The organism is Pantoea sp. PNT03, from assembly GCF_014852515.1.
Classification (GTDB): Bacteria; Pseudomonadota; Gammaproteobacteria; order Enterobacterales; family Enterobacteriaceae; genus Pantoea; species Pantoea leporis.
Window position 1 is genome coordinate 1 of the sequence record NZ_JACVBT010000002.1, and the last position, 57,671, is coordinate 57,671.

The 57,671-nt window shown below is 56.2% G+C and carries 47 protein-coding genes, 1 pseudogene and 1 riboswitch (1 of these 49 running past the window's edge); of the genes and pseudogenes, 31 read left to right on the forward strand and 17 right to left on the reverse strand.

Going from position 1 to position 57,671, the window contains the following annotated elements; translation table 11 throughout:
• Window positions 1–985, forward strand: a 985-nt coding sequence (locus IB226_RS08155) for a methyl-accepting chemotaxis protein (protein ID WP_225608239.1), incomplete at its 5' end; no start/stop codon positions are given.
• Window positions 986–1,346: 361 nt separating this feature from the next.
• Here the strand turns inward: IB226_RS08155 and IB226_RS08160 are convergent.
• Together IB226_RS08160 and IB226_RS08165 are read right to left on the reverse strand one after the other, a co-directional pair.
• Entirely contained in the window at window positions 1,347–4,463 is a 3,117-nt protein-coding gene (locus IB226_RS08160; protein ID WP_192234555.1) for a multidrug efflux RND transporter permease subunit, read from the reverse strand.
• A gap of 46 nt (window positions 4,464–4,509) precedes the next feature.
• Window positions 4,510–5,400 (reverse strand): ABC transporter six-transmembrane domain-containing protein, encoded by an 891-nt coding sequence (locus tag IB226_RS08165; RefSeq protein ID WP_192234556.1) that lies wholly within the window; start codon window positions 5,398–5,400, stop codon window positions 4,510–4,512.
• Window positions 5,401–5,486: 86 nt separating this feature from the next.
• Here IB226_RS08165 and IB226_RS08170 point away from each other — a divergent pair, with 86 nt between their 5' ends.
• Both IB226_RS08170 and IB226_RS08175 read left to right on the forward strand, forming a co-directional pair.
• Window positions 5,487–6,068: a TetR/AcrR family transcriptional regulator gene (locus tag IB226_RS08170; RefSeq protein WP_101761064.1), complete on the forward strand. Its 582-nt coding sequence runs from the start codon at window positions 5,487–5,489 to the stop codon at window positions 6,066–6,068.
• A 463-nt stretch (window positions 6,069–6,531) separates the two neighbouring features.
• Window positions 6,532–7,701: an ROK family transcriptional regulator gene (locus tag IB226_RS08175; protein ID WP_137387222.1), complete on the forward strand. Its 1,170-nt coding sequence runs from the start codon at window positions 6,532–6,534 to the stop codon at window positions 7,699–7,701.
• Window positions 7,702–7,709: 8 nt separating this feature from the next.
• On the opposite strand, the gene IB226_RS08180 is transcribed toward IB226_RS08175, so the two are convergent.
• On the reverse strand, window positions 7,710–9,137 hold the full coding sequence (locus IB226_RS08180; RefSeq protein ID WP_370579365.1) for an amino acid permease: 1,428 nt from the start codon (window positions 9,135–9,137) through the stop codon (window positions 7,710–7,712).
• A gap of 492 nt (window positions 9,138–9,629) precedes the next feature.
• Between IB226_RS08180 and IB226_RS08185 the strand changes: the two genes are divergently transcribed.
• Entirely contained in the window at window positions 9,630–10,904 is a 1,275-nt protein-coding gene (locus IB226_RS08185) for a Glu/Leu/Phe/Val dehydrogenase (RefSeq protein WP_101761061.1), read from the forward strand.
• A 75-nt stretch (window positions 10,905–10,979) separates the two neighbouring features.
• Here the strand turns inward: IB226_RS08185 and IB226_RS08190 are convergent, their stop codons facing one another.
• Window positions 10,980–11,270 (reverse strand): hypothetical protein, encoded by a 291-nt coding sequence (locus IB226_RS08190; protein ID WP_101761060.1) that lies wholly within the window; start codon window positions 11,268–11,270, stop codon window positions 10,980–10,982.
• A 361-nt stretch (window positions 11,271–11,631) separates the two neighbouring features.
• Here IB226_RS08190 and IB226_RS08195 point away from each other — a divergent pair, with 361 nt between their 5' ends.
• Window positions 11,632–11,844 (forward strand): hypothetical protein, encoded by a 213-nt coding sequence (locus tag IB226_RS08195; protein ID WP_192234559.1) that lies wholly within the window; start codon window positions 11,632–11,634, stop codon window positions 11,842–11,844.
• A gap of 135 nt (window positions 11,845–11,979) precedes the next feature.
• Window positions 11,980–12,363: a tautomerase family protein gene (locus IB226_RS08200; RefSeq protein WP_225608240.1), complete on the forward strand. Its 384-nt coding sequence runs from the start codon at window positions 11,980–11,982 to the stop codon at window positions 12,361–12,363.
• Window positions 12,364–12,472: 109 nt separating this feature from the next.
• On the opposite strand, the gene IB226_RS08205 is transcribed toward IB226_RS08200, so the two are convergent.
• From IB226_RS08205 to IB226_RS08215, 3 genes are read right to left on the reverse strand one after another with little or no spacing between them, the layout of a single operon-like run.
• The gene (locus IB226_RS08205) at window positions 12,473–14,275 is read right to left on the reverse strand and encodes an ABC transporter ATP-binding protein (RefSeq protein ID WP_192234561.1); all 1,803 of its coding nucleotides are present in this window, start codon (window positions 14,273–14,275) and stop codon (window positions 12,473–12,475) included.
• Window positions 14,272–15,714 (reverse strand): M81 family metallopeptidase, encoded by a 1,443-nt coding sequence (locus tag IB226_RS08210; protein WP_101761057.1) that lies wholly within the window; start codon window positions 15,712–15,714, stop codon window positions 14,272–14,274. The genes IB226_RS08205 and IB226_RS08210 overlap by 4 nt, the downstream gene beginning before the upstream one ends.
• Before the next feature lie 11 nt (window positions 15,715–15,725).
• Window positions 15,726–16,859 carry an ROK family transcriptional regulator gene (locus IB226_RS08215; RefSeq protein ID WP_192234563.1) on the reverse strand — a complete coding sequence of 378 codons (1,134 nt, stop codon included), beginning with the start codon at window positions 16,857–16,859 and terminating at the stop codon, window positions 15,726–15,728.
• A 201-nt stretch (window positions 16,860–17,060) separates the two neighbouring features.
• Between IB226_RS08215 and IB226_RS08220 the strand changes: the two genes are divergently transcribed.
• The 5 genes from IB226_RS08220 to IB226_RS08240 all read left to right on the forward strand — a co-directional run bounded on the left by IB226_RS08220 (window position 17,061) and on the right by IB226_RS08240 (window position 22,723).
• Window positions 17,061–18,596 carry an ABC transporter substrate-binding protein gene (locus IB226_RS08220; protein WP_192234565.1) on the forward strand — a complete coding sequence of 512 codons (1,536 nt, stop codon included), beginning with the start codon at window positions 17,061–17,063 and terminating at the stop codon, window positions 18,594–18,596.
• An 18-nt stretch (window positions 18,597–18,614) separates the two neighbouring features.
• The gene (locus IB226_RS08225; RefSeq protein WP_192234567.1) at window positions 18,615–19,535 is read left to right on the forward strand and encodes an ABC transporter permease; all 921 of its coding nucleotides are present in this window, start codon (window positions 18,615–18,617) and stop codon (window positions 19,533–19,535) included.
• A complete protein-coding gene (locus IB226_RS08230; RefSeq protein ID WP_137387230.1) occupies window positions 19,535–20,401 on the forward strand; it encodes an ABC transporter permease in 867 nt (288 codons plus the stop codon). Before IB226_RS08225 ends, IB226_RS08230 begins: the two co-directional genes overlap by 1 nt.
• On the forward strand, window positions 20,398–21,342 hold the full coding sequence (locus IB226_RS08235; RefSeq protein ID WP_192234569.1) for an ROK family protein: 945 nt from the start codon (window positions 20,398–20,400) through the stop codon (window positions 21,340–21,342). Before IB226_RS08230 ends, IB226_RS08235 begins: the two co-directional genes overlap by 4 nt.
• A gap of 148 nt (window positions 21,343–21,490) precedes the next feature.
• Window positions 21,491–22,723 carry an MFS transporter gene (locus IB226_RS08240; RefSeq protein WP_192234571.1) on the forward strand — a complete coding sequence of 411 codons (1,233 nt, stop codon included), beginning with the start codon at window positions 21,491–21,493 and terminating at the stop codon, window positions 22,721–22,723.
• Between the two features lie 104 nt (window positions 22,724–22,827).
• Here IB226_RS08240 and IB226_RS08245 read toward each other — a convergent pair whose 3' ends face one another.
• Window positions 22,828–23,703, reverse strand: coding sequence for a LysR family transcriptional regulator (locus IB226_RS08245; protein ID WP_192234573.1), 876 nt, complete (start codon window positions 23,701–23,703; stop codon window positions 22,828–22,830).
• A gap of 123 nt (window positions 23,704–23,826) precedes the next feature.
• Here IB226_RS08245 and IB226_RS08250 point away from each other — a divergent pair, with 123 nt between their 5' ends.
• Window positions 23,827–24,552, forward strand: a complete 726-nt coding sequence (locus IB226_RS08250) for a pirin family protein (protein WP_192234575.1) — start codon at window positions 23,827–23,829, stop codon at window positions 24,550–24,552.
• Between the two features lie 129 nt (window positions 24,553–24,681).
• On the opposite strand, the gene IB226_RS08255 is transcribed toward IB226_RS08250, so the two are convergent.
• Window positions 24,682–25,119 carry a 6,7-dimethyl-8-ribityllumazine synthase gene (locus tag IB226_RS08255; RefSeq protein WP_192234577.1) on the reverse strand — a complete coding sequence of 146 codons (438 nt, stop codon included), beginning with the start codon at window positions 25,117–25,119 and terminating at the stop codon, window positions 24,682–24,684.
• A 175-nt stretch (window positions 25,120–25,294) separates the two neighbouring features.
• Window positions 25,295–25,414: riboswitch (TPP riboswitch) on the forward strand.
• Window positions 25,415–25,543: 129 nt separating this feature from the next.
• On the opposite strand from IB226_RS08255, the gene IB226_RS08260 reads away from it, so the two are divergent.
• The 8 genes from IB226_RS08260 to fepB all read left to right on the forward strand — a co-directional run bounded on the left by IB226_RS08260 (window position 25,544) and on the right by fepB (window position 31,926).
• Window positions 25,544–26,488 carry an FAD-dependent oxidoreductase gene (locus IB226_RS08260; RefSeq protein ID WP_192234579.1) on the forward strand — a complete coding sequence of 315 codons (945 nt, stop codon included), beginning with the start codon at window positions 25,544–25,546 and terminating at the stop codon, window positions 26,486–26,488.
• Complete coding sequence (gene thiS, locus IB226_RS08265; protein ID WP_192234581.1) at window positions 26,472–26,669, forward strand: sulfur carrier protein ThiS; 198 nt, start codon at window positions 26,472–26,474, stop codon at window positions 26,667–26,669. Before IB226_RS08260 ends, thiS begins: the two co-directional genes overlap by 17 nt.
• A 3-nt stretch (window positions 26,670–26,672) precedes the next feature.
• The gene (locus IB226_RS08270) at window positions 26,673–27,431 is read left to right on the forward strand and encodes a thiazole synthase (RefSeq protein ID WP_192234583.1); all 759 of its coding nucleotides are present in this window, start codon (window positions 26,673–26,675) and stop codon (window positions 27,429–27,431) included.
• Between the two features lie 11 nt (window positions 27,432–27,442).
• Window positions 27,443–28,408 (forward strand): HesA/MoeB/ThiF family protein, encoded by a 966-nt coding sequence (locus tag IB226_RS08275; protein WP_192234585.1) that lies wholly within the window; start codon window positions 27,443–27,445, stop codon window positions 28,406–28,408.
• Entirely contained in the window at window positions 28,405–29,121 is a 717-nt protein-coding gene (locus tag IB226_RS08280) for an ABC transporter ATP-binding protein (protein ID WP_110866726.1), read from the forward strand. Before IB226_RS08275 ends, IB226_RS08280 begins: the two co-directional genes overlap by 4 nt.
• Window positions 29,105–29,839, forward strand: coding sequence for an ABC transporter permease (locus IB226_RS08285; protein WP_192234587.1), 735 nt, complete (start codon window positions 29,105–29,107; stop codon window positions 29,837–29,839). The genes IB226_RS08280 and IB226_RS08285 overlap by 17 nt, the downstream gene beginning before the upstream one ends.
• A gap of 9 nt (window positions 29,840–29,848) precedes the next feature.
• Window positions 29,849–30,778, forward strand: a complete 930-nt coding sequence (locus IB226_RS08290; RefSeq protein ID WP_192234589.1) for an ABC transporter substrate-binding protein — start codon at window positions 29,849–29,851, stop codon at window positions 30,776–30,778.
• 197 nt (window positions 30,779–30,975) lie between these two features.
• The gene (gene fepB / locus IB226_RS08295) at window positions 30,976–31,926 is read left to right on the forward strand and encodes a Fe2+-enterobactin ABC transporter substrate-binding protein (RefSeq protein WP_192234591.1); all 951 of its coding nucleotides are present in this window, start codon (window positions 30,976–30,978) and stop codon (window positions 31,924–31,926) included.
• On the opposite strand, the gene entS is transcribed toward fepB, so the two are convergent.
• The 4 genes from entS to fes all read right to left on the reverse strand — a co-directional run bounded on the left by entS (window position 31,923) and on the right by fes (window position 43,318).
• Window positions 31,923–33,185 (reverse strand): enterobactin transporter EntS, encoded by a 1,263-nt coding sequence (gene entS / locus IB226_RS08300; protein WP_192234593.1) that lies wholly within the window; start codon window positions 33,183–33,185, stop codon window positions 31,923–31,925. The genes fepB and entS overlap by 4 nt on opposite strands.
• 105 nt (window positions 33,186–33,290) lie before the next feature.
• Window positions 33,291–41,693: a non-ribosomal peptide synthetase gene (locus IB226_RS08305; RefSeq protein ID WP_192234595.1), complete on the reverse strand. Its 8,403-nt coding sequence runs from the start codon at window positions 41,691–41,693 to the stop codon at window positions 33,291–33,293.
• A gap of 52 nt (window positions 41,694–41,745) precedes the next feature.
• Window positions 41,746–41,967 (reverse strand): MbtH family protein, encoded by a 222-nt coding sequence (locus IB226_RS08310; RefSeq protein WP_176973441.1) that lies wholly within the window; start codon window positions 41,965–41,967, stop codon window positions 41,746–41,748.
• Complete coding sequence (gene fes, locus IB226_RS08315; protein ID WP_192234597.1) at window positions 41,960–43,318, reverse strand: enterochelin esterase; 1,359 nt, start codon at window positions 43,316–43,318, stop codon at window positions 41,960–41,962. Before fes ends, IB226_RS08310 begins: the two co-directional genes overlap by 8 nt.
• 278 nt (window positions 43,319–43,596) lie before the next feature.
• On the opposite strand from fes, the gene IB226_RS08320 reads away from it, so the two are divergent.
• Entirely contained in the window at window positions 43,597–45,783 is a 2,187-nt protein-coding gene (locus IB226_RS08320; RefSeq protein ID WP_192234600.1) for a TonB-dependent siderophore receptor, read from the forward strand.
• A gap of 173 nt (window positions 45,784–45,956) precedes the next feature.
• A complete protein-coding gene (locus tag IB226_RS08325) occupies window positions 45,957–46,442 on the forward strand; it encodes a hypothetical protein (protein ID WP_101761737.1) in 486 nt (161 codons plus the stop codon).
• Between the two features lie 69 nt (window positions 46,443–46,511).
• On the opposite strand, the gene IB226_RS08330 is transcribed toward IB226_RS08325, so the two are convergent.
• Together IB226_RS08330 and IB226_RS08335 are read right to left on the reverse strand one after the other, a co-directional pair.
• Window positions 46,512–47,141: a LysE family translocator gene (locus IB226_RS08330; RefSeq protein WP_192234602.1), complete on the reverse strand. Its 630-nt coding sequence runs from the start codon at window positions 47,139–47,141 to the stop codon at window positions 46,512–46,514.
• A 93-nt stretch (window positions 47,142–47,234) separates the two neighbouring features.
• The gene (locus IB226_RS08335; protein ID WP_192234604.1) at window positions 47,235–47,546 is read right to left on the reverse strand and encodes a PTS lactose/cellobiose transporter subunit IIA; all 312 of its coding nucleotides are present in this window, start codon (window positions 47,544–47,546) and stop codon (window positions 47,235–47,237) included.
• Window positions 47,547–47,714: 168 nt separating this feature from the next.
• Here IB226_RS08335 and IB226_RS08340 point away from each other — a divergent pair, with 168 nt between their 5' ends.
• The 4 genes from IB226_RS08340 (at window position 47,715) to IB226_RS08355 (ending at window position 51,665) form a co-directional block, all read left to right on the forward strand.
• Window positions 47,715–49,049, forward strand: a complete 1,335-nt coding sequence (locus IB226_RS08340) for a PTS sugar transporter subunit IIC (protein ID WP_192234606.1) — start codon at window positions 47,715–47,717, stop codon at window positions 49,047–49,049.
• A gap of 9 nt (window positions 49,050–49,058) precedes the next feature.
• Complete coding sequence (locus IB226_RS08345; RefSeq protein WP_192234608.1) at window positions 49,059–50,486, forward strand: glycoside hydrolase family 1 protein; 1,428 nt, start codon at window positions 49,059–49,061, stop codon at window positions 50,484–50,486.
• Window positions 50,487–50,495: 9 nt separating this feature from the next.
• Window positions 50,496–50,813 (forward strand): PTS sugar transporter subunit IIB, encoded by a 318-nt coding sequence (locus tag IB226_RS08350; protein WP_008110135.1) that lies wholly within the window; start codon window positions 50,496–50,498, stop codon window positions 50,811–50,813.
• Between the two features lie 78 nt (window positions 50,814–50,891).
• The gene (locus tag IB226_RS08355; protein WP_036650080.1) at window positions 50,892–51,665 is read left to right on the forward strand and encodes an FCD domain-containing protein; all 774 of its coding nucleotides are present in this window, start codon (window positions 50,892–50,894) and stop codon (window positions 51,663–51,665) included.
• 241 nt (window positions 51,666–51,906) lie between these two features.
• Here the strand turns inward: IB226_RS08355 and IB226_RS08360 are convergent, their stop codons facing one another.
• Window positions 51,907–52,827, reverse strand: coding sequence for a LysR family transcriptional regulator (locus IB226_RS08360; protein ID WP_192235565.1), 921 nt, complete (start codon window positions 52,825–52,827; stop codon window positions 51,907–51,909).
• 142 nt (window positions 52,828–52,969) lie between these two features.
• On the opposite strand from IB226_RS08360, the gene IB226_RS08365 reads away from it, so the two are divergent.
• Together IB226_RS08365 and nfsB are read left to right on the forward strand one after the other, a co-directional pair.
• Entirely contained in the window at window positions 52,970–53,971 is a 1,002-nt protein-coding gene (locus tag IB226_RS08365) for a zinc-binding alcohol dehydrogenase family protein (RefSeq protein ID WP_192234610.1), read from the forward strand.
• Between the two features lie 115 nt (window positions 53,972–54,086).
• Window positions 54,087–54,740, forward strand: a complete 654-nt coding sequence (nfsB, locus tag IB226_RS08370) for an oxygen-insensitive NAD(P)H nitroreductase (protein WP_110866742.1) — start codon at window positions 54,087–54,089, stop codon at window positions 54,738–54,740.
• 73 nt (window positions 54,741–54,813) lie between these two features.
• On the opposite strand, the gene IB226_RS08375 is transcribed toward nfsB, so the two are convergent.
• The gene (locus tag IB226_RS08375) at window positions 54,814–55,260 is read right to left on the reverse strand and encodes an ATP-binding protein (protein WP_225608242.1); all 447 of its coding nucleotides are present in this window, start codon (window positions 55,258–55,260) and stop codon (window positions 54,814–54,816) included.
• Window positions 55,261–55,628: 368 nt separating this feature from the next.
• Here IB226_RS08375 and IB226_RS08380 point away from each other — a divergent pair.
• The 3 genes and pseudogenes from IB226_RS08380 to IB226_RS08390 all read left to right on the forward strand — a co-directional run.
• Window positions 55,629–56,321 (forward strand): annotated as a pseudogene (locus tag IB226_RS08380) (hypothetical protein).
• A 225-nt stretch (window positions 56,322–56,546) separates the two neighbouring features.
• A complete protein-coding gene (locus IB226_RS08385) occupies window positions 56,547–57,026 on the forward strand; it encodes a type VI secretion system tube protein TssD (protein WP_061719111.1) in 480 nt (159 codons plus the stop codon).
• Between the two features lie 230 nt (window positions 57,027–57,256).
• A protein-coding gene (locus tag IB226_RS08390; RefSeq protein WP_101761728.1) for a transporter substrate-binding domain-containing protein crosses the window boundary here: on the forward strand, window positions 57,257–57,671 show its 5' portion. The gene runs 356 nt beyond the window's last position; the window shows 415 of its 771 coding nt (coding positions 1–415); the start codon lies at window positions 57,257–57,259; its stop codon lies off the right edge, out of view.

Sequence of the window (57,671 nt, forward strand, 5' to 3'; positions counted from 1 at the left end):
GTTTATTTTATTAATAATGGCGGCGCTCTCAGTGATTATTTCTGTGGTGACCGGTTATTTAATCGTACGTGTACTGATGCGTCAGCTAGGCGGCGAGCCCGCCGAGGCACAGGCACTTGCGGCAGCCATCGCCGCGGGGAATCTGACAACCTCAATAACCTTGCGCCGTAACGATAAGCACAGCTTACTGGCATCGTTAGATCGTATGCAGGAGAGTCTACGTGGACTGGTATCACAAATTAAAGACTCGGCTGGATCCGTTGCTTTAGCCGCGGATGAGATATCAAAAGGTAACACTGAACTTTCATCCCGTACTGAACAGCAGGCCGCTGCGCTTCAGGAAACGGCCGCGAGTATGGAGCAACTCACGGCAACGGTGAAAAGTAATACTGCAGGTGCACAGCAGACGGCACAAGTTGCACGTGGGACAGCAGAGCTGGCGCGAGCAGGCGAGGCGGATGTGCAGAAAATGTCGGATACGATGAACGAGATTTCTCTCAGCGCGACAAAAGTGAGGGATATTACTTCAGTCATCGAAAGCATTGCCTTCCAGACCAATATTCTTGCACTCAATGCCGCCGTTGAAGCTGCTCGCGCCGGTGAAGAAGGAAGGGGATTTGCCGTGGTTGCCGGTGAAGTCAGAACGTTAGCACAACGAAGTGCGACTGCTGCACGGGATATCAAACAACTCATTGAGCAGGCCGTAGGGCAGGTGGAAAGTGGTGTGAACGTGGCGACAGGAACCGGAAAGAGCATCATGAAAATCGTCAGCATGGTAGGTGAGCTCGCGGATGCGATGGACGAGATATCTCTGGCTTCTTCTGAACAAATGCAGGGAATTTCACAGGTCAGCATTGCCGTCAGCCAAATGGATGGCGTAACACAGAACAATGCTGCATTGGTTGAAGAGTCCTCCTCTGCGTCGCAAGAGCTTTCTGCTCAGGCACATGCGTTACGAGGCATGGTTGAAGCGTTCCAGGTTTAATATTTTCATTTACATTGGGGCTCTTATTTAATCTGGGCCCCGCATTGTTTGAATTCTTTTCGTTCGACTCCGTGTGAAAACAGCCTTAGGCAAGCTTACTCTGTGGCTCTTCCTGTTAAGGATGGGTCGCTGAGATGGCGCTAAATACCTTGTCAGTGACGATGGCCGGGTATTACCGAAATATGAACTGCTCAGTGAACAATAATCACGATGCCAACAATGTCCGCTCCTGCCAAAGTGGACGCTGTGCATGACAGCGTCCACTATGAGCGAAAAGTGGGTCGTCGCGTTTAAAGCAGGGTTTATTAACATTGTCGATGAATGGCAATGCAATCAACTCAGGATTGCCTGGGCTTAGCATTCAACCTTTATTTACCCTTTTCAGCAAGCCGCTAAGCTTTTGCACAGCCGATGTGATAATCACAAAAAATACGGGCACAAAGAAGATGGCCAGCAGCGTACCGCTAAGCATCCCGCCGAACACGCCTGTGCCAATCGCATTCTGGGTGCTCTTACTGGCACCGTTTGCCATCATCAGGGGAACCACACCAAGAGTAAAAGCCAGTGACGTCATGATAATTGGCCGCAGGCGTAGTCGGGCTGCTTGCTTGGTTGCCTCAAGCAGCGGTTCACCCTGCGCATAAAGTTGTCGCGCAAACTCTACAATGAGGATGGCGTTTTTGGTTGAAAGTCCGATTAGTGTGATCATACCGACCTTGAAAAAAACATCGTTAGACATACCTGCGAGAAATACCGCCAGTAGAGCGCCAGCCATACCCAGCGGAACGACAAGTATTACTGAAAGCGGTACTGACCAGCTCTCATACAGCGCGGCAAGCACCAGGAAAACAATAAGAACGGATAAGGCGATCAGCAGCGGCATTTGAGCCGCTGAGCTACGTTCCTGCAGCGAGGTGCCAGTCCACTCGGCGTAATAGCCTGCTGGAAGAGAAGCGGCAAGTCGGTCCATTTCAGCCATCGCTGCCCCGCTGGAGTAGCCAGCAGCGGCGCTGCCAGTGATTTTAATCGCCGGATAGCCCTGATAACGACTGAGCTGCTGCGGCGACTGGGTCCAGTCCGTCGAGATAAAGGCCGACAGCGGCACCATCTCACCCGAGGCATTCCTGACGTAAAGCTTAAGTAAATCTGCCAGTTGCATACGGTAACGGGAGTCCGCCTGCACAATAACCTGTTGTACTCGCCCGTTATCTACGTAGTCATTGACGTAGTTTGAGCCAATCGCGACTGACAGCATCTGATTAATGTCGTCAAAGCTGACGCCCATTGCCTGCGCTTTTTCTCTGTCTACCTCAAGAGTGGCACTTACACCCGCAGGTAAACCCTCAATGTAGACATCACTGACCACGCCACTGTTATTGGCTTTCTCCGTTAGCTCTGAGGCTGTCTGCAACAAGGCTGCAAAACCGCGGCCGGCACGATCTTCGAGGTAGAGGTCAAAACCCGATGAAGTCCCCATATCAGAAATCGCGGGCGGCATCAGGCTCATTACCGTTGCGGCGGGATCGTCATTCATCTTCGTCTGGACAAATTTTGCTTCACCATCAGCGGTTGCGCCTTGCCGTTCGCCCCATTCTTTCAGGGTGGTAAAGGCCATCGCGGTGTTCGGACCGGATCCGGAAAAACCAAAGCCAAAGATGGAGATATTACTGGCAATGCCGGGCCTTTCCATGATCGTTTTTTCAAGCCGATCAACCACATGACGGGTTCTCTCTTGTGTGGCATCCGACGGCAACTGGATCGACGTCATAAAGTAGCCCTGATCGTCTTCAGGGATAAAGGATGAAGGCAGCGCCAGATAGGCAGCAAAAATCACCGCGCTCAGCATGGCATAAATCAGCATGACGCGGCCGCCACGGCGTAGCGTGGCGTGCAATGCCCGCTCATAGCTTGTCGTTAGGGCACTGAAGCGGCGGTTAAACACGCCTGCAAAGCCTTTCTTTTCTTCGCCGTGCTGCGCAATCGGCTTCAGCAGGGAAGCACACAGTGCAGGGGTCATCGTCAGCGCAAGAAAAGCCGAGACCAAAATGGACACAGCCATCGAAAGTGTGAATTGCCGATAGATGACGCCAACCGAGCCGGTGGCGAATCCCATGGGAATAAACACGGCGGTAAGCACCAGCGTAATACCGATAATCGCTGGTGTAATCTCGCGCATTGACTCATGTGTTGCTTCTTTTGGCGACAGGCCTTTTTCAGCCATCAGACGCTCAACGCTCTCCACTACCACAATCGCATCGTCAACAATGATGCCGATAGCCAGCACCATGCCAAACATGGTCAGCACATTAATGGAAAACCCGCTCATCAGCATTACGGTAAAAGTGCCGAGCAGCGCCACCGGCGCGACAATTGCCGGAATAAAGGTGTAGCGCAGATTCTGCAGAAATAGCAGCATCACCAGGAATACCAGCCCCATGGCTTCAATAAAAGTGTGGATGACTTTCTCAATCGACAGCTTCACAAACGGCGCGGTATCAAACGGCACCGAGAACGCCATGCCCTGGGGCAGCACCGTTGAGAGTTCATTTAGCCGAGAACGCACGCCCTCCGCCGTGCTGACGGCATTGGCACCCGGCATCAGCTGGATCGCTGCGGCAGTAGCCGGATGGCCGTTTTCACGAATCGCGTACGCGTAGCTCTGCAGACCCTGTTCCACGCGCGCCACGTCAGCCAGCCGGACGCGCGAACCGTTACTTAGCGCCTTAAGCGTAATGTTGCGGAACTCTTCCTCAGAACTAAGCTGCCCGCGTACGTTAAGCGGGTAGGTCACAGCTTGTCCGGGCTGCGCCGGTTCATCGCCGATTCTGCCCGGCGAGACCTGGGCGTTCTGCTGGCTTAGCGCGTTGGTAACGTCGCTGACCGAGAGCTTATAGTTAAATAGTTTGACCGGGTCCAGCCATACGCGCATTGCTTTCTCAGCGCCGAACAGCTGTACTTTGCCAACGCCTGGCACGCGGCGTAGTTCCTCCGAAACGTTACGCGCAAAATAGTCGCTCAGGTCCTGTTCGCTGAATCGACCCGAGGGCGAGCGCAACCCGACGATCATCAGAAATCCCGCGTTTGCCGCCTCCACGTTCAGACCGTTCTGACGTACGGTCAGCGGCAGCCGGGATTCAACCACCTTGATTTTGTTCTGCACATCAACCTGAGCGAGCTTGATGTCCGTTCCGGGTTTAAAAGTCACTGTAATGCTGGCAGTGCCTGACGTATCACTTGAAGACTCGAAGTAAAGGATGTCGTCAACGCTGGAGATTTCTCTCTCGATCAACGAGATGACCGACTCATTCATCGTTTCTGGCGTGGCGCCGGGATAGGTCACCGCAATGCTGACGCTCGGAGGAGCCACAGCGGGATACTGCGCCACGGGCAACTGCGGAATGGCAATTATGCCTGCCAGTACAATAAACAGGGCGATAACCCATGCAAAAACAGGCCTTTCAATAAAAAATTGCGGCATCGGAATATCCGGGAATAAGCAGTAAAATTTGCAGTGTGCGTTAGGATCAGATTTGTTCCGTATGGACGCGGCGGCCGATATCACTCAGCTGGGAGTATTTCTCCAGCAGTTGAGGGCCATTATCCAGGCTGGTAGCGAACATCCACATATAGGTCATGACTGAATAAATGTGCCCGGCACTGATCCCCGTTGTCTGCGTCATCCAGATAATGGTCAGACTAAATAGCATGGCGACAAGCACGCCGATTGACAGATATCCCATTGCTTCGCGATCGGAGAGGCGTATGCGTAATCTGGCGAGCGTGGAGTAATGTCGCTGTAAAGATAACGATGTCGCCCTGCTAACAAAATCAACCTCTTTTTCCAGCCGATTATTGAGTTTGTTATAGAGCACTTCATTTTTACGGGCAAAACCAGGCAGGAAACAGGCCAGTAAAGCCAGGATGACCAAACAGGCAATACCCGCCCAGAATTCGATAATCAGCAACATTACTGCGGCACCCATCATCGAAAACAGCGAAGTGATGAGCATAGGAAAGTGCAGTTCAAAAAAATCAACAAACTCTCTCGACAACACAACCCGTGCTGCAACGGTTGAATGATTTAAGTTATTTTTACGTTGAGTCTTAATCACGGATACGGCCAGGGCCGCATAAATCCTGGCAAAAGTGCGGGTATCAACGCTTCTGCGCGCTGCACCCAAGCACCAGATAAATAAGATCAATACGCCATAGAGCATCGCATTTATCGTCTGCCCGGACATGATGGCGTTTATGGAGACGCCAGCCAGGATCGGATACAACAGATAAGTGACGTTTTCGGCAACGACCAATAAAAAAGTAAAGAACAGCTTTTTGCGGTAGCGGTTAGCCAGTGATTTCAGCGTGCCGGAGGCGCTTGTGGTCGGGGAGATAGCCTTTATATTTTCAGTGTTCATGAGTGGTACTTCTGTTAAAATAGAGCAAGTGCTCAATAATGTTATATGTTATTTGAGCAATTGCTCAAAGTCAACTGAGGTAAGAGATGAACGCTAAATCTGAGCTAATGAAAGAGAAAATTCTTAATGCGGTTATTGAGTTATTTACAGAGAAGGGTATTGATAAGGTTAAAACGCGAGATGTGACAGAGTATCTGGGCCTGTCACGAAGCCATATTTACCATTATTTTAAAGACTGGCAGTCGCTGAGTCTTGCGGCAGTAACAAGTTTTATCAATGCAGAAATCAAGGAATTTCGTTTCATTATTCAGCCTTTATCCGCCAGGCAAAAATTGCAGGAATTTATTAACGGGATGATTACCGATGCCCCCGACCCGACCCGTAAATTATATGGTTCCTTATGGTTACTCTCTACTCATGACGAAGCTTACGCGAGTCTGATGCAAACCTTTCTGGATGAGTGGCATGAGGTGCTGGCAAACATTATTCAGACAGGCATGGACGAGCAGTCGTTCCGAATTGTTGATGTGCACCGCGTAGCGCGCCAGTTGGATGCAATGCTGTTTGGTTATAGTGAGCAGATCTTAACCCTGCCATCTAAAGGCTTAGTAGAGCAGGCGAAGGAAGATATCGACGATTTTATCCATAGAAACATACTGACATGCTGATAAAACATTAATTTAGCGTGACGGCCCTGAACTGCAAGGGTGGAGCGGTCAAGACTTAGGGGCGGCAGAAGCGTTTTGCTTCAACTCTGTCTCCTGCAAGCCCCCGGATGGATATGTTTAAATTATGAAGTGGGCTATTAAACGGAAAAATAGCTGTACCAGCAACATCCACTGCTGGGATTAACCAAATACAAATACAGAGCCATGCCCGTTCATTAATTATTTCAGACGACAACTCATTCATTCGTAACAGGCGCGGTTTTCGCATCGTTGTTAACCGGCCTGGTAGCCGTGGCAGGTTGGCTTTTCATCAAATAACCGTTGGGATGGTCACCAAGAGTTAAAATTATCGACATCCCTGCCTCAACCATTCACCTGCCCGAAAGGGTTGTAAAATGTGTGTGCGATCAGAGATATTGATGCGGCTATTCGCAGCGCAGGTGACGAAAGGGAAGGGATCAAGGTGAAAACGTCGGGAACCAATCTGGAACACGCACGGGCGCACAATCGCCGCGTGATCATTGAAGCTATTCGCCTGCACGGCGAATTGACCCGCGCCGAGCTGGCTCGTCTCACCGCGCTGACGCCGCAAACCGTGTCAAATATTGTGGCAGAGCTGGAGCAGGCCGAACTGCTCACCAGCCGCGCGCCGCGCAAACAAGGACGCGGGCAACCGGCAATTCCGGTGACGCTTAATCCCGCCAGCGCCTTTTCGATCGGCATCCATCTTGATCACCAAACGCTGCTGATTGTGCTGGTGGATCTCACCGGAGAAATTCATTTCCGCCGCCTGATTTTGGTACAAAAACCCCAGCCGGATGCCACATTAGCGCGCATCGCCGACGTGCTCAGCGAAATTAAAACGCAGCTGGGCGATCGCTGGCAGAAAGTGCTGGGCATTGGCGTGGTGATGCCCGGTCCGTTTGGTGTTGAGGGCATCTCTTCAATGGGGCCGACCACGCTGCACGGCTGGGAACAGGTGGACATCGAAGCCAAACTCGCCGCGATGAGCGGCGTGCCGGTGACGTTGGAAAACGATGCCACGGTGGCAGCAATTGGTGAGCGCTTTCATGGCGTCGCGCGTCAGCTCAATTCGTTTGTCTATCTCTACATCGGCACCGGTTTGGGCGCTGGCATCATCATGGATGGCCACGTCTATAGCGGCCATGCGCATAACGCCGGCGAAGTCGGGCATGTGGTGGTGGAGCCGGGCGGACGTGAATGTTACTGCGGCAACCACGGCTGTTTAGAACGCTATGTTTCACTGCAGGCGGCGTACGAGTTTTGCGGGCTCGATCCGATGACCGCTTTGCCGGAAGATTTGCTGGAAGTCGATCCGGCGCTGTTCGATAAATGGATCGATAGCGTGTTAACGCCGCTGCGTCAGGCGATTAACCTGCTGGAATGCATCTTCGATGCCGAAAGCGTGATAATCGGCGGCATGATGCCTGCGGTGCTGCTGGATAAAATCATGCGTCGCCTGCCACCGCTCTATCAGTCAGTGCGCGGTCGCTACCTCACCGGAACACGCGTAAAGATTGGTATGACCGGCAGCGATACCGCCGCGCTGGGTGCCGCCGCGCTGCCGATTTTCGACGAGTTCAATCCACAGTTTAACGTGTTGATGAAGTAGCGGCCTAATCATGCCGCTACCTTCACTGCCGTTTTCCGCTTCTCCTTCATCTTACAGCAAAGCCACAGCGCAATGAACCACACCGGCGAAGCGGCTAGCGCGGCGAGCGTGTCGGAATCAAATATCATGATCACTACCGAAAACAGGAAGAACATCAGCGTCGCCCACGCCATCATCCTGCCGCCGGGCATCTTAAATTTGGATTTTTGATGCAGATCCGGACGCTGCCGGCGGTACACCAGATAAGAGACCAGAATCATACCCCAGCAATAGATCACCAGAATGGCGGCCAGCGTCGAAACGATGGTGAACAGTGTTGTCACATTCGGCACCAGGAACAGCAGCAAGGTGCCGCTCAGCATGCAGAAGCAGGAGAACAGCAGGCTGCGCAGCGGGATACGCGTGGTACGTGAAAGAATACGAAACTGCCAGTGGGCATGCTTCTCGACGGACAAGCCGTATAACATGCGGGTGCTGGAGTAGACGCCGCTATTGGCGGAAGACATCGCCGAGGTGAGTGCGACGAAATTAATGATCGCTGCCGCCGCAGGCAAGCCGGCTTTGGCAAACAGCGTCACGAACGGGCTGGTATCCGGCGATACCCCTTGCCAGGACGTCACCGCGATGATCACCATCATCGAGAGCAAGTAGAAAATCACAATCCGCAGCGGCAGAGAGTTGATCGCGCGCGGCAAAATTTTCTCGGGTTCGCGCGTTTCTGCCGTCATGGTGCCGAGCAGCTCAATGCCGGTGTAAGAGAAAATCGCGATCTGGAAACCAGCCAGAAAACCGGTGATGCCATGCGGCATGAACACCGCAGGATCGGTGAGGTTGTGCACCGAGGCTTTAACGCCATCCGGCGAGGTCCAGCCGGTAAATACCATCCATCCGCCGGTGATGATCAGCGCGATGATGGTGATCACTTTGATCAGTGCAAACCAGAATTCAGCTTCACCAAAAGCCTTCACCGACAACATGTTAAACAGACACAAAATACCGAGGGTAAATAACGCGGGTATCCACGCCGACATTTCCGGGAACCAATACTGCATATACGCGCCGCATACCACCACATCGGCGATGCAGGTTACCACCCAACTTAGCCAGTACGACCAACCGAGAAAGAAGCTGGCTTTGGGGCCGAGATAATCACTGACAAAATCGGCAAACGAGCGATAGTCGAGCCGACTAAGCAGCACTTCCCCCATTGCCCGCATCACCATATAGCTAAAAAAACCCACCAATAGGTAGATGATTAATATCGAGGTTCCGGCTACCGCAATATTGCGTCCCGCGCCCATAAACAGCCCGGTACCGATCGATCCGCCCAGCGCGATCATCTGAATATGGCGTTCGCTCAGCCCTCGCTGCAGTTTTTGCGGGGCGTCGTGAGCCCGAGCAGGCTGAATCTGCCCTTGTGTAGGTTTGTTAGACACAATGATTCCTTCAGTCTGGCGAAAAGACGCATGACGATGCCTGCCCGCAAGCATCAATGGCAAATATGGGTTGAACCTTAAAGAGGCACGTTTAAATAGATGAAAGAAAAACGAAATTAATAAAACGCTAATTCATGATGGAGGTTTCCAGCTGGGTTTTACTCATCGTGGTGGCGAGTGTTAACAAAGTCAATGCGGAAAAATAACAGTTTATTCACTTTTTGATGACCATCAAAGAACTGAAAAATAGGGATAAAATCAAAATTTATGCAATTAAGTGCATAATTAATGCATGGATATGCGCCATATGTGGCTCTTTTTTAATGCTTAGTTATTCATTTATTCAGGCATTTTTGTGTCGAAAAAGTTAAACCCCTCTTATTTGGCCTGACCCGCTTGTCTGAAAAGGTGTTAAATTACTTTCCGTCTAGTGCAATGCATTACCTTTCCACGTCTTTTCAATATAAATAACTCTGAACCTACAGGCTTCTCATGGAAAAGTTATCTTACGCTTCTGAAAGCAGTACATCTCCCTGGACTACCTACCTGAGCCAAATTGACCGTGTTGCGCCTCATCTTGGTGAATTGTCTCGCTGGATAGAAACCCTGCGTCACCCCAAAAGAGCACTGATTGTCGACATCCCGGTGCAGATGGATGACGGCTCGATTCGCCACTTCGAAGGCTATCGCGTACAGCACAATCTCTCACGCGGGCCGGGCAAAGGGGGCGTGCGTTACCATCCTGCTGTCGATTTGAATGAAGTGATGGCGCTATCCGCCTGGATGACCATCAAGTGTGCGGCGGTTAACCTGCCTTATGGCGGCGCCAAAGGCGGCATCCGTGTCGATCCGCACTCGCTGTCTGAAGGTGAACTGGAGCGATTAACCCGCCGCTACACCAGTGAAATCGGCTTGATTATTGGCCCGCAGAAAGATATTCCCGCACCCGATGTCGGCACCAATGGCAAGGTGATGGCGTGGATGATGGATACCTACTCCATGAACCACGGCACTACCATCACCGGTGTGGTCACTGGTAAACCGATCCATCTGGGCGGCTCGTTAGGGCGTGAGAAAGCGACGGGGCGTGGCGTATTTATTACCGGTCGGGAAGTGGCACAACGTTCTAACATCACCATTGAAGGCGCACGCGTGGCGCTGCAGGGCTTTGGTAATGTCGGTAGCGAAGCCGCGCGTCTGTTCGCCGAAGCCGGTGCGCGTGTGGTGGTGATTCAGGATCACACCGCAACCTTATTCAACGAAGGCGGTATTGACTTAGCCGCGTTGACTGCATGGCAGATCGAACATAAACAGATTGCTGGCTTCCCTGGCGCGCGTGAGATCGACAGAGAGCAGTTCTGGACCACCGCCATGGATATTCTGATCCCGGCGGCGCTCGAAGGACAAATTACCCGCGAGCGCGCAGAAGTTATTAGTGCCAAACTGGTACTGGAAGGGGCAAACGGCCCAACTTATCCGGATGCAGATGATATGCTCGCGAGTCGCGGCGTGCAGGTGGTGCCAGACGTAATCTGTAACGCTGGCGGGGTAACGGTGAGTTACTTCGAATGGGTGCAGGATATGGCGAGTTTCTTCTGGAGCGAAGATGAGATTAACCAGCGTATGGACCGCATCATGACCGAAGCCATGGTTCACGTTTGGGACAAGGCCGCCGAAAAGCGCTGCTCGCTGCGCACTGCCGCTTATATCGTTGCCTGCGAACGTATTTTACTGGCACGTAAAGATCGCGGTATTTATCCGGGCTAATTAATTATATTTTAAGTTTATTTAAATTAAAGGATAAACGCCTTCGTAGTGGGCAGAGGGCGTTTATCTTCGCTATTAAGCGAGGTTTACGCCGCGTAAACCTGACCAGCACCTTGCGGCGGATTGAGTAATCATCACCGAAGGATCCTCACTGAACTCGCTCACCAAAGTGACCACCCGGTCGGTTAAACTCCTTATATTCTCGCTGCCTACATAAACGTATTCATTGGTGGGTAACACATAAGTGTAGCCTTTCTCGCACACCAAGCTACGCGCGAAACCATTCTCAAGCATCGCATAGAGCAATTCAATTTGCGCGCCAGCGGTGGGTTCTTTCAATTCGATACGGATAGTATAACTGAGCATGATATTATCTCCGGTGGCTTAATTTAAGTTTACTTAAGTTTAATTGACCAGAAATGAATTTCATTTTTTTAAGATAAATCTTAGCGCGAATTTATAAGTGATGACCGCCGTTAACAGTAAATACTGGCCCTATTAAGCGCAGCGACAAAAAGGGTTAAATAATAGTGTTTAAATTACTCTTTTATTACGTTCGGCTTAAATAAGTTTATTTTTAATTAAAGACAGCCGACTCCACGCAGACTATAATTATTTTATGGCTCATTTTGGGCTGATTACTAAAAAGTGTACAAATAGTATCCGCAACGGGCGATTTTAAAAGTTTTATTAATTAGTATTTATCTCTGCCCATGAGGAGTAGCGGATGAACTTAAGCATCACGGATTTATATGTCTTTAGTCAGGCAGATACAGAAGGGTGCTGCAATCTGCACCGCGATAGTTGCCGCCTGGCTCCTGCCTATGATAATCGTGTGTTCATGGGATCATTTTATTCTCCTGACCATGCCTGGCAATATTTCCACACGCATTATCCCAACAGCCGAGCGGTATTTTGCTTGTTATGCATGAAAGAATAATGTGTGAAAAACCTTCTGCCTGAAAAATAGCGGCAGAAGGTTGTATTTAACTTTAACGAGCAGGACAGAAACTGGCCAGCAATGGATGTTTTACCCGCTAGCACAACGCATCTAAGCCGTTCCAACCTCACTGTGATGAATATAGCCTGCCACCGCACGCCGCGTAAGCTGCGCCAGCATCTGCTGCGCACCATCTGCTGCATTGTGCTGACACAGTGCGATGCCCATATTTCCCGCCGCGGGCAGCAACGCATTCAGGTGATTGAATCGCTGGCGGCGCCGCGCTTTATCTACGATCGCCATTATCTCAGCGGTGGTCGTAGCGATCGCTATGTTTTGCTGAACATCGTGGCAGGCAAACCGCGCAGCGCGGAACAGAAGCGGGCAACCTATCGGGTGTTGAGTGAACGGCTGCAACAGCGGCTCAATCTCGATCCCAATGATTTAATGATCATCATCCAGCAAACCCAGCCCGAAGACTGGAGTTTTAGCGGCGGGAGATGTTGGATTTGGGGATGATAGTTTAGAGCCGCACAAATCGTAGCGGCGCGATATATCGCGCATTGGTGCATAAACTTCATGCGTAATAAATCGCGCCGCTACAGCGTGTACGCTTTGTAAAAAGCAGTCATTCCATTACCCAATGCCCCTCACTCACCTCACGATAACGTCGCGCTTCGGGCACAAATCCCAATGCACGCACCGGGCTTTTCAGCTCGCTGATGTCAATCTGGCGCTTCACATGACGGCGCGCCGGATCGGGCACCGGCACCGACGACAGCAATTTACGCGTGTAATCATGCTGCGGATTTTCAAATATTGCCGCGCGCGGGCCGATCTCGACGATTTCACCCAGCAGCATCACCGCCACGCGATGACTGATGCGCTCAACCACCGCCATATCGTGGGAAATAAACAGATACGACAAGCCAAGGCTTTGTTGCAGGTCGAGCAGCAGATTGATGATTTGCGCTTTCACCGTGACATCCAGCGCCGACACCGATTCATCGGCGATGATCATTTTCGGATCGAGCATCAATGCGCGAGCGATGCAGATACGCTGGCGCTGCCCGCCGGAAAATTCGTGCGGATAGCGTTTCATCATGTCAGCGGATAACCCGACGCGCTCCATCAGCGAGGCGGCTTTTGTGCGCGCCTCGGTTTTGCTGCCTAAACGATGTTGCAGAAAAGGCTCGGTAAGCGCTTCCAGCACCGACATGCGCGGATTGAGGCTGGCAAATGGATCCTGAAAAATCATCTGCATGGCGCGGCGCAAAGTGCGCAGCTCATGAGCAGAAAGATTCAGCACGTCGTAACCATCAAAGGCCACTTCGCCCGCGTCAGGTGTGACAAGGCGCGTCAGCGAACGTCCGGTGGTGGATTTTCCACAGCCCGATTCACCGACCAGCGACAAGGTTTCGCCCGGCATCAGATCAAACGAGATGTTTTCCACCGCATGTACCGCGCCGGTTTTGCGGCTGAATACGCCTTCGTGGATGCTGAAGCGGGTGCTGAGATTTTTCACCGACAGCAGCGGCTGCTGCGATGTCGATACAGGGTTGGTCTCAGATGCGTCGCGCTGGTCAAAGGAAAACTTACGCGGTCCAGTAATGCCGCGCATCGCACCAAGCTGCGGCACGGTCGCAATCAGCGTGCGGGTGTAATCCGCAGCGGGCGCGGAAAAAATCGCGGCGGTGGTGCCGGTTTCCATCACATCGCCTTGATACATCACCAGCGTGCGATCCGACACCTCTGCCACCACGCCCATATCGTGGGTGATAAACAGCACCGCCGTGCCTTCCTCTTCCTGCAACGTCTTAATCAGGTCAAGAATCTGCCCCTGAATGGTGACGTCCAGCGCGGTGGTCGGTTCATCGGCAATCAGCAGTTTTGGCCGCAGCGCCAGCGCCATCGCAATCATCACGCGCTGGCGCATGCCACCGGAAAAGTGGTGCGGATAATCATTGAAGCGTTTCGCCGCGTTGGGAATACGCACTTTCTCCAGCAGCCGAATGGTCTCTTCACGCGCGACGCGTTTACTGATTTTGCGGTGATTGATCAGCGCCTCAGTAATTTGATTGCCGATGGTGAACGACGGATTCAGGCTGGTCATCGGCTCCTGAAAAATCATCGCCACCGCATTGCCGCGAATGTCACGCATGGCGGATTCGCTCAGCGTCAGCAGATCGACGCCGTTCAGCAGCACTTTGCCGCTGACGCGCGCGTGGCGCATGTTGAGTAAGCGCATGATCGCCATCGAGGTGACGCTTTTCCCCGAACCGGATTCACCGACAATCGCCAGCGTTTCACCGGCATTAACGGTGAGCGACAGGTTCTTTACCACCTCGCGCCAGTGATCCTCAACGCGAAAGGCGACGGTCAGATTTTCGATGCGCAGCACCGGTTCGACTGCTGAAGCGGGCGCGTTCATTTCGCTGCCATAAAGCGTGCCGATAAGTGGCTAACCGGCAGATAAGTGAAATCGGTATCGAACGGATAGGCGGGCTGCAATTTGCGCTTGCGAGTTAAGCGTTCCACATATTGATCAACCACGCCTTCCGACAGCGCCATCAGGTTGGGATTGGCCAGGGGTGCCAGCTCCGGCGACAGATAACCGGACTTCACTACCACGATTTTGGCCGCTGCGGGATCGAGGCCGAGCAGGGCGAAATCCGCCAGATTGTGATAAGGACGGCGACGGTCGGCGACCACCAGCGTAATGCCGCCGGTTTGCAGCAGCGCCTGTTTCGCCAGCGAACGCGCATCATCGCTGAGATGTTTCACCACAAATTCGGCCTGCACTTTGCCGCCGGCCGGATCGAGTGAAGCGCCAACATTCAGCGTTAAGCTTGCGCCAACGCCAGCAGCAAAGGCCGCGTCAGTGGCCGGTTTATCTGTGATACCAGCCACGATCACCTGCTGCGCACCCTGGCGAATCAGTTCCGCCAACACATCCGCGCGATCGCCGACGCCACCGCCGGTGGGATTATCCCCAGAATCAGCCAGAATCACCGGCGCGGTTTCGCTGGCGATGGCCATGCTGACGCACTCTTCAATGCTGCCGGTGACGCAGCCAAAACTGAATTCATCGCGCGCCTGCCAGTAAGCCAGCGCCAGTTTAGCCGCCTGTTCCGCCAGCACATCGGCATCGGTGCCGGTCATGATCGCGGCGGCGGTAGCGCGTGGTTCATCGGCCCAGACGTAACCGACCATCAGCGACGCATCCCAGACGTGCTCCAGCTGGTTTATCGCGGGCAAGCGCGCATACAAACTTTTGGCGGGTTCATCTTCGGTGCTGGTGCGTTCACCGGGTAACACCACCGGAATCGGCGCCCACACCACGCCGGGTTTGACGCCGGTTTGCAGGCTTTTCACCAGCATCGATACCGAGCGGCGCATGGTCTCTTCCACATCAATGTGCGGCGCAGTGCGATAGGTCGAGAACATATCAATGGCATCGATGATGCGTTGCGTAACGTTGCCGTGCAGATCGTAGCTGACGGTGATCGGGCACTCCGCGCCGACTAACTCGCGCGTGGCGCTGATCCAGTCGCCTTCGGCATCTTCCATGCCTTCAACATAAACCGCGCCGTGCATCGCGAGATAAACGCCATCCACCGGCAAATGAGCCGCGAGGCGCGTCAGAAAATCCTGCTTAAAATCGTCGTAGGTGACGCGCGCCACCGGACCACCGGCGATGGCGCGCGCGTGGAAGGTCGGCAGAAACTCGGCATCATAATCCTGCAAAAAGGCGAAATAAGGATTGGTGGTCAGTTCATCCCCGCGCACGATGCGGAAGTCGTCAGCATAATTCAGCACCGGATTATAAGTACTGCACTCAGTATGAATGCCACCAAAAGCAATGCGCATAGCAGCCTCCGCTAGTCGGGTAAGTGAATGATAAAACGATACGCCGCCACACTGGCTGCGGCTCTGGCCCAGCTCTCTTCGTTGATCACCATGCTGGCGATCGGTGTTTTGCCGATAATCGACGGCAGCACATGGCTGTCGATGGCCTGCATCACCACGGTTTTCAGTAAGCCATCAAACGCATTGGGCTGATGCGCAATCACAATCAACTCGGGATCGTTCATCTGGATAATATTGGCGATGGATAAGCCCAGCGCATGACCGGCCTGATGCAAAATGGCAATCGCCGCGCTGTTACCTTTCACCGCCAGCGCTTCCAGTTCGGTAATCGATTCACTCTCCAGCGCTTTATCACGCACGCTTTCGCGGATGGCGGTTAACGAGGCCAGCGTATCGAGGCAGCCGCGTTTGCCGCAGCGGCAGGGACGTCCGCCGGGCTCGATGGTGCAGTGGGCGATTTCACCGGCAGCGCCGTGTGCGCCCCGATGTAGTTGGCCCTGAAAGAAATGCGCCGATCCAATGCCGTCACCGTGCGAGATCAGGGTGAAGTTGCGCGCCTTTTTTGCCACGCCGAAAATCTTCTCGCTCACCGCCAGCGCTTTGGCATCGTTCTCTAAGGATACTTCCAGCCCGGTTTGCTGTTTTAGCAGTTCCGCCAGCGGCACGTTCTTCCAGCCCAGCAGCGCCGACTGCACGCAAATCGCCTGATGTTCATCGACAAAGCCGGAAAGCGTCACGCCCAGGCCAATCAGCTGATCCTGCGTAATTGATTTCTGCCCAATCAGATCCGGGATTGCCGCTGCAATGGTTTTGGCCAGCTGCGGTGGATCGAGATTCAACGGCATCTGGGTGGCGGCCAGCGTGCGGCCGTGCATATCAATCAGCACTAATACCACGCGTTCGTCCAGCAGCGAGGCACCGAGAAAATAGGCGCTGTCGGCACGCATTTTTAATAACACCGATGGGCGACCCTGGCCGCTGGATTCCGGAATACTCTCTTCCAGCAATCCGGCCTGCAGCATCTCTTTCACCAGCGTGCTAATTGCGGCTTTGCTTAATTTCATTTTTTCCGCAAGCACGGTGCGGCTCATGCCATGCGACGCAATAAGTAAGCGCAGAATTTGTTGCTGGTGGGCATTGAGCATTAAGGTTCTCACAGCGTTAGCACTATGCGCTGACAATAATAAGGACAGAAAACAAATACAACGCTATTTAGTTAAATTTCTGAATGCAGCTCTGATTATAAGTAAATTATATGAACCAACCTATTGGCTTTTGTTTGGTGAGTATGGCTTATATAGCGTGGATATTTCACCGATCGTTTCAATGATTCATTGAGGGCCTTCATGGAAAGCAAAAATAAGCATTTCAAGGTACTGACGCTGGCTGGCTGTTTACTGGCGTCGATGGCGAGCGCCTCCGTTTTTGCCAGCCAGCTGGTGATCATGCAGAACGAACCACCGCGCAGCATGGATCCTGGCAACCAAACCGCGACCTTTACCGGCACGGTGCTGGACCCAATGTACGAAGGCCTGACGCGTCTCGGTGATGACGGCAAAATCATTCCGGCATTGGCATTATCCTGGACATCCGATGACAGCGGACTTAACTGGACCTTTACCCTGCGACCCAATGTGAAATTCCACGACGGCACGCCCTTTAATGCCGATGCGGTAGTGGAAAACTTCCAGCGTCATTTAAATACGCAGCGCGGTTTAGCGGGTAGTGGGAAAATTCGCACCTTTATTCAGGACGTGAAGAAAAAAGACGAACTTACCGTCACGTTTCAGCTGAAAAAAATTAATCCAGCTTTTTTAACTGTTTTAGCCTCCGGCCCAGGATTAATGGTGAGCCCAAAAGCGGACAAGGCGGGCAGTATTAACAATAAAGCCGACGGCACCGGGCCCTATAAACTGGTGCAGTACAAATCTGGTGAATATGTACTTGAACAAAAGAATCCCGACTATTGGGGAAAATCTTCCGGGCCGGATGAAATTAAATGGACGTGGAGCAGCGAGCCTTCGGTGATGAATATGGCGCTGCAATCGGGTCAGGTTGATATTATTAACCCGGTGCCGCCGCAGTTTGCCGGCATGTTGAAAAACAACGCCAACGTAAATCTTAAACAGTCGCCGGGCGCGGCGGTGTTCTGGGTCGATCTCAATACCCAAAGCAAAGCGCTGAGCGATGTGCGCGTGCGTCAGGCGCTGAATTTCGCCACCGACCAGCAGGCGCTGGTGAAAGCCATCATGTTTGGTTATGCGCAACCGGCAAACTCCGCGTTGGCACCGGTCGATCCCAACTACGACAAAAGCTTGCATGACTATCCGTACGATCTGCAAAAAGCCAAAGATTTGCTGAAAGCGGCGGGCTACGCCGACGGTTTCCCGATGTCGATTGCGGTGCAGGCGCCGGATGCGCGTACCGCACAAGTGCTGCAGGGCATGTGGGGCAAAATCGGCGTGAAACTTAACGTGCGCCAGATGGAGAGCGGCGTGTGGACCAAAGCGGCATTTGCTGATGGCAAAGAGAAAGCCGCGCAGGGCACCGATGCGGTGCTGGCGTCCTGGTCTTCCGGTTTATATGGCTCGGATCTGCAGCTGCGTCCGCTGTATCACACCAGCAGCTTTGCGCCGGGCGGGGCCAATCTGGGCTTCTTCAGCGACAAGCAAACCGATGATCTGATCGATACCGCTGCATCCACACTCGACGATGCCAAACGCAAAGATCTCTATTTCCAGGCGCAAAAACAGATCAGCGGATTAGCGCCGCAGGTGCTGCTGTTCTATCAGGACGATCTCTATGCCGCACGTAAAAATATCAGCGGCGTGGTTATGCAGCCGGGCGGACAAATCGTCGTGCGCGACGCAGTGAAGCAATAACCTCATGGCTGATGTGATATGAAAGCGTATGTCGCAAAAAAGGTGCTTTCGCTGCCGTTAATCATTTTCGGCGTGTCGATTATCGTGTTTATCGCCATCCGCGCGCTGCCGGGCGATCCGGCGCGGCTGATGGCGGGACCGGAAGCGCCGCAGGAAGCGGTGGACAGTATGCGCGTGCGGCTGGGGCTCGATCAGCCGCTGCCGCTGCAATACGTCAGGTTCGCGGCGGAAGCGCTGCACGGCAACCTTGGCTTGTCGTTGCAGTCGCAGCGTCCGGTGATGACGGAGATCAGCGAGCGTTTGCCGTACACCTTATCGCTGGCGGCGCTGGCGTATCTGCTGGCGATTGCGATAGGTGTTCCGGCGGGCATGACTGGCGCCATTTATCGCCAGCGGATTCCGGATCAAATCGTGATGGTGTTGACCATTGCCGGTGCGTCGATTGCCAACTTCTGGCTGGCGCTACTGGCGATGAATTACTTCGCGGTCGAGTTGGGCTGGTTACCGCTGCTGGGCGCCGATTCGTGGAAAAACTACATCATGCCCACGGTTACGCTGGCAATCCTGCCGATGGCGATGATCGCCCGCATGACGCGTTCCAGCATGCTGGATGTGCTGAGTCAGGATTACATCCGTACCGCCAAAGCCAAGGGATTATCCTCTACCAGCATTAACTGGAAGCATGCGCTGCGAAATGCACTGATCCCGATTGTCACCATTGTGGCGCTCAACTTCGGCAGCTTGATTGGCGGCGCGGTGGTCACTGAATCGGTGTTCAATTGGCCGGGCATTGGCCGCTTGCTGGTGGACTCGGTGCGCTACCGCGATTATCCGGTGATTCAGGGCGTGACGCTGGTGGCCGTGACTGGCGTGGTGCTGATGAATCTGGTGGGCGAAATCCTGATTGGCTTGCTCAATCCAAAAATAAGGTTCGACTGATGAACAGCATTGATACTTCCGTGCTGCCGCCGCGTTCGCGCAGCCGACACCTGATCAGCACTTTACTGGCAAATCCGTCCATTGCCATCGGCGGTGCGTTAGTGCTGCTGGTGGTGCTCGCCGCTGCGCTGGCTCCGCTGATTACCCATTGGGATCCGGTGGAGCAGGATCTGCTCAACACCTTGCAAGCGCCGTCGGCCGCGCACTGGTTTGGCACCGACGATTATGGCCGCGATATTTTTTCACGCGTGATTTACGGCGCGCGTATCACGCTGTTTGAAGTGAGCCTTAGCGTCGCGATCTCCATGGTGATCGGTATTCCGCTCGGCATCATTTCCGGCTTAGCGGGACGCAAGATGGATGCGCTGATCATGTGGGTGATGGATATCATCTTCGCCTTTCCCGGCATCGTGCTGGCGATTTTGATCGTTAGCGTGCTCGGCGAAGGACTGACCAATATGCTGATCGCCATTTCACTGTTTTCGATTCCGGTGTATGCGCGTCTAAGCCGCAACCTGACGCTGGGCCTGAAGAACATGGAGTACATCGAAGCGGCGCATATGCTCGGGGTGCGCTATCCGCGCATCATTACACACTACATTCTGCGCAACTCAATTGGACCGCTGATTGTACAATCCACGCTGACGGCGGGCGCGGTGGTGCTGTCCGCCGCCAGTTTGTCCTTCCTCGGTTTAGGCGTGCAGCCGCCGATGCCGGAGTGGGGCACCATGATGAGCGATGGGCGCAACTTCCTTGGCCTGAATATTTATGTGTCACTCTTCCCCGGATTGGCGATTTTGATTACCGTGCTGGGCTTCAATGTGTTGGGCGACGGTTTGCGTGATGTGATGGATAAACGTTTATGAGAAGACAATCTGCGGTGATTTGCCTCGATCTGGGCGGCTCTTTTATCAAGCTAGGCGTGATGAATGCGCAGGATCAATTAATCCTGCTCGATCAGCATAAAATTCCGGCTACCAGCTGGGACGATTTCACCGCGCTGGTACGTCGCATGATAGCCCAGCATCACCTGCAGTTTACCGCCAGCAGTGCGGTAGCGATCTCCACCGCGGGCATTGTGGCACCCGAAACTGGCGAGATATTTGCCAGCAATATCCCCGCGTTTCACCAGCACAGTTTGGCGAACGAGCTGGGCGCGCTGCTGCAACGCCGGGTGATTGTGCATAACGATGCCGACTGCTTCACGCTGGCGGAAGCGCTGGCGGGCGCGGGAAAAGGACACAAAGTGGTGTTTGGCGCGATTCTGGGTTCGGGCGTTGGCGGCGGATTGGTGGCAGATTGCCGCATCATTACCGGGCAAAACGGATTGACCGGCGAATGGGGACATGGGCCGATCACGTTAACCGAAGTGGAGATTGATGGCGTCACGCGGCGACTGCCGCGTAAGGCGTGTCCATGCGGGCAAAAGGGCTGTCTCGACAGCTACGGCGGTGCGCGCGGGCTGGAAAATCTGCATCAGACGTTACATGACCGCACGGCGAGCAGCGTTGAGATCATCGAATGCTGGCAGCAGCAGGATGCGCTGGCGCAGCAAACCGTTCAGGCATGGCTGCAAATTGTCGGTCAGCCGCTGGCATACACCATCAATATCACCGGCGCGTCGCGCGTGGCGGTGGGCGGCGGATTGGCATCGGTGGCTCCGCTGATCGCGGCGTTAGATGAGGTGGTGCAGGGTTACGTATTACGCCGCACCGCACATCGTCTGGTGGTGCCAGGTGAGTTCGCGCATCACGGCGGCATGATGGGCGCAGCGCTGTTGGCGCTGCAGAATACGCACTCTCTGTAGTGGGGCGATTTATCGCGCAATGAATTGCGCCGCTACGGAAGCGGGATTTTGCGCTATCATAAGCCGCTCACTCTGCTCAGTCCTGACGATGATTGTTTCAGGCAATCACGATCCTGACTGAGTTCTTCACTTGCGGTTCGGAAAACTCATGTCATCAGCACAACCCCAACTTACTCAGCTGCCGGATGAGGCATCGCTGCCGCGTCAGAGCGTGCTAAAAGCTTTGTTCGCGCTCGGCACCGGCGGCTTTGCCATTGGTACCGGCGAATTCGTCATTATGGGACTGCTGCCCGATGCAGCCAAAGGTCTCAACGTATCGATCCCCTCGGCCGGGCATCTCATCAGTATCTACGCGCTGGGCGTGGTGATTGGTGCGCCGCTGCTGGCGGTGCTGGGCGCGCGCGCCTCACGTCGTAATTTCCTGATGACGCTGATGGGCCTGTTTGCCGCCGGCAACCTGCTGAGCGCCATAGCGCCGGGATACTACTCGATGCTGCTGGCGCGTTTCCTTGCCGGTTTCCCACATGGCACCTTCTTCGGCGTGGCGGCGCTGGTCGCAGCCGGTTTGGTTGAACGGCGCAAACGCGCGCAAGCGGTCTCGATGGTGCTGTTCGGCCTGACCATCGCCAACTTACTCGGCGTGCCCGCCGTCACCGCTATCGGCCAATGGTTTGGTTGGCGCGATGCCTTTGCCATTGTCGGCGGTCTGGCGCTGGTGACCTTGCTGCTGATCTGGCTGTGGGTGCCAAACGTGGCAGGCGATAAAAATGCCAGCCCGCTGCGCGAATTGTCGGCGCTGACGCGCAAACAGGTTCTGCTGACGCTGGCGATTGGCGCGGTGGGCAGCGGCGGTTTGTTTTCGGTGTTTAGCTACGTGAAGCCGACCATGACCGAACTGGCGCAGATGCCGGTGAGCTGGATCCCGGCGGTGCTGGCGTTGTTTGGATTAGGCATGATCATCGGTAACATCGCCGGCGGTCGTCTGGCCGATCGCGGCATTGAAAAGACCATCCGCATTTTGCTGATCTGGTCATTTTTGGTGCTCAGCGCCTTCGTGTTTGCCGCGCATTATGCGCTGGCAGGTGCCATCAACGTCATGCTGGTGGGCACCATGGTAGCGCTGGCGGCGGTGTTGCAGATCCGTTTGATGGATGTTGCCGGTGATGCGCAAACCATGGCGGCGGCAATGAACCATTCGGCGTTTAACCTCGCTAACGCGCTCGGTGCATGGCTGGGCGGCGTGACCATTTCCGCTGGTCTGGGATGGCAATCCACCGGTTGGGTGGGCGCGATTCTGGCGGTGTTGGGTCTGCTGATCCACGCGGTGGCGATGCGCGATGCGCGCCGTAAATCGATTACCTTCGCGCACGAAAGTCACTAACACCCTACCTACCGTAGCGGCGCGATATATTACGTATTGCCGGGCTGGGCACATTGCCGCCCTTAATATGCGCAATAGATCGCGCCGCAAGGGGTAATTAATTTTTACGCCAACTTCTGCTGCAAAAATGTCATAAACACCCGATTGATCTCACTGCGCTGACGGTGCTGCGGATAGAGCGCATTGAGATGGAGCGAGGTCGGCTGCCACTCTTCCAGCACCTTCACCAGCTCACCGCTCGCCAGCGCTGGTGCCACAATAAACTCTGGCAGCATAATCAGACCCAATCCGGCCACTGCTGCGTCGCGCAGCATTTCCCCGTTATTACTCACCATCGGCCCATGCACACTAATCACTTTGCGCTGGTCGCCGTTAAACAGTTCCCAGCCGGTCTGGCTTTCGCGCCCGTAGCGCAGACACAAATGCTCGCTCAGCTCCTCCGGCGTTCGCGGTGCGCCTGCGCCCTGCAGGTAGGACGGGCTGCCGCAGATCACGCGGCGGAACTCGCCCAGTCGCCTGGCGATCAAACTCGAATCTGGCAGCGTACCGATGCGAATCGCCATATCAAATCCTTCACCCACCATATCGACATGCCGATCCGCCAGTTCAACCTGAAACTGCAACCCCGGATGCTGGCTGAGAAACTCGGCAATAAACGGCGACAAATGGCTGATACCAAACGACATCGGCACGCTCAGGCGGAAGCTGCCCTGCAGCACCTGACGACGCCCCGATACCGCTAGCTCGGCTTCCTGCACATCATCCAGAATGCGCTGCGCGTGCTGCGCAAACAGCTGGCCGTTATCGGTTACCGACAACTTCCGCGTGTTGCGATTCAGCAGCCGCGCGCCAAGCGATTCCTCCAGAGCGGCGATGCGGCGGCTGACATACTGCTTCGACAGCATCAGCTGTTCGGCGGCAGCGGTGAAGTTGCCGGCTTTGATGACGGCTACATAAATACGGAGATCTTCAATCTGCATATTGTCCACTTATCGGTGACAGTCATTGTCATTTTGACGCATTGTTAGGCAAATCAGTTTACGTATACTTGTTTGCAACGGGAAGGGCAATCGCCCCCCAACAGCAAATTTGAGGAGCAGACCATGATTGAACAACGCCTGTCAGAACAACGCGGAGTGGGTGACCACGGTTGGTTGAATTCGCATCATACGTTCTCTTTTGCCAGTTACTGGGATCCAAAACAAACCGGCTTCTCAGACTTGCTGGTGATCAATGATGACCGCGTTGCACCGGGTCGCGGTTTTGGTGCGCATCCGCACAACAACATGGAGATTATCTCCTACGTGCTGGAAGGCGCGCTGGAGCATAAAGATTCCATGGGCACCGGTTCGGTGATTGTGCCGGGTGATGTGCAGCTAATGAGCGCCGGCAGCGGCGTCACGCACAGCGAGTTTAACCACTCGAAAACGGACAACGTGCACTTCCTGCAGATCTGGATTGTGCCTGGCGAACGTAATTCGCCTCCCGGTTATCAGCAGATTTCAGTGGCGGAACGTGACAAACGTGGTCAGCTGCGCCTGATTATTTCGCCGGCAGGGGAAAACGGTTCACTCAGCGTGCGTCAGGATATTCGCGTTTATGCCGGACTGTTCGACGGTGTCGAGCAGCAAACCTTCGCGTTGGATGCCGATCGTTACGCCTATATTCACGTGGCTCGCGGCAGCATCGAAGTGAACGGCGTGAAGTTCAAAGAGGGCGACGGTGCACGCGTTCGCAACGAAAGCGCGCTGCAGTTCGCTAACGGTGATGATGCGGAAGTGCTGGTGTTTGATCTGCGTCCGCTGGAAGTGAATCATCCACAGCGTTAATGACGAATAGCTGATACTTTATTCGTAAGACTATTTTACGAGATGATTAGCACTATTCTGAAAATGAGCCGTTGAAGGACATCATAAATAAAAAGGGAGCGCCTGAAGAGGTGCTCCCTTTTTAATGCATCAATCAATCGACAAATTATGGATCGCTAACACCGCGCGTGCCGCTTCTTTGCCTTTCTTAATGAAATGCTCGGTATAGAAGTTTTCAATCACATCAACCGGCTGGAAATTATGTGGCGTTAAAGAAACGGAAAATACCGGTACGTTGGTGGTCAGCTGCACATTCATCAAGCCATCAACCACCGCAGCGGCAACGAAATCATGGCGATAGATACCGCCGTCAACCACCAGCGCAGCGCAGACAATCGCATCGTACTTGCCGGTTTCGGCCAGACGCTTAGCCAGCAGCGGCATTTCAAATGCGCCGGGCACTTCCAACACTTTTAATTCCGCTTCTACGGGTTGATCGGCTAATTCTTTTTCAAAACCTACCAGGGCATTATGGACAATTTCTTTGTGCCAGCCGGCTTTAATAAATGCAATTTTAATATTGTTCATGGTTATTCCGACATCACCTGTAATCTGTTCTTGCGCATAAAATAATGTGTTTGTATACCATATGTTACGTTTGTGATCCACAAAGCCTAAGTAGCGATAAATGCCGTGATGCTAAATGCCACGTAAAGCATCAGGTTATTCCGCGCTTGACGGCGACCATCGGCTGCAATACAAATAGACGCGTCGGGGGAGTCTCGCCAAAGAGACTGAGAGGCTAATAGCGCGCTGCGCGGCTTAGCGACCCTTTGAACCTGACCCAGTTGATACTGGCGTAGGAAGACTGACAGTCTTTTTCATTTGGCTGTCTGGCGCTCAAACCAGCTCGATGGATGCGCCATTTCCCTTCTCCTGTATCTGCGGGTCTCAGCTAACACTGAGAGGCCGATGTGAATTCCCCCTGTTTGAACATCCTGGATCCGGCGCTGTGAGCCGCTGGAGCGTGCTTGGCTGCGGCGTGGTGGGCCTATGCGTAGCCACTTTGCTGGCGGAACGCGGTGAGGACGTTGAGGTGATTGGCGATGACGCGCGCCGCCCGGCATCGTGGTTTGCTGGCGGCATGCTGGCGCCCTGGTGTGAAGCCGAAAGCGCGCCGCGCGATGTTATCACTGATGGGCAACACGCCGCCGCGTGGTGGCAACAGCGCGTCAGCAGCGTCGAGCATCAGGGCACATTGGTGGTTGCGCCGCCGCGCGATAGTCAGGAACTCAACCGTTTCGCCCGCATGACCGAGCAGCATCAATGGGTCGATCCCGCCGACATTGAACCGGCGCTGGAAGGACGCTTTGCGCGCGGTCTGTTTTTCGCCGGGGAAGCGCATCTCGATCCGCGTCTGGCGTTGCAGGAGATGCGTGACGCGCTGATCGCGCGCGGCGTGTCATTCAGCAATCACGCGCCGAGCGGTCAGATTATCGATTGTCGCGGCATCCACGCCGCGCCGCAACTGCCGCGCCTGCGCGCGGTGCGCGGCGAGATGCTGATTTTGCACAGCGATGAAGTGCAGTTTTCCCGCCCGATTCGTCTGCTGCATCCGCGTTTTCCCTGCTATCTGGTGCCGCGTCGCGGCGGCCACTTTATGCTCGGCGCCACCATGATTGAGAGCGACGATGCTAGCGCCATCAGCGCGCGCGCCATGATGGAGTTACTCAGCGCCGCCTATGCCATCCATCCCGCCTTAGCCGAAGCGCGCGTAATTGAGAGCGGCAGCGGGCTGCGTCCGGCCTATCCGGCGAATCTGCCGGAAATCCACTATCACAATCACACCTTTTATCTCAACGGCATGTATCGCCACGGTTTTCTGCTGGCGCCAATGCTGGCAGAGCAGCTGATGCAACGCATTTCTGGGGAACTCAACAATGAATATTCAGCTTAACGGTCGCGCCATCAGCACGCAGGCAACAAACCTGAGCGAATTGCTGATCGAGCAGCAAATTGATGTGGCCTGCGTCGCCACCGCCTATAATGGTGCGTTTGTGCCAAAAAGTCAGTACGACACGCAGCGGCTGGATGAAGGTTGCCAGCTCGAAGTGCTGTCACCGATGCAGGGAGGTTAAGCGATGTTTTACGATTTTGAACCGCAATCACGCTTCCTGCTCGGCACTGCCGGTTATCCTTCACCCGCCATTTTGCAGCAGGCGATTGCCGCCGCCGGCACCGACATCATCACCGTCAGTTTGCGGCGCGAAGGCGCGGCAGGCGCGGCATTCCGCGAACTGCTGACCAGCCTTAACATCCGCGTGTTACCGAATACCGCCGGTTGTCACACGGTAAAAGAGGCCGTCACCACCGCGCACATGGCGCGCGAACTGTTCAACACCGCGTGGATCAAACTGGAAGTGATTGGTCACGCCGACACGCTGCAACCGGATCCTTTCGCGCTGGTGGAAGCCGCGCGCATCCTCAGCGCAGAGGGTTTTCAGGTATTTCCGTACACCACCGAAGATCTGATCGTCGGCGAAAAGCTGCTGGCGGCAGGTTGCGAACTGTTGATGCCGTGGGGTGCGCCGATTGGTTCTGGCCAGGGTTTGCGCAACATCGATGGCCTGCGCGCCATGCGTGCGTGGTTCAGCGACAACCCGCTGATCATTGATGCGGGCATTGGCGCGCCGTCGCAGGCGGCACAGGCGATGGAGATGGGCTTCGATGGCATTCTGCTTAACACCGCCGTCGCCAAAGCCGGCGATCCAGTCGGCATGGCCAACGCCTTCCGGCTGGCGATTGAAGCCGGACAGGCCGCGCGCGCTGCCGGACTGATGGAGAAGCGCGATATGGCAGCCGCGTCCACGCCGATCTTCGGCCTGGCAAATCTGAGTTGAGGCAGCCAACTATGCAACGTTATCAACGCCAGATGATGCTGGCGGAAATCGGCGAGGCAGGGCAGCAAAAGCTACTTAACGCGCGCGTGCTGGTGGCGGGCGCGGGCGGATTAGGCGCCACACTCCTGCCGCAGCTGGTGGGGGCGGGCGTCGGCCATATTCGGCTGTATGACGACGATGTGGTGGCGCTGCATAATCTGCATCGGCAAACGTTGTTTACTGAGCAGGATATTGACCAGCCCAAAGTGCTGCGCGCGCAGCACGCCTTGCAGCAGCGCAATCCGCGGGTGCAAATCGAGGCGCTGCAGCAGTCGCTGAGCGCCAGCAATCTGCAGCAGGCGCTGGCGGGATGCGATCTGGTGATCGACGCCGCCGATAACTTTGCCGTCACCTACCAACTTTCCGATGCTTGCATGCAAGCGGGCATGCCGCTGATCAGCGCCTCGGTGCTGGGGCGGCAAGGTTACGTCGGCGGATTCTGTGGCGGCGCGCCGAGCTATCGCGCGCTGTTCCCGCGCTTGCCGTCATCGGCCGCGAACTGCAACACCGCAGGCGTGATGGGCCCGGCGGTGGCAACGCTCGGCGCGATGCAGGCGCAGATGGCGCTCAGCGTGCTGCTGCAGTTGTCGCCATCGCCGCTCGGTTGTCTGGTGAATTGCGATTTTGTGAACTGGCACTTCCGCCAGTTCCGCTTTGATGATGCTGAAGAGCCGGAACATGCGGTGCCGTTTATCGATCCGCAACAGTTGGCCGCCGATGACTGCATTGTCGAACTGCGCAGCTATGAAGAAGCGCCGGTCAGCGTGGCGGATGGCGTTGAGCGCATCTTGCCGCAGGCGATCGCCGCGTGGCAGCCGCCCGCCCAGCAGCGCATCGTGCTGGTGTGCGCCAGCGGCATTCGTGCCGCGCAAGCCGCCAGCGCACTGGCGCAGCGCGGATTTCACCAGCTGGCGATTCTGGCGGCCAATCGCCCATGAATCAGGACATTCTGTTCAACGATGTGAGTTTTAGCTGGGGCGATAAACCGCTGTGTCAGCGGTTGAATCTGCACCTGCGCGGTGGCAAAACCACGGTAATGCTGGGACGCAGCGGCATCGGCAAAAGTACGCTGCTGCGGTTGGTGGCCGGCTTACTTCAGCCGCAGCAGGGCGCGGTGCAGGGCTTGAGCGGCAACGTGGCGTGGATGGGCCAGCAGGATCTGCTGTATCCGTGGCTGACGGTGCTCGACAACGTGATGCTGTCGGCGCGGCTCAGCGGCGACAAGCCGGATCGCCCGCGTGCGCTGGCGCTGCTCGAGCAGGTAAAACTCAGCGACGTGGCGCATGCACCCCCGCATCAACTCTCCGGCGGCATGCGGCAACGCGTGGCGCTGGCACGCACGCTTTATGCGCAGCGCGACGTGGTGCTGATGGATGAACCCTTCGCCACGCTGGATGTGATGACCAAACTCAGTTTGCAAACGCTGACCGCCGGATTACTGCGGGGCAAAACTGTGCTGCTGGTGACGCACGATCCGCTTGAAGCGTGCCGCATGGCCGATGACATTCTGCTGCTGCAAGGCCAGCCGCTGGCTATCGAAAGCTGGCCGGTTGCTAGCGGTGACGCGCCGCGTCCGTTTGATCATCCCGACGTCCTGCAGGCGCAGGCGCAACTCTTCTCCCGACTGAATACCCATGAAAACAGTGTTTAGCGCGATCTACCTGATCGTGGTGCTGCTGTGCGGCTGGTTACTGGCGCGTCACAGCGGCGTGCCGAGTTTCCTGCTGCCCGCGCCACAGGCGGTGCTGGAGGCGCTGTGGCTGCATCGTCAACTGCTGTGGCATCACGCGCTCTATACGCTGGCGGAAATTGTGCTGGCGCTGTTGCTGGGCGTCGGCGCGGGCGTGACGCTGGCGGTGCTGATGGCCGCCAGTACGCTGCTGCGTCGCGTGCTGTTTCCGCTGGTCACTGCTAGCCAGGCAATCCCGGTGTTTGCCCTCGCGCCGCTGCTGGTGCTGTGGCTCGGCTTTTGCATCGCCTCAAAAGTGGTGGTGGCGGCTTTGATCCTGTTCTTCCCGCTGTGCTTGTCACTGTTTGATGGGCTGTGCCGTACGCCGGTCGGTTGGCTGGAGCTGGCGCAAACCTCCACGTCGTCGCGTTTCCGCATCTTCTGGCGCGTGCGCTGGCCTGCCGCGTTACCGCAGTTTTTCTCCGGCCTGCAGATGGCGGTGGTATTGGCCCCGATTGGCGTGGTGATTGGTGAATGGGTCGGCGCCAGCGAAGGGCTCGGCTATCTGATGATGCAATCCAACGCGCGACTCGAAATCGCCACCAGCTTCGCGGCGCTGCTGCTGTTACTGATTCTGGCGCTGCTGCTTTCGGGCAGCGTGGCGCTGATGCGCAAGAAAATCCTCTGGCAATCTACATAAGGAAATACCGTGAAAACCCTACGAATGGCATTGACCGCGTTGCTGCTGCTGGCGACCGCTAACGTGCAGGCGGCGGAGAAAGTTCGCCTGCTGCTTGACTGGTTTATCAACCCCAATCACGCGGCGATTTTTGCTGCCCAGCACAGCGGCGCGTTTAAGAAAGAGGGGCTGGATGTCGAGATGATCGCGCCCGCCGATTCCGCGTCCGTGCCGCTGCTGCTGGCGGCGGGCAAAGTCGATCTCGCCGTCAGCTACCAGCCGCAGCTCTACACGCTGGTGGATAAAGACGTGCCAGTGATCCGCGTCGGCACGTTGATTAATCAGCCGCTGAATACGCTGACCACGGTGTCAGACGATATTCACTCGCTGAAGGATTTCGCTGGCAAAACCATCGGCTACGCGGTGCCGGGCACCGAAGACGTGGCGATCCGCAATATGCTAAAAGCGCAGGGCGTTGATGCCGACTCGGTGAAGCTTATCAACCTGAATATGGATGGCACCTCCGCGTTGCTAACGCACAAGATTGATGGCGCGATGACCATCTTTCGCAACTATGAGCTGCTGGATCTGAAAGACAAAGGCGCGCAGCCAACGGTGTTCAAGCCGGAAGATTACGGCGTGCCTGCTTATGATGAGTTGATCATCCTTGCAAACCAGAAAACTGCCGCGCAGGACAAACGCATTCCGGCGTTTTTACGTGGCCTGGATGCCGGCGTGGCGTGGCTACGCGCGCATCCGCAAGAAGCGTGGCAGGCGTTTATCGAAAAATATCCCGAGCTGGATACGCCGCTCAATCACGAGGCGTGGCAGGCCACGCTGCCATATTTCGCCGCGCACAGTGCGGCGTTTGATCAGGCGCGCTATCAGGCGTTTGGTGAGTATATGAAGGGTAATGGTGTGATTAAGGCTGTGGCGCCGATGGGGCGATATTCGTTGTAGGTTGGTGTAGTTTGTCCCTCACCCCAGCCTTCTCCCGCGCGCGGGAGAGGGGGCCTAACATCCGCGCCATCTAACCATTCCCTCTCCCGCCTGCGGGAGAGGATTAGGGTGAGGGCAACCACGCACAATTTCCCTTGCACCTACACTTATTTTTGATAATGATATTTATTCTCAACTATCAAGTGATGGACAACCTGATGCGTTTCCCCGCTCTTTCTCTGCTGCTTAGCCTGTTTTTCATCTGCACCCATGTACAAGCCGACGCCGCCTGGCCGCGCACTATCGCCACACCGAAAGGCCCCTTCACGCTGCAACAGCCGCCGCAGCGCATTGTCTCGACCAGCGTTACGCTGAGTGGCACTTTGCTGGCAATTAACGCGCCGCTGATTGGCTCCGGCGCCACCAGCCGCAATAGCAGCGTATCGGATGCGCAGGGCTTTTTTACGCAATGGAGCGCGGTGGCCAAAGTGCGTCAGGTTAAACCGCTCTATATCTCGCAGCCGAATGCCGAAGCGATTGCCGCCGAAGCACCGGATTTGATTGTGATTGCCGCCACCGGCGGCGATTCGGCGCTGCGTCTTTACGATCAGCTGCAAACCATTGCGCCGGTGTTAGTGATCGACTACGGCGATAAGAGCTGGCAGGCATTGACCTTGCAGCTGGGCGAGATTACCGGCCATGAAGCTGATGCCAATAAGGTGATCGCAGCATTCGACCAACGAGTCGAAGCAGTGCGTCACAAGATTACGCTGCCGCCGCAGCCGACCTCTGCGCTGGTCTATTACGAAGATGGACGCGGAATGAACTTGTGGACGCCAGCATCGGCGCAGGGCGCGCTATTACAGGATTTGGGCTTTACGCTGGCCGCGCCGCCCGCCAGTTTTCAGGGCAGCACCAGCATGGGTAAGCGCAATGACATTATTCAGCTGAACGGCGAAAACATGGCCGATGGCATCACCGGTAACACGCTTTTGCTATTCGCTGCTGATGAGAAAACCGTGCCGCAGGTGGCGAAGAATCCGTTCCTCGCCCATCTGCCGGCGGTACAGCAGCACGACATCTTTGCCGTGGGTAACGATACTTTCCGCCTCGATTACTACAGCGCCAGCAATATGCTCAGCAGCATCGAGCGGCAGTTTACCCGTTAAGCCTCTGCGGTGGCGGGCTGCGGCGCGTCCGGTTGTTCACTGAGGCGCGCCGAGCGCAGGCCGCGCGCCGCCAGCGACAACAGCACCAGCAATCCCGCCGCCAATCCGCCAAACCACAGCACGCTGCTCAACGGTGCCAGCACACGTGCCAGCGCGCCTAAACCCAATGCACCGACCGAATCGCCGGTCACATCCTGCGCGGTGCCGAGGCTGTTGACGCGTCCCAGCAGCGCATCCGGCGTGTGGTGCTGCGTCAGCATAAACTGCAATAGCGAGGCGATGGCGTTGCTGTAGCCGTAACACACCAGCGCCAGCAGCGCGGGCATCAGATGACTGTAAAGACCGAGTGAGGCGATACAGGCAAATGCCAGTAGCGCACAACCCATCAGCACCCATCCCGGGCGCGTTAACTGCCGCACCCAGCCGCTGGTAAAGGCACCGATCATCGCACCCAGCGGCACCGCCGAGTACATCAATCCTAATGCGGATGCATCGGCGTGATAGGTGATCGCCAGCGCCGGGAACAGAATACGCACCGCGCCAACCATGCTGAGCAGCAAGCCAACCAGCACCACCGCGCCGACCACTTTATGCTGGCAGACAAACTGCATGCCGCTCGCCAGCGCGCGCAGCGGATGCTCCGGCTCCTGTTGTTCGGGCTTCATCGACGGTAAACGCACCAGCGGAATCAGCGTTGCTAGCGTACCAATCGCGGCGACCGCAAACGCCCACCCGACACCCGCCGCAACGATGATCATGCCGCCGAGCGCGGGCGACAAAATCGCGCCGAGGCGCACCGTTAGCATACTGAGCGCACCGGCTTCCGCCAGATGTTCACGTCCGACGATTAGCGGGATCACTGCCATTAGCGCAGTCATGCCGAGCGCGCCAAAGAAGCCATCCCAGAAGGCGAGGAAGTAGAGCGCCAGCAACGAAGGTGCTGGGCTGAAGGCGTTGAGGCTGAGCAGCACAAAGCCGATGCCGCAGGTGCCGCGCGCGAACAGGATTAGTTTGCGGCGATCGTAGCGATCGGCCAGCACGCCGCCGAGCAGCAGGCCGACGAACATGCCGATGCCGTCGAGCATTACCGCCACGCCAACCTGCAGCGTGGAGCCGGTCATCGCCTGAATTTGCACTGGTACGCCAACTGCCAGCATGCCAAGGGCGAATACCGAGAGCATGCGCGCGCAGAATATCGCGCGGAAGGATGCATTGTTTTTAAGCAAACTGAAATCTAAGAATATCGAGGGCTTAGCCATAAATTTCCAACGGTGAATCACATTTGCATCACCCGTAGCGGCGCAATTTATTGCGCGTTTTTCAAAAGGGCGCGATGAATCGCGCCGCTACGGTATGTGCCTCAATTAACGCCGAGCTAACAAACGGTTTATCAACGGTCCCAGCACCTGCAACGAATCTGCTGAAAGAATATCGGCGTGTTCGCAATCCAGCGGGAAGATCGTCAATTCATCAACGAAAGGTGCCCAACTGGCGCGCACATCCATCTCCGGCGGCAGGGTTTTCTCGGCCATAAACAGCGTGGCGTGGCCGGCATAGCGCGGCGTACGCGCTTCGGCGAGGCGTGCGACGGCGTCTTTGTAGTTGGCGACGATGGTGCTAAACATCGCCGCCTTCTCTTCACGCAGCAGCGGATCGCGCTCATCTTCGGTCGCAGCCATAAACTCGGCTTGCTCACGCGCCACTTCCTGTTCCGCTTCATCGGCATCCGGCGTGCGCCAGTCCTGACCTTCTGCCGGATAGGTATCCAGCAGGCCGAGGAATGCCACCGTTTCACCCTGCGCCTGCAAACGTGACGCAATGCCTTGCGCCAGCGTGCCGCCGAGTGAATAGCCGAGCAGGAAATACGGACCGCTCGGCTGCTGCTGGCGAATCGCCTGCAGATGGCGTTCGCACATCGCCTCCACGCTGTGACAGGCAGCAATCACGCCGTTTGGTCGCGGCGATTGCAGGCCGACAATCGGGAAGTCGCCGTCGAGATAGTGCAGCAGGGCGCTGTACTGCCAGGCGAAGCCGGATGCCGGATGGATGCAGAACAGCGTCGGGCCGTGACCGGCGCGCAGCGGCAGCAGTTCGCCGTTGCCACCGCTTTCACTGTTGCCACCGCCGTCAAGCAGCGCCGCCAGCTTCTCCACGCTGCGCGCGGCGATGATCTGCCCGACGCTGAGCGGCGGCATCTCACGACGACGCAGTTCCGCCGCCAGACGCATCGCCAGCAGCGAATGACCACCGAGCGCGAAGAAGTCGTCATCGGCAAACACGCTGTCGCAACCAAGCAGCTGCTGGAACAGATCCGCCAGCAAACGCTCGTTGGCGCTGTGCGGCAGGCGGCCGCTGCGCGCGCTGAGCTGCGGCATCGGCAGCGCTTTACGATCCAGCTTGCCGTTGGCGCTGAGCGGCAGATGGTCGAGCAGCAGATAGCTGACCGGCTGCATATGCGCCGGCAGACGTTCGCCGAGCTGCTGCTTCACCGCGTCGATATCCAGCGCCACGCCCGTTTCGGCCACCAGCCAGCCGAGCAGCTGACGGTTATCGACGCCCGGCGTGGCGTGCTGCGTCAGCGCGCGCGCCGCCACCACCGCCTGCGCCACGCCCGGCAGCGCCACTAGCGCCCGTTCGATTTCGCCCGGCTCGATACGCTGTCCACGCATTTTTAGCTGATCGTCGCTGCGGCCGAGATACTCCACCGCGCCGTCGGCGCGCCAGCTGGCGATATCGCCGGTGCGATACATGCGCTCGCCTTCGGCAAACGGCGCGGCGACAAAGCGCTGTGACGTAAGGTCGGCGCGATGCAAATAGCCATCGGCCAACTGCACGCCGCTGAGATAGAGATCGCCCGGCACGCCAACCGGTACCGGTCGCAGCAGGCTATCGAGAATATGCAGCTGCGTGTTCCACACCGGACGACCAATCGGCACGCCCGGCCCATTAAGGCCTTCCAGCGCGCTGCCGCTGGCGGGTTGCCAGGTGACATCGACGGCGGCTTCGGTTGGGCCATACAGATTGTGCAGCGGCGCGGCGATCATCTCCTGATAGCTGCGCGCCAGGTCGCACGCCAGCGCTTCACCGCTGCAGAATACGCGGCGCAGCGTTGGGCAAGCTTGCTCGGTTTGCGCGGCGAGATGGCCGACAAAGGCCGCTAACATCGAGGGCACGAAGTGCAGGGTGGTCACGCGATAATCGTCGATCAGCTGCCACAGCGCCTGCGGATCGCGGTGCGCTTCCGGCGGCGCCATCATCAGCTGCGCACCGGTCATCAGCGGCCAGAAAAACTCCCACACCGATACATCAAAGCTGCACGGCGTCTTCTGCAACACTACATCGTCGGCGCGCAGCGGGTAGCTGGCCTGCATCCAGCGCAGGCGATTGACGATGGCGCGCTGATTCACCACCACGCCTTTTGGTTTACCGGTCGAGCCCGAGGTGTAAAGCACGTAAGCCGGGCGATTGGCATCCGCCTGCGGCAAAGGGTGGCGCGGCTGAATGTGTTCACCGGCTAAACCATCAAACATCATCAGCGTGCCAAACGTGTCAAAGCGGGTTTCCAGCGCGGATTCGGTGATCAGCACCCACGGCCGCGCATCTTCCACCATATAAGCCAGACGTTCATCGGGATAACCGATATCCAACGGCAAATAGGCCGCGCCCGCCTGCAGAATGGCAGTGAGCGCAATGCTGAGACGCACCGAGCGCGGCAGCGCCACGGCGACGATATCGCCTGGCATCACGCCCGCTTCAATCAGGCGATCCGCCAGCAGCGCGGCCTGACGCTGCATTTCGCCGTAGCTCAGACGGTGATCGACATCCATTAGCGCCAGCGCGTCCGGCGTGCGCGCCGCCTGCTGGGCAATCGCCTGCTGCAGGGTTTCATTTTCCAGCTGCACGCCGGTGTTATTCACCCAGGCGAGTAGCGATTGCTCGGCCAGCGTTTGCAATTTCCACTGCGTCAGCGGCAGATCCGGCGTGCTGACCAGCTGTTGCAGTAGCAGTAACAGCCGCTCGGCCAGACGTTCCGGCTCGCTAACGCAGTCGCGATACTCCATCAGCAGCGTCAGCTGTTCGCCCGGCAGCACCAGCAGCGTCAGCGGATAGTGCGTGTAACCGCGATTATGGATCGCTTCGCAGCGCACGGTGGCGTTGGCATCCAGCAGCGTTTGGTTGTCCGGATAGTTCTCCACCACCAGCAAGGTATCGAACAGCGTACCGGCGCCGACACATTGCTGAATCTCGGCGAGGCCGAGGCAATCCTGCTCAATCAGCTGGATTTGCTGCGCCTGATGATCGGCGAGCTGCGCCAGTAACGTACGCTGATGATCGAAGCGCACGCGCACCGGCAGCGTGTTGCTGAACAGGCCAACGTGCTGATCGATGCCGTCAATCTGACCAAAACGGCCAGAAACCGGCGCACCAAACACCACGTCTTGCTGGCCGCTGGCGACCGACAGCAGCAAGCCCCACAATCCCTGCATCACGGTGTTCAGGGTTAAGCCGCGCGCCCGGCACAGCGCATAGAGTTCCCGCTCCAGCGTGGCATCCAGCGTAATGCGCTTTTCGTTAACCGCACTGTCGGCGGCCTGCGGATAGAGCAGCGTCGGACGCACGTCTTTCAGGCAAGCTTGCCACTGCTGACGCGCTTCATGGCTGTCGTGCTGGCTGAGCTGACGCACGATGTCGGCGTAGCTGCTGCTGTGCGCGGGTAAAGTTTGCTGGCGCAGCGCGCTGAGCAGATCGTTGAGGATCACCGGCGTTGACCAGCCATCCACCACCAAGTGATGCGCGTTGAGCAGTAGCGTCCAGCGCGCGCCATCGCGATGGGCGATCAGCGTGGCGTGCAGCATGATTGGCTGGCTAAACAGATCCTGCGCCAGCGCCTGATGTTCCAACGCCAGCATCTCCTCTTCCTCGCCCAACTGAAGCAGCGTCAGCGGCCAGTGCAATTCGCCTTCCGGTATCAGCTGCAGCGGTTGCAGGCTGAGTTCGGCGTCGAAGCGCGCCGCCAGCTGCGGATGACGCTGTAACACCGCGTCGAGCGCGGTTTGTACCGCTGCGGGGCTGATATCGCCGCTCAGTGTCAGGCTGGTTAACGAGTTATAGCTGCCTTGCTGCGCGGTGGTTTGCGCGTGGAACAGCAAACCTTTCTGCAGCGGCAATAGCGGCAGCGCATGGCTAAACGCACCGTGACGCGCATGCAGCTGTTGCAGCAGCGCGTCATCAACGCCTTCCAGCGCCACCTCGGCGGCCACCAGCGTGTGGGCGGCGTGCTGCGGTTGCTGTTGGGCCAGCGCGATCAGCGCCTGCGCGGCAGCCGCCATTGCCCGATGTAAATCGGTAATCGCTTCGGCGTTGAGCACGCCGTCCGCCCAGCTCCAGTTCAGCGCCAGCTGCGCCGCATGTGGCTGCTCCTCAACGAAGACGTTGAGTTCCAACGCGTGCTGCAGCGGCAGCGCGTCATCCTGCAATACCGCGAAAGTGTCACGGAACTGTTGCGCGGTGCGCTGTGGCGTCCAGTCACCGCTGCGCGGTGTAAAGCGCCCGAGGTAGTTAAACAGCACCTGCGGCGCGTGTTGTGCCGCCAGTTTTTCCAGCGTCACGCCGCGATGTGCATCGAGCCAGCGCAGCTGCCCGTAGCCAATGCCGCGATCCGGCACCGCACGCAGTACCGCTTTCACCGCGCGTACGCACTCATTGAGCGGCGCATGTGGATTTTCTGGCAACGGCAGCAGCAGCGGGAATTCGGACGTCAGCCAGCCTACGGTGCGCGCCAGATCCTGTTGCGCATGCAGTTCAGCACGGCCATGCGATTCCAGCGTGACGCGCTGCTGTGCGCTGCCGTTGAGCTGGCGCAGAGCGAGGGTCAACAAGGTCAGCAGCAGCTCTTCGCTGGTGGCGCGATAGTGCTGCGGCAGCGTGTTGAGCAGCGCGTGCGTGGTTGAGGCATCCAGCAGCGTGCGTTGATGCTGTTGGCGATCGCCGGACTGAATCGCCCGTTGACCGACAAGCGGCAGCGGCTCGGCCAGCATCTGCTGCCAGAACGGTAACTCGCTGGCGCGCGCCGCAAGGTTCGCCAGCAGCGCGGCAGACCAGTCGTGCAGCGAGGTTTCCTCGGCGGGGATCACCAGCGGCGTGTTATTGAGCAGCGCGTCACCGGCCTGTTGCAGTTCTTCCAGCAATACGCGCCACGAGACGCCATCGACAATCAGGTGATGCAGCGTAAACACCAGCCCACAGCTGGCGCCATCTTGCTGCAGCAGCGTGGCGTGCAGCAGCGCGCCGTTAGCCGGGTCGAGCGCCTCAGCATCCTGGTGGAACGCCCGTTCCGCTGCTTGGTCGCGGTCCTGCACCTCCAGCGCACGCACGCGGGCAGGGCGCGTCGTCAGTGCTTCGCCGACAATCAGCTGATCGCCGCGCGTAAAGGCGTTGAGCGCCGGATGCGCCTGCGCCAGCTGATCGATCAGTTGTTCCAACTGAACGAGCTGCAACTGCGGCGGCACCGACAGCAGCACGCCGTGAGCAAAGCGCGCATTGATGCCCGCCTGGGCGTTGAACCAGTGCAGAATCGGCAAGCCGCCAATCTCGCCCTGTTGCGCGACGCGCGCGCCGGTGTGGTGTTGTGCCAGCGGCTGCAAACCCCGCGCCATGCGTGCAGCGGTACGTTCGGCAAAGATTTCGCGTGGACGCAACAGATAGCCAGCGCGACGGGCGGCGGTGCTGAGCCCCATCGCTGAGATGCTGTCGCCGCCGAGCGCGAAGAAATCATCTTCCGCGCCAACGCTCTCCAGCCCCAGCAGGCTGCCAATCGCGTGGCAAATCAGCTGCTCCTGCGGCGTGCTGGCGGCGCGACTTTGACTTTGCTGCGCCTGTTGCGGCTTCGGCAACGCCTGACGATCAATCTTGCCGTTAACGTTGAGCGGCAATTCGTCCATCACCATCAGCACCGCAGGCACCATGTAATCCGGCAGCTGCGTGGCGAGCTGCGCCAGCAAACGGGCGTTGAGATCGGCATCGGCGCGCAGCGCATCATCCTGCACCGAGCAGTAACCAATCAGGCGATGCGTGGCGCCCATTACTTCGGCGATCACCACGGCGGTGCTGACTTCCGGCAGCGCCACCAGCGCGTTTTCCACTTCACCAAGTTCGACGCGGAAACCGCGCACTTTAATCTGGTGATCGGTACGGCCAATAAACGCCAGTTGTCCATCCTGACGCCAGCGCATCAGGTCGCCGCTGCGGTACATCACATCGCCGTCGCGGAAGGGGTTAGCGACAAAGCGTCCGCTGGTGAGATCGGGACGACGCAGATAACCGCGCGCGATGCCGCTTCCAGCGATATACAGCTCGCCAGCGCAGCCAATCGGCACCTGACGCAGCTGGTTATCCAGCAGATAGACTTCGCTGTTCCCCACCGGACGACCAATCACCGGCTGCGGCGACGCCATGACGCTGGCACCCAGCGTATCGATGGTGTATTCCGACGGGCCGTAGTAGTTGTGGATCTCCATCTGCTGCTGTTCCTGCATCAGCTTCCACAACGTTGGCGTGGCCGCTTCACCACCAATCATGACGAAAGAGGGACGATGGTTATCGGCTTCCAGCAGGCCGCTGTCGATCATCTGCGAAAAGAATGACGGCGTGATATCCAGCAAATCAACCGGCACCGCGTTCATCTGCTGAATCAGACCCCACGCATCGCGGCGCAGCTCTTCGTCGAAGATATTCAGCTCGCAGCCCATCAGCATGCAAAACAGCGGTTCCCATGAAGAATCGAACGAGAAGGAAGCGGTGTGACCGGCGCGCATGCGGCGCGGGCTGCTGGCGCTAAAGCGCGCAATCGCCGGGCCGAACAGATGCTCGCGGTGCGACAGGAACAGATTGAGCAACCCTTGATGGGTGCTCATCACACCTTTCGGGCGGCCGGTCGATCCTGAGGTGTAAATCATGTAGGCCAGATCGTCGCCGCACAGTTGGGTATCGGGTCGTGCGGTGGAAAGGGTGCTCAACGCAATCTGATCAATCAGCAGATGCGGCAACTCCGGCATTTGCGCCAGCGTACTGGAGTGCGTCAGCAGCAGCTTCGGCAGCGCGTCATCGCACATCAGCGCCAGGCGTTCGCGCGGATAGTCGAGATCGAGCGGCATATAAGCCGCGCCGCTCGCCAGCACGCCGAACATCGCTACCAGTGAATCCACCGAACGCGGAATGCCAATCGCCACCACGTCGTCGGCTTGCAGGCCCCGCGCGATCAACAGATGCGCCAGTTGCATCGCGCGATCGGCTAGCTGGCGATAGCTCAGGCTGCGATCACCGCACACCACTGCGGTCTGCTCGCCGTAGTGCTCAGCGGCTTGCAGCAGGATATCGACGATGGTGTCGGTATTGACGGGCGGCACGATGGTTGGCCCGGTCGACCAGCGTTGCAGATCGATCAGTTCCTGGGGCGCCAGCAGTGACAGCGCGCCGATTTGCGTGTTGGCATCCGCCGCAAATTGCGTGAGCACGTGGCTGATGCGCTCGGCGTGACGTTGTAGCGTTGGCGCATCGTAGCGGCGCGGGCTTGCCACCAGCGTCAGCTGCAATGCGCCAGCGCGGAAGCCAACTTCGAACTCGAGATCGTCGACCGGGCCCATCGCCAGCGTGTGCGTTGGGGCTGCATGGCCATCGAACTGCAGATCGTCGTGGTAAACCTTGACGTTTATTACCGGACCATACAGCGCCTGGCTGCTGCCGACCAGACCGAGATCGCGGCGCAGCTGTTCCGCTTCATAACGCTGATGACGGCGCGCTTTGCGGATTTCGCTTTGCACCTGCTGCACCAGCATCGGCAAGGTCATCTCATCGCTGACGCTGAAAATCAGCGGCAACACGTTGACCACCGGCCCGAGGGTAGAAATCGCCGCCGAACCCATGCGGCGCATAAACGGGAAGCCAATCGACAAACGTTGGCTGTTACTGAAGCGGGCCAGATAGGCCACCAACAGCGCGCTGACAATATCGCCTTCGCTGCTGTCGGCGAGTGGCTGCTGCTGTCGCAGCGTGGTCAGTTGCGGCAGCGTTACCTGACAGCTGATTGGGCGATCGCCGGAATTGCTGACGTTTTCACTGGCAAGCGTCAGGGTTTCCGGCAAATCCGCTGCGTAACTTTGCCAGTGGCTGGCGGAGCGGGCAAAAGCCGGCGAATCCTGCCACTGCTGAATCTCTTCAATCACCGTGGTGAACGGGGTAAACGGCGAGGGCGCGGGCGCTTCGCCGGCGCAAAGGGCGGCGTAGATCGCTGCGACGCGTTGAGTCAGCGCTTCAAAGCTGAAGCCATCCACCAGCAAATGGTGATAGCGCTGATACCACAGCCAGCTGCCGTCGCCGATGCGCATCAGCGCGTGACGATAGAGCGGTTTGTCGCCGTCGGCGGGCAGATCGGCTGCGAGATCGGCCTGCATCAGTTTGTGCGCCTGGCTGCTGGCATCGCCGCGCTGGCTGAAATCGTGCCATTCCGGCGCGACCGGCGCTTGTGCACCAAACCACTGCGCCGGATTGCCATGTTCGTCCAGGCCGAAGCGTGCCTGCACGGTATCGGCTTCCGCCATTGCCTGCTGAATGGCGCTGTCCAGCGCCGCGCGATTGATGTCGCCGTGCAGCACGCTGTAGTGCGCCACGGTAAATTGATTGCGCTGCTGCGCAATGCTGTCAGCGATCCAGATGCCGGGCTGCGCCGCGACGAGTGGATAGGCTGGAGAATAGTTGTTTAGCGATGCCAAAGGACAATTCCTGTCGAGAAAAACAATTTAAAAAAGAGAAAGTTAAAAAAATTTAATGCGCGGTAGACGACGTCTGTTGCGTCGCTGGCCGCATGTCGTGCCAGTTTGCTTCGATAAACTCAATGGCGGCGCTGCGCGTCAGCGGTCCCGCCACGTTATGCCAACCTGCCGGAACCGGAGCAAAAGCGGGCCACAGGCTGTATTGCTGGCGCGCGTTAAGCAGCACCAGAAAATCGAGCGCGTCGTTATCAAACGGATTCTGTTGTTCAGACATGGTGGTTACCTTCAGAGGTTGATGTAGGGGAGAGAAAATCGGCCAGCAGCCAGCGGCAGCCGTCGATCAAACCGCCACGCCAGCACAACGCATCGTGCCCTCCGGCGAAGCGGCGAAAATGTAATTCATGGCCTGCGGCTTGCAGCGCCGGGACGATCTGCTGGTTGACGTACACCATGTCCGCCTCGCGATCGCCCACTTCCTGGAAAATTTTCAACTTGCCCGGCGGTAAGTCGCCCTGTTGCAGCTGCTCCAGTAGCAAGCCGGGCGCGTGCTGCTCGCGGTTGGCGTAGTCGCGGATGTATTGCAGATGCGGCCACCAGAAGGAGCCGGATTGCGTGAGAATGCGGCCAAAACGCTGCGGCCAGTGCAAACCGGCATAGAGCGCGGCGAGTCCGCCATAGCTTTGCCCGGCCACCAGCGTGCGGTCAGCGTCGCTACTAAAGGCCGCGTGCTGGCGTGCCAGCGGCAACAGTTCCTGCTGCACCGCCTGCCAGAAGGTTTCATTGCACGGCAATTCGGCTTCGCGGTGCTGGCTGTCGATAACATCGATAAACAGCCAGCAGGCGGGCGGCAGTGCGCCATCGGCGGTGACCTGATCCAGCGCGCTGAAAATCGGTTGACCGTACACCCAGTTTTGTCCATCGAGCAGGATTGCCAGCGGACGCTGTTCGGGCTGAGCGGTTGTTCCGGTGCTATAAAGCCAGACGTTGCGCGTGACGTTGAGCAACGCGCTGTGCCACTGCAGGGTTTGCAGCGTATCCGGCCAGGTTTCCGCCATGCCGGCATCCAGCGCGCGCCAGGCCGATTGATCCGGCGCATCCGGCATGTGCGCGTTGCTCAGCGCAAAACGGCGGCTGCTGAGAAACGGCGGCGTGGGATTGAATTTGTCGGGGATCGCCAGCGGCATCAGCGAGATCCACCACTTACGCTGCAGCGCGCGGCAGTCGGCATCATCGCCACAAAACAGCGGCGGTAACTGCTGCGCGGTGGCGGGAATCAGGCTATAACTGCCGCGCCAGTCAGATTCAATGGCAGTCGACCAATGCCAGACGTTGCTGTCGCCGACGCGCACCAGACTTTCTGGCGCTTCGCTGTGGTGATCGGTGACGCCATTAATATCGACATAAACCCGTTCAGTGGAAGAACGTGCGGAATGTCCTTCGGGATCGCGCCAGAAGAAGTGCATGGTTGTTTGACCGCTTTCGTCTCGCTCCACCAGCGGCGTACCGACCGCGTAAAGCCGCTGCCACCAGCTTTCGCTTCCTATTTCGGCCTGCTGCAACCATTGCGCAACTGTTCCGGCGGGCAACCACGTCTGCGTCGTATTTTCTGCGCTTGTTAGAAACATCCTGCAACCCATCTCCACATTTTGTTCACTGTCTTTACTTAATAAAAGCTAATGCAAATGCTATTGATAACGATTTACATTTGCAATATGATTTTTCGTGTCTGATAAACCCTCGTAATTTCAGTGGATTATTTTGTGAAGGACGTCACGTGGGGAGATTAGGACCGTCAATTACGCAAGAGATTAATATTTCAATCCGTTACAGCCCTTGTCGTTGGGCGAGGGCGACTGAACGGATTATTTCATCTACAAGGCAGTTTGAAATAGAGATGGCAACTATGTCCGTTAAAGCTAAAAATTCAGCAATACCTGCTGTGGCACGGCAGTTCAGATTCAATCCTCTGTACCTTTCTCTGGCCTCAATTTTGTTGGTGACACCAGCCGCCTTCAGCGTGGCTGCCGAAGAGACCCTTACCGTCAACGCCGACACGCGTGAAAGCGTGACCTCGCCGCTGCAGGGCTACGTGGCGAAAGAGAGCGCGGCAGGCACCAAAACCGCGACGCCGCTGCGCAAAACCCCACAATCCATTTCTGTGATTACCCGCGAGCAGATGGACGATCAGGCGGCGGCTTCCGTTGCGGATGCGCTGAGCTACAGCAGCGGCGTGTTGACCAACTATCGCGGTAACTCCAACCGTAATGATGAGATCATCGCGCGCGGTTTCCGCTATGCGCCGAAATTCCTCGATGGCCTGAGCTACGGTTTATCCGGCCAGGCGGGCGCAGCGGGGCAGATCGATCCCTGGTTGCTGGAGCGCGTAGAGATGATCCACGGCCCAGCTTCTGTGCTGTACGGCCAGGTGAATCCGGGCGGTATCGTGGCCATGACCAGCAAGCGCCCGACCGCGCAGAGCATTCACAAAGTGCAGCTCAGCACCGGCAACCAGCATTTGGGTGAAGCGGCGTTTGATTTTGGCGGCAAGCTGAATGATGACAACACGCTGTTTTACCGCCTGAACGGTATTGCCAGCACCAAACATGAGTTCGTTAAGGACAACAAACAGCAGCGCATGGCGATTGCGCCAGCGATAACCTGGCTGCCGAACGCAGACACCAGTTTCACGCTGCTGACGATGTATCAAAACGAGCCGAAAGCGGGATACCGTAACTTCCTGCCGGCCAGTGGTACGTTGAAAGAGAGCAGCGCGGGCTTTATCCCTTACGATTTCAACGTCAGCGATCCGAGCTTCAACGAAGCCAAGCGCGAACAGACGTCGATTGGCTATATCTTCGAGCACAATTTAAGCGATAACATCAGCTTCACGCAGAATCTGCGCTACAGCAACATGGACGAATCGTACAAATATCTGGTGTATACCTTTGATGCCGATAACGATCACTCCATCAATCGTCGTCCGCAGCATGACAAGATCAAGTCGAAAGAGTTGGGTCTTGATAACCAGCTGAAAGCCACCTTTGAAACCGGCAACATCGCGCACACCGTGCTCGGCGGGCTGGATTACAAGTGGAGCGACGTGGATAACAAACTGTGGCGCGACAGCGGCGATCAGTACATCCTCGACTGGGCGAATCCGACGCGCATCAGCATCAACGAGAGCGATTTGACGCTCACCACCAGCACGCGCAAGAAGCTCGATCAGGTGGGTGTTTATCTGCAGGATCAGCTGGAGTGGAATCAGTGGAACCTGCTGCTCTCCGGACGTCACGACTGGAGCGAAGTGCGCACGCAGGATCGCACCGACGACAGCCAAACCCAGCAGAATGACAACAAGTTCACTGGCCGCGCGGGTCTGCTGTATGCGTTTGATAACGGCATTTCACCGTACGTCAGCTACAGCATCTCGTTCGAGCCAAACCTCAACAGCGGCGCGCCAGGCACCGATCCTTTTAAACCGACCACCGGCGAACAGACCGAAGTGGGCGTGAAGTATCAGCCGGTAGGTTGGGATGCGGTGTTTACCGTGTCAGCGTTTGATATCACGCAGAAAAATATCACTGCTTATAACAGCGTGACCGGTTATAACGAGCAGATTGGTAAAGTGCGTTCGAAAGGCATCGAAACCGAAGCGCATGCGCAGATTACGCCAGAGATCAAACTGTTAGCGGCCTATACCTACACCGATGCGGTGACCAAAGAGAGCAGCATCACGCAGCGCATCGGCCATTCACCGTCGAGCATTCCGCGTCATGCGGCGTCGGCGTGGGGCAGCTATACCTTCCTTGATGGCGTGCTGAGCGGCTTAACGCTGGGCAGCGGCGTACGTTATACCGGCACCGCGCCAGCGGATGAAATTGGCGTCGACAAAGTACCGCATTACACCTTGTATGATGCGATGGCGAAGTATGAGCTGGGCGAAGCGGCGAACTCGCTGCGTGGCACCACGCTGCAGCTCAACGTCAATAATCTCGCGGATAAGCACTACGTGGCGTCATGCAGTAATGAAAGCGCCTGCTTCTACGGCAGCGGTCGCACCATTGTGGCTTCCGTCAGCTACAGCTGGTAATTCCCTCCGGCGGCCTGCGTGGCCGCCGTTTCGTTTCGCATTCCGTGCGACGCGCTTTTCAGCCAGGTATTTATTAAGCGGTTTTCGGAAAATACTGTATTTGTGTGACTGTCATCACTCTGCAAGGCACGTTAAAATACGCGCTTCTCATTTAGCAGGGGTTTTTCGTCACGATGTTATCGCGCTTCACTTTAGCCACTTTGATGGCAACAATCATGCTCACCGGCTGCGCCCGCCTTGCCGCCGTTACTGGTACATCTCATGACAGCACTGCGACTGCGGACGCATCCGCCGCTCAGCCTGCAACCGGCGCGCCAATCGACAATAATGATTCGCCTTCTCCATTCGAGACCGGCCCAACGGTGATTAACGTTTCGCACCTGGTGACGCGTACCGATGACGGTTCTTCTGTCTATGTGACGGTAGATGGTCAGGATGCGGGGCTGCTGAAGAAGGGTGAAAAACGAGAAATTCGTGTTGCGCCAGGTAAACACCAGATTGGTGGTTACGTGCAGACGCTGTTTGGTTTTGGCAAAGTGACCATCGCATCCGTGGATGTCACCACCGATCCGAACAGCCCGAAAAACGTGGTCTATTCTGTAACGCGCCAGAAGCCCGCGTTCAGCGAAACCGACGCCACGCCGCCGAATAATTCCTGATGTATGGGTGCGCATAAATGCGCACCAGTATGGTTTTTTCAGGTCGCCATTGATGGCGACCTCCCAACATCAACTCCGGCTAAACACCAGCTTCAATCCCGCAACTGTGAAGCAGCAAGCCAGCAGCGCATCCAGCCCACGACGGATGCGGCGATAGAAAGCCGCCATCACCGCGGTGGAAAACAGCAGCGCGTAACCGCCAAACACCAGCACACAAATTGCCGCGCAGCCTGCAATAATCATCGGCAAGGTTGATGCCGCCGCACCCGGTTTTAACGCCACCGACATGATCGCCACCCACGTCAAAATCGCTTTAGGATTGCCGACGTGCATCAAAATGCCCTGACGAAACATTCTGCCGAAGCGCGCTTTTTCGCTGACCGGTGCGAATTCACTGGCATCTGGCCGACGCAGCGCCGATTTCCCCGCCTTGAACGCCAGCCACAGCAGATACAGTCCTCCGCCAATCTTCAGCACAATCAGCAGTTGCGCAAAGGTGGCCAGCACGGTGAGAACCCCGCAAGCCGCCAGCAGCGCCCACATCATTGAACCGCCAATCACGCCGCTCGCTAATGCCAGCGCCGCGCCGCGTCCCTGTTTCATCGCCGTACCCATAATCGCCATATTGCTCGGGCCGGGACTGGCGGTAGCGACGAAATAGGTGGTGTAGATCAGAATCAGTTCATGTGACAGCGCCATAGGTTCCTCTGCGATGGCGGAAGTGAACCAATGTTATATCGCCTGAAGCTGCATTCTTCCAGAATGGTTTAACTATTCATCCTTGCTGCATCCTTACTTCCCATGCAACTCCTTCCTTAACAGCACCAACTCGCCCGCCAAATCGCGGCACAGCATCGCCGTCATCAGATGATCCTGCGCATGCACCAAAATCAGCGTGACCGGCACTTTGCCGCTGCCTTCATCGGCACCAATTAACGCGGTCTGGATTTTATGCGCTGCCTTAGCCGCCTCGTCGGATGCCGCTAATGCCTCATCGGCACCTTGCCAGTCAGCTTTACGCGCCTGCTGGATCGCCATCATGGCTTGCGATCGCGCCTCACCGGCATTAATCAGCAACTCCATCATCGTTTGTTCAAAATCCATATCCGCCTCACTTATTGGTATGCCAAATTGGTAATAACGATGCTACCGGAATACCAAAAAAGAGTTCCGCGAGTATGATCACAGAAATTAACGACAAATATCGCCATTTTGGTATGCCACGAACCATCAAGCTATTGCATAACACCTAAAACCGCTGAGGGTTGACCAATGTCTCTACAGGAACGTCTTATCGATTCACTGGGTAGCTTTGCCACGCGATTCAACAGCTACCGCTACATCATGGCGATCAAAGCCTCGTTTATTACGCTGATGCCGGTGATCATCGTCGGCGCGTTTTCGGTGCTGATTTCCAACATGGTGCTGGACCCGAAAAATGGCCTCGCCAGTTTCTCTGCACTGTCGTTTCTCGCCGATCTGAAACCGATCACCAGCAGCATTAACTACGCCACGCTGAGCTTTCTGAATATCGGCGCGGTGTTTCTGATTGGTATCGAATTGGGCCGCATTAACGGCATTAAAACGCTGTTTCCCGGCCTGCTGGCGATCATCTGCTTCATCTCGGTGACGCCCACCACGCTGCAAATGCTGGTGGATGGCCAGATGCAAGTGGTAACCGATATGCTGGCGAAACAGTTCTCCGATACCAAAAGTCTGTTCCTCGGCATGTTCATCGCCATTCTGTCGGTGGAGATTTACTGCCGGCTGGAGCAGGTTGAACGGCTGAAAATCAAAATGCCGGATACCGTGCCGCCGAACGTTGCTGCGTCATTTTCCGCGCTGATTCCGTCGATCATCACCGTCACGCTGGTCGCTACCTTTGGCTTTATCTTCCATCAGATCACCGGCATGTACCTGTACGACGCGGTGTACAAAGTGGTGCAGCAGCCGCTGGAATCGGTGGTGCAGAGCTTGTGGGGCATTCTGCTGCTGATGTTTGTTGCCCAGCTGTTCTGGGTGATTGGTATTCATGGCAACCAGATGGTGAAACCGATTCGTGAGCCGCTGCTGCTGGGGGCGATTCTGGTCAACATGAACGCCTTCGAGCAGGGTAAGGAAGCGCCAAACATCATCACCATGCCATTCTGGGACGTGTACATGAGCATCGGCGGTTCCGGCCTGACTATCGGGCTTTTAACCGCCGTGATGATTGCCACCAAACGCAAAGAGATGCGTGAAATCGCCAAACTGTCGTTTGGACCTGGCTTATTCAACATCAATGAGCCGGTGATTTTTGGTATGCCGATCATGCTCAACCCCATTCTTGCTATTCCCTTCATCATCACCCCGCTGGTAACCGGTTCGATTGGCTATTTCGCCACGGTGATGGGCTTTGCCGGTAAAGCGGTGGTGATGGTTCCCTGGACTACGCCGCCGATCATCAATGCGTGGCTTTCTACCGCCGGTTCGATGGGTGCGGTGGTGACGCAAATCATCTGCATCGTAGTTTCGGTGTTGATTTATCTGCCTTTTGTCAAAGTGGCCGCGCGTCGCGCCGAAGCGGCGGAAGCAAAAAATCTGCAGGCCGAACTGGCACAAAATTAAGGAGGATCTATGAGTAAGCACACCATTGCGCTGCCGCAGGGTTTTATTCTCGGCGCGGCGGCATCGGCCTGGCAAACCGAAGGCTGGAGCGGCAAAAAAGCCGGCCAGGATTCGTATCTGGATGCCTGGTATCAGCAGGATCGGCACGTCTGGCATAACGGCTATGGACCGGCGGTAGCAACGGATTTTATCAACCGCTTCCGCGAAGACGTGGCGCTGATGAAAGCGGCGGGGCTGACGCACTATCGCACCTCGATCAACTGGTCGCGTTTTCTCACCGATTATGAAAACGCGGTGGTTGATGAGGAGTACGCGGCCTACTACGACCAGCTGATTGACGAGATGCAGCGTCAGGGCATTGAACTGATGTTGTGCCTCGAACATTACGAACTGCCGCTACAGTTGCTGGAAGAGTACGGCGGCTGGCAATCAAAACATGTGGTTGAGCTTTTTACCCGCTATGCCGAGAAGGTGTTTGCCCGCTACGCCGGAAAAGTGAAGCGCTGGTTTGTTTTCAATGAGCCGATTGTGGTGCAGACGCGCGTCTATCTTGATGCGCTGCGCTGGCCGTATGAACAGAACACCCATAAGTGGATGCAGTGGAATCACCATAAAAATCTCGCCACGGCGAAGGTGGTCAAGCTGTTCCGCCAGCAGGGTTATGCCGGCACGGTGGGCACCATTCTCAATCCGGAAGTGACCTATCCGCGCTCTTCGGCGGCGCACGATGTTAAAGCCGCAAAAATCTACGATCTGTTCTACAACCGGGTGTTTCTCGATCCGGCAATCAAAGGCGTCTATCCAGCGGAATTACTGCAGTTGCTGGATAAACATGAGGTGCCGTGGGATGCGACCGAGGAAGAGCTGGCGATCATCGCCGCCAACACCGTCGATGAAGTGGGGCTGAATCTTTACTATCCGCATCGTGTTAAAGCGCCTTCACGCGCCTGGCACCCAGAGACGCCATTCCATCCCGCTTTTTACTACGAACATTTTGAGTTGCCAGGCCGCCGCATGAACAGCTCGCGCGGTTGGGAAATTCAGCCGCGCATTGTCTTCGACATGGCGCAGCGTATGAAAGAGGAGTACGGCAATCTGCCGTGGTTTGTGGCCGAGAGCGGCATGGGCATCGAGAACGAATCGCAGTTTAAGGATGCGCAGGGCGAAATTCAGGACGACTACCGCATCAACTTTATTGCTGAACATCTCTACCAGGCGGTGCGTGCGCGTGAAGCGGGCAGCAACTGTCAGGGCTACATGCTGTGGGCGTTTACCGACAACGTTTCGCCGATGAACGCCTTCAAAAACCGCTACGGACTGATCGAGATCGACCTCGACAACCAGCGGCAGCGGCGGATGAAGAAATCCGCGCACTGGTTCCGTCAATTGCGCGATACCCAGCAATTGACCCTCAACATTGACGATGAAGCCAAATAAGGACCACCTATGAAACGCATTATTCTGGCCTGCGCGGCAGGCATGTCGACTTCGATGTTAGTCACCCGCATTGAGAAAGAGGCGGTAGCACGCGGTCTTGAGTACCAGATCTACGCCATTCCGGAACAGAACCTGCGTGAAGAGTTACAAAACTACGGTCAGGACGTGGTGGTGGTGCTGTTGGGACCGCAGGTGCGCTTTAAGCTGGAGGAGAATAAAAAGCTGACCGACAGCTATCAGCTGCCGATTGCGGTGATCGATACCGTGGCTTACGGCACGTTGAATGGTGCAAAGGTACTCGATCAGGCACTGGCTTTGGTACACTAGCGCCCAGATAGCAGTCAGGCTCCGGCTCGCACAGGACGCGGCCGGGCCGAATGCACCATGATGCAAAAGGGTGAGAGCGTGGAAAAAGCCGAAGCGCCACAAGAGAAAAAGCAGTATCAGGAAATTGGTCAGCATCTGCGTCAGCAAATCCTTGATGGTCATTATCCGGTTGGATCACGACTGCCGCCAGAGCGGCAGTTGGCCGAAACCTGGGGCGTGAGCCGCACCATTGTGCGTGAAGCGTTGCTAATGCTGGAGCTGGAAGGCACGGTGGATATTCGTCAAAGTTCTGGCGTTTACGTGATGCGCATTCCTTCGGAAAGCGAGGATGCGGAAGAGGCCTTTTTCCGCAGCGATGTCGGCCCGTTCGAGATGTTGCAGGCGCGTCAGCTGCTGGAGAGCAACATCGCGGCCTTCGCCGCCAAAATGGCCACCAAAGCCGATATTGAAAACCTGCGCCGCACGCTGGAGCAAGAGCAGCGCGCCATCGCGCTCAACGACAGCAGCCAGGATAACGACAAGTTATTTCATCTGCTACTGGCAGGCGCGACGCAAAATCAGATGTTGCTCGATACGGTGACCAGCGTCTGGCGTCATCACGAAGCCAGCCCGCTCTGGCAGCAGCTGCGACCGCAGTATGAAACCCGCGCCTATCGCCTGAAGTGGCTGGGCGATCATCAAACCATTCTGGCCGCGCTGCGACGCCGGGATGTGATGGGTTCCTGGCAGGCGATGTGGCAGCACCTGGAAAACGTCAAGAACACATTGCTGGAGTTATCCGATGCCGATGCGCCAGACTTTGATGGCTATCTGTTCGAATCCGTGCCGATTTTCCAGGGTAAGTTGATGTGATGAGGTCGCCATTCATGGCGTAATGCCGCTCAGTTAAGCGCCGTATCAAATCACCGCTTCTTCCGTAGCGGCGCGATTTATCGCGCAATGCATTGCGCCGCTACAATGTGAGCTCTCGGTAACTAAGGATTTTCACGTCTTAACTGACGAGCATAACGACCTAAATGCGGGCCCCTGTGTGACAGTAATTACAACGCAGCGCGCAAAGTTCAATGACTAAGCTGCACGATAAATCGCGACGCTACTCATGCTGGGTGAGCTTCGCGGTTAACGCACGCAGCGGCGTGCGCAATACCTCATGCAACGCGCGGATCGCTGGAGAGAACTGTTTGCGATGCGGGCAGATAAGGTGCAGCGGCGTGCTTTCGCCCGGCATCTCTGGCATTACGCGTTCCAGCCTGCCGGCCAGCACATCGTCACACACATCAATCCACGATTTATAGGCGATGCCCATACCGGCGATGGCCCAGCGCCGCGCCACTTCTGCGTCATCACACAGCATGCGGCTTTTCACCGTGATCTGGCGGCGCATGCCATCCTGCGGAAAGGTCCATTTGTCGTAGACGTGGCCGCCCATCATAAACAGCAGGCCATGATGGTGCTGGGCGATCTCCTCCAGCTGTTGCGGTCGACCGTGACGATCAAGGTAATCCGGCGACGCCACCATCACGCGGCGATTGTCCTCCGCCAGCGGCAACGCCACGTAGCTGCTGTCTTCCAGCTTGCCGTAGCGAATGGCGATATCCACCGGATCGCGGAACACATCGCTGATCTGGTCGGAAAAGGAGAGCCGCACTGCCAGCGCCGGATGCGCGCGGCAAAAGTCAGTGATCAACGGCAGCAAAATATTGCGACCAATATCCGACGGCAGCGCGATTTTCAGCTCGCCGCTCAGCGCATCTTCATCGCTCTGCAAGCTGTCGGCACCGGCATGCATCAGCGCCAGCATCTCCTGCGCAAAGGGCAGATACTTTTCCCCTTCGGCGGTTAAGCGCAGGCTGCGGGTGGAACGGGCGAACAAGCGGCGATCCAGTTCCCGCTCCAGCCGCTGAATCGCCGCGCTGACCTGTCCGGGCAGTAAATTCACCTCGCGCGCCGCGCGTGAAAAGCTGCCGAGTGCGGCTGAACGCACAAACAGAGTGACATCTTCCAGTCGGATCATCTTCTTATTCATCGTGGTAGTCAGCAGGGATTTTCACTCTAAGAGTGAAAGTGTTCACCTGCAACTGGCATTTTTCATTGCGCTGTGGACCGCTATGCTGAATTTACTTCACCAAACCTGCTGATGAATAAGGATCTGCCTGATGAAAGCCATTGTTTATAGCCAAAACGGTTTACCGATTTCCGATGAAAATGCGCTGTATGAGCTTGAGGTTGATAAGCCAACGCCGGGCGCGCGCGATCTGCTGGTAAAAATTCACGCCATTGCGGTGAATCCGGTGGACACCAAAGTGCGCGCCGGTGCGCCAACCGATCAGCCGCGCATTCTGGGTTGGGATGCGGTAGGCGTGGTGGAAGCAGTGGGCGCAGACGTCACGCTGTTCCAGCCGGGCGACGAGGTGTTTTATGCTGGTGATATCACGCGCGCCGGCAGCTATGCCGAATATGGTCTGGTGGATGAGCGCATCGCCGGGCACAAACCGCGTTCACTGAATGACGCCGATGCCGCCGCGCTGCCGCTGACCTCGCTGACCGCGTGGGAACTGCTGTTTGATCGTCTTGAGGTACAAGCCGAGGACAACGCCGCGCTGCTGATTATTGGCGCAGGTGGCGGCGTCGGTTCCATATTGACGCAACTCGCCAGCAAGCTAACCAAATTGACGGTGATCGGCACCGCTTCCCGCCCGGAAACGGCGGATTGGGTGCGTTCGCTGGGCGCGCATCATGTGATTGATCATTCTCAACCGCTGGGCGAACAGCTGGCGGCGATTGGGCATAAAGAGGTGCGCTATGTCGCCTCGCTGACGCACACCGACAGCTATTACGATCAGCTGATTGATGCGCTCGCGCCGCAGGGCAAGCTGGCGTTGATCGACGATCCTGAGACGCTGGATGCGGTGCCGCTGAAGCGCAAAGCGATTTCACTGCACTGGGAATTGATGTTCACCCGTTCGCTGTTCCATACCGCCGATATGCAGCGCCAACATGAGATTCTGCAGCGCGTGAGCCAGTTGATTGATGACCAAACGCTGCAAACCACCGCCGGCGAACATCACGGCATGATCAATGCCGCCAATTTGCGCAAGGCGCATGCGCTGATTGAGAGCGGTCGCGCACGCGGTAAGATCGTGCTGAGCGGGTTTTAACCAACTTAACGCAATAAATGATGCAAACCACGCGCAATAAATTGCGCCGCTACGGATATCCGCACGCTTCTGTAGCGGCGCGATTTATCGCGCTAAAAAGAAAAAGGAATAGGCCATGACACTCAATGATGCAGTCGCTCGTCGTCACACTGTAAAAGCCTTTGAACAAGGTAAAAGCCTGCCGCAGGATGAAATCGAAACCCTGCTGAACGTGCTGCGCAACAGCCCGTCTTCGGTGAACTCGCAGCCGTGGCATTTTGTGGTGGCGTCAACCGAAGCGGGTCGCGAGCAAATCGCCGCATCTACCGATGGCGCCTTTGCCTATAACAGCCCGAAAGTGCGCAATGCCTCGCACGTTATCGCGCTGTGCATGCGCACCGATCTGGATGAAGCGCATTTGCAGAACGTGCTCGATCAGGAAGATGCTGATGGCCGTTACGCCAAGCCGGAAAGCAAAGCGAACAATGACATGGTGCGTCGCAGCTATGTCGATATGCATCGCTATGAATCACGCGATGTGCCGCAGTGGATGGAAAAGCAGGTTTATCTGGCGTTGGGCGGATTGTTGCTGGGCGCAGCGATGTTGGGCATTGATGCCACACCGATGGAAGGTTTCGATCAGCGCGCGCTGGATCAGGCGCTGGGTCTGCGTGAGAAGGGCTTTACCAGCGTGGTGCTGGTGTCGCTGGGTTATCGCAGCGATGCGGATTTCAACGCCGCGCTGCCGAAATCACGTTTGCCACGTGACGAGATTTTTACCTTTATTTAAATATTTCGCGCAATAAATTGCGCCGCTACGGATGGACGCACGTTTCTGTAGCGGCGCGATTTATCGCGCAAGATCAATACTGAAACCGCAACGTAAAGCGGTTCACACCCTGCTCGCTATGCATCTCACAACTTCCCTGATGCAAACGCATAATGCTGCGCACAATCGATAAGCCCAAACCGCTGCTGCCCTGATGATGTGACGCATCGGCGCGCCAGAAGCGATCAAAGATGCGTGCCTGCTGTTCCGCGCTCATTGCCGGGCCCTGATTCTCCACCATCAAAGCGCTGGCCCGATTGAAAATGCGCACGGTGGAATCTCGTTCGCCGTAGCACAAGGCGTTGGCCGTCAGATTCGCCAGCGCGCGTTGCAGCAGTTGCGGATCAGCGAGCAGTTCGCCGTGCAGCGCCAGATAATCTACGACGCTGTGCGTCTGACTCAGTGCCACTTCAGTTTGGCCGATCAGCGTGCTAATCGGCGTGCGCAGATCGTGCGCCATATCAGTAGAAACCTGGCTCAACTGTTGATAACTCCGTTCAAGGCGCCCCCAGTATCTGATTGAAAGCCGCCACCAGCGGCTGCAGTTCCGCTACCGCCTGTTCAGGCATTCGCTGCGACAAAAGGCGCACGTCAATCGCATCCGCCTGCGATAGCCAGCAGCATGCCCGCTGCAAGGGTGAGTTTGTTCGATTTCATCTTAATACTCCTGATTTGAAGGTAGGCCATCAGGATATGCAATCGGCTCTGACATCAGCGTGAGCGAGTTATGACAAAAGAATGACATGCGCACTTGTTATATAGAAATGACCTAACGTAATAGGTGGATCTAAAATTTGATAATCAGTATCGTAGACCACAGTTACTATAAGGATATAGGATGCAAAAGTTATGTTTAACAACAGTGAAGTCATCAGTTATCTTCAAGCAAATAAAATTCTCGTAATGAAACTTGACAATGCCGTTGATGCTGTCGGAAAACAGGTGGCGGAATAGGTCAAATCAATCGGTGCTGGTGCTACCCGAGCGTTGTTTTACACGTCCTGTTTCACTGATGAATATAACGATGTATGCCTGCGGCAAAAAAATGAAGATATCCGTTTTCGGGATGGGGTTTACCGACTTCTCAGGCATGGAGATATTGGCTTTGAGATGCTTAAAGTATATTTTGAAGAACTGCTAAAATATAAAACTGCACAGCAATTAGAATACATAAAGAAAAAGCTTGTGACGGTTAATGTTCATATTGCTGCAAGTTCACTGACTAACGCAGGTTTTGCTATGGCGGCAGCCAGCGCCGTTCGCATGGGATTAAACCTGAGTATGGAGATCAGCGCGCTGACAAGGCGAATAGCCGGTGGTGTAGTGGGAGCAGCAGCTTTGTATGGTATTGTTCAGAGGGCAGCAGATAGTGCACACCGCCTTCAAACTCAATATCCCGTCTATTATTCAGCGCTCTATTTACAGAATCTGGAAATGATGTATTTCCTAATTGAACCCGTAATGCAACGCGCGAGTGCCCTGGATGCTCAGTGGGCAACTGAAGAAAATATTGCAGATATCATTACCCGGTTGATTAGGTAACTATGATTAAATTTATAAAAGACTCAATGTGTTCATTAGTTAGGTCGTTAGTATGGATATACGGACCGGCAATATTGACCATTGTCTTTGCATTACTTCAGGCTCATTTTTTTCCAGGAAGTCCAGTTTGGCCTATTGCGGTTTTCTTTATATTCGCGCTGGTCATCGTGGCTCGTTACATAAAATGATGAAGTTTAAAAAACTGTTAACAGATAAGGATATTGTATGTCGACACCCGCACATTTATGGCTAGAAGATGAAAATGGCTCGCCTATTGTTGGAAGTTGTTTAATCCCACTGAGGTTAGGTTCTATCGAATTAAAATCATTTTCACACGGCATAACCATCCCAGTAGATCCAAATAGGGGAAAATTGACCGCAACGCGAGTCCATCAACCTATCGTGATAGTAAAAGAGTTCGACAAGACAACACCAATTCTTTATCGCGCTGTATGTGAAGGGCGCACACTTAAAAAAGCTACGATCAAGATGTATCGGATTCTTGAATCAGGCATTGAGTCCGAATATTTCAATATCATTTTGGATAACGTTAAAATCACCACGGTTTCGCCTTACCTTGCCCCAAATGGTCAGAGCAACACTCATGTTGAAACATTAGAGTTGCGTTATGAGGCGATCACCTGGAAGTACACGGAAGGAAATATTATTTACCGCGATACATGGAATGAATACGCTTGCGCGTGACACTATTTCAGTGACCAAAGTTATAAAGTGTATCCAAACTAAGTTTGTTTCCGCATAACGTTCATCTTCGGCATTAAGATTCTCTTACTGCCGAAGATAAAATTTCTTAACCCCTTCTGTTTAATAAGTATTCCCTCTGCATTAAATCCGTAATTTCTGTAGTGAGATCATGTCCACCATGTTATTAACTCTGTATGACGTTGTGAATTTAGCTACCTGCCGGAGATACAATGAAGAAAAGTTTGTCCTTTGCCTTACTGCTTTCACTGAGCGCTTTCAGCCACGCTTCATTTGCCCAGCAAACCTTGCGCTTCGGCGTTGATCCAACGTTCCCGCCGTTTGAATCCAAAGCCAGCGACGGTTCTTTGCAGGGCTTTGATATCGACCTCGGCAACGCGATTTGCGCCCAAGCCAAAGTGACGTGCCAATGGGTGCAGATTGGTTTTGATGGCAGCATTCCGGCGCTGCAGGCGAGAAAGTTTGATGCGATTCTTTCGGCGATGTCGATGACGGAGAAACGCCGCGAGCAGGTCGCTTTCAGCGACATGCTTTACGTCACGCCGAGCGCATTGCTTACACCCGCCAAAGCGCCGCTAACGGGAGACATTAACGCGCTGCGCGGCAAAAGAATCGGCGTCGCGCAGG

Excerpts from the sequence above, each read along its gene's own strand:
- IB226_RS08245 (WP_192234573.1), bottom strand. The coding sequence starts at position 23,703 with ATGCAGATTGAAGATCTCCGTATTTATGTAGCCGTCATCAAAGCCGGC.
- IB226_RS08310 (WP_176973441.1), bottom strand. The coding sequence starts at position 41,967 with ATGTCTGAACAACAGAATCCGTTTGATAACGACGCGCTCGATTTTCTG.
- IB226_RS08335 (WP_192234604.1), bottom strand. The coding sequence starts at position 47,546 with ATGGATTTTGAACAAACGATGATGGAGTTGCTGATTAATGCCGGTGAG.
- IB226_RS08185 (WP_101761061.1), top strand. The coding sequence starts at position 9,630 with ATGGAAAAGTTATCTTACGCTTCTGAAAGCAGTACATCTCCCTGGACT.
- IB226_RS08235 (WP_192234569.1), top strand. The coding sequence starts at position 20,398 with ATGAGAAGACAATCTGCGGTGATTTGCCTCGATCTGGGCGGCTCTTTT.
- IB226_RS08160 (WP_192234555.1), bottom strand. The coding sequence starts at position 4,463 with ATGCCGCAATTTTTTATTGAAAGGCCTGTTTTTGCATGGGTTATCGCC.
- IB226_RS08190 (WP_101761060.1), bottom strand. The coding sequence starts at position 11,270 with ATGCTCAGTTATACTATCCGTATCGAATTGAAAGAACCCACCGCTGGC.
- IB226_RS08255 (WP_192234577.1), bottom strand. The coding sequence starts at position 25,119 with ATGAACAATATTAAAATTGCATTTATTAAAGCCGGCTGGCACAAAGAA.
- IB226_RS08365 (WP_192234610.1), top strand. The coding sequence starts at position 52,970 with ATGAAAGCCATTGTTTATAGCCAAAACGGTTTACCGATTTCCGATGAA.
- IB226_RS08165 (WP_192234556.1), bottom strand. The coding sequence starts at position 5,400 with ATGAACACTGAAAATATAAAGGCTATCTCCCCGACCACAAGCGCCTCC.
- IB226_RS08275 (WP_192234585.1), top strand. The coding sequence starts at position 27,443 with ATGCAACGTTATCAACGCCAGATGATGCTGGCGGAAATCGGCGAGGCA.
- fes (WP_192234597.1), bottom strand. The coding sequence starts at position 43,318 with ATGTTTCTAACAAGCGCAGAAAATACGACGCAGACGTGGTTGCCCGCC.
- IB226_RS08240 (WP_192234571.1), top strand. The coding sequence starts at position 21,491 with ATGTCATCAGCACAACCCCAACTTACTCAGCTGCCGGATGAGGCATCG.
- IB226_RS08250 (WP_192234575.1), top strand. The coding sequence starts at position 23,827 with ATGATTGAACAACGCCTGTCAGAACAACGCGGAGTGGGTGACCACGGT.
- entS (WP_192234593.1), bottom strand. The coding sequence starts at position 33,185 with ATGGCTAAGCCCTCGATATTCTTAGATTTCAGTTTGCTTAAAAACAAT.
- fepB (WP_192234591.1), top strand. The coding sequence starts at position 30,976 with ATGCGTTTCCCCGCTCTTTCTCTGCTGCTTAGCCTGTTTTTCATCTGC.
- IB226_RS08340 (WP_192234606.1), top strand. The coding sequence starts at position 47,715 with ATGTCTCTACAGGAACGTCTTATCGATTCACTGGGTAGCTTTGCCACG.
- IB226_RS08325 (WP_101761737.1), top strand. The coding sequence starts at position 45,957 with ATGTTATCGCGCTTCACTTTAGCCACTTTGATGGCAACAATCATGCTC.
- IB226_RS08280 (WP_110866726.1), top strand. The coding sequence starts at position 28,405 with ATGAATCAGGACATTCTGTTCAACGATGTGAGTTTTAGCTGGGGCGAT.
- IB226_RS08195 (WP_192234559.1), top strand. The coding sequence starts at position 11,632 with ATGAACTTAAGCATCACGGATTTATATGTCTTTAGTCAGGCAGATACA.
- IB226_RS08225 (WP_192234567.1), top strand. The coding sequence starts at position 18,615 with ATGAAAGCGTATGTCGCAAAAAAGGTGCTTTCGCTGCCGTTAATCATT.
- IB226_RS08350 (WP_008110135.1), top strand. The coding sequence starts at position 50,496 with ATGAAACGCATTATTCTGGCCTGCGCGGCAGGCATGTCGACTTCGATG.
- IB226_RS08270 (WP_192234583.1), top strand. The coding sequence starts at position 26,673 with ATGTTTTACGATTTTGAACCGCAATCACGCTTCCTGCTCGGCACTGCC.
- IB226_RS08330 (WP_192234602.1), bottom strand. The coding sequence starts at position 47,141 with ATGGCGCTGTCACATGAACTGATTCTGATCTACACCACCTATTTCGTC.
- thiS (WP_192234581.1), top strand. The coding sequence starts at position 26,472 with ATGAATATTCAGCTTAACGGTCGCGCCATCAGCACGCAGGCAACAAAC.
- IB226_RS08215 (WP_192234563.1), bottom strand. The coding sequence starts at position 16,859 with ATGCTCAATGCCCACCAGCAACAAATTCTGCGCTTACTTATTGCGTCG.
- IB226_RS08210 (WP_101761057.1), bottom strand. The coding sequence starts at position 15,714 with ATGCGCATTGCTTTTGGTGGCATTCATACTGAGTGCAGTACTTATAAT.
- IB226_RS08345 (WP_192234608.1), top strand. The coding sequence starts at position 49,059 with ATGAGTAAGCACACCATTGCGCTGCCGCAGGGTTTTATTCTCGGCGCG.
- IB226_RS08360 (WP_192235565.1), bottom strand. The coding sequence starts at position 52,827 with ATGATCCGACTGGAAGATGTCACTCTGTTTGTGCGTTCAGCCGCACTC.
- IB226_RS08170 (WP_101761064.1), top strand. The coding sequence starts at position 5,487 with ATGAACGCTAAATCTGAGCTAATGAAAGAGAAAATTCTTAATGCGGTT.
- IB226_RS08320 (WP_192234600.1), top strand. The coding sequence starts at position 43,597 with ATGTCCGTTAAAGCTAAAAATTCAGCAATACCTGCTGTGGCACGGCAG.
- IB226_RS08285 (WP_192234587.1), top strand. The coding sequence starts at position 29,105 with ATGAAAACAGTGTTTAGCGCGATCTACCTGATCGTGGTGCTGCTGTGC.
- IB226_RS08200 (WP_225608240.1), top strand. The coding sequence starts at position 11,980 with ATGAATATAGCCTGCCACCGCACGCCGCGTAAGCTGCGCCAGCATCTG.
- IB226_RS08205 (WP_192234561.1), bottom strand. The coding sequence starts at position 14,275 with ATGAACGCGCCCGCTTCAGCAGTCGAACCGGTGCTGCGCATCGAAAAT.
- IB226_RS08220 (WP_192234565.1), top strand. The coding sequence starts at position 17,061 with ATGGAAAGCAAAAATAAGCATTTCAAGGTACTGACGCTGGCTGGCTGT.
- IB226_RS08230 (WP_137387230.1), top strand. The coding sequence starts at position 19,535 with ATGAACAGCATTGATACTTCCGTGCTGCCGCCGCGTTCGCGCAGCCGA.
- IB226_RS08385 (WP_061719111.1), top strand. The coding sequence starts at position 56,547 with ATGTCGACACCCGCACATTTATGGCTAGAAGATGAAAATGGCTCGCCT.
- nfsB (WP_110866742.1), top strand. The coding sequence starts at position 54,087 with ATGACACTCAATGATGCAGTCGCTCGTCGTCACACTGTAAAAGCCTTT.